Consider the following 56040-nt stretch of genomic DNA (forward strand, 5'->3'; position numbering starts at 1 on the left):
TCGGTCGCCCCCGCGCTGCGCCTCACCGACATCGGCGGCGCGGCGGAGCAGCTGAGGGTCGTCAAGGACGAGGAGGAGATCTCCTGTCTGAGAATCGCCGCCGAGATCGCCGACCAGGCCCTCGGCGAGCTGCTGGAGTCGATCCTCGTCGGCCGCACCGAACGCCATCTCGCCCTCGAACTGGAGCGGCGGCTCGTCGACCACGGCGCGGACGGCCCCGCCTTCGCCACGTCCGTCGCGACCGGCCCGCACTCCGGCCGTCGTGGTCACCGGCCGACCGACCGCCGGGTGGAGGAGGGAGATTTCCTCTCCGTCTGCCTCGGCGCGACCTACCGCGGCTACCGCTGCGAGATCGGCCGTACGTTCGTCATCGGCACCTCGCCCGCCGACTGGCAGATCGAGCTGTACGACCTCGTCTTCGCCGCCCAGCGCGCCGCGCGGGAGTCCCTGACCCCCGGCGCCGCCTACCGCGATGTGGACCGCGCGGCACGTCAGGTGCTGGACTCCGCGGGGTACTCGCAGGGCCTCGCACCCCTCACCGGCCACGGTGTCGGACTCGAAATCGACGAGGACCCGCAGCTGGCCCCCGCGGCCATGGGTAAACTGGACGCTTGCGTGCCGGTCACCGTCGAACCGGGGGTCCACCTCCCGGGCCGGGGCGGTGTCCGGATCGATGACACGCTCGTCGTACGCCCTGAGGCGGACGGCGGACCCGAGCTACTCACCATCACGACCAAGGAACTGCTCGCGCTCTAGCTTTTCGAGCTGTGCGCGGGCCCCGTGGTCGTCCACGTCAGTCCAGGAGATTCCGCAACCGTGGCTTCCACGAACGACCTCAAGAACGGCCTGGTGCTCAAGCTCGACGGGGGCCAGCTCTGGTCCGTCGTCGAGTTCCAGCACGTCAAGCCCGGCAAGGGCCCTGCCTTCGTGCGCACCAAGCTCAAGAACGTGCTCTCCGGCAAGGTCGTCGACAAGACGTTCAACGCCGGCGTCAAGGTCGAGACGGCCACTGTCGACAAGCGCGACATGCAGTTCTCGTACATGGACGGCGAGTACTTCGTCTTCATGGACATGGAGACCTACGACCAGCTCATGGTCGACCGCAAGGCCGTCGGCGATGCCGCCAACTTCCTGATCGAGGGCTTCACCGCCACGGTCGCGCAGCACGAGGGCGAGGTGCTCTTCGTCGAGCTGCCCGCCGCCGTCGAGCTGACGATCCAGGAGACCGAGCCCGGCGTCCAGGGCGACCGCTCCACCGGTGGCACCAAGCCCGCCACCCTGGAGACCGGCTACCAGATCCAGGTCCCGCTCTTCATCACCACCGGTGAGAAGATCAAGGTCGACACCCGTTCGAGCGACTACCTCGGCCGGGTGAACAGCTAACCGTGGCTGCCCGCAATACGGCCCGCAAGCGCGCCTTCCAGATCCTCTTCGAGGGCGACCAGCGCGGAGTCGGCGTCCAGACCGTTCTCGCGGACTGGATCCGGCTCTCCCGGGACGACACCCGGCAGCCGCCGGTCAGCGAGTACACGATGGAGCTGGTCGAGGGGTACGCGCAGCACGCGCGCCGCATCGACGAGCTGATCGCCCAGTACTCGGTCGGCTGGACGCTGGACCGCATGCCCGTGGTGGACCGCAACATCCTGCGCCTCGGCGCCTACGAGCTGATCTGGGCCGACGAGACCCCGGACGCCGTCGTCCTCGACGAGATGGTGCAGCTGGCCAAGGAGTTCTCGACGGACGAGTCGCCCTCGTTCGTCAACGGCCTGCTGGGCCGCTTCAAGGACCTGAAGCCCTCGCTGCGCCGGGACGAGGCGTAAGAGGTACGGCATCGCCAGGGGGCCCGCAGCGTGACTGCTGCGGGCCCCCTGGCGTATCGGTGTGTCCGCGACCCCTGAGGCCCGCAGAAAGCCGCCGGGGTGGCCGGAACCGTGAAGTTCCGGCCACCCCGGCGGCACGTTTCTGCTGAGACGGGGAGCGGCTCAGTTCTCCTCGTGGGAGACCGCGCGACGCGCGTCCGCGTCCAGCACGCCCCAGCTGATCAGCTGCTCGGTGAGGACCGAGGGCGACTGGTCGTAGATGACGGCGAGTGTGCGCAGGTCGTCCTGGCGGATCGAGAGCACCTTGCCGTTGTAGTCACCGCGCTGGGACTGGATCGTGGCGGCGTACCGCTGCAGCGGGCCGGCCTTCTCGGCGGGCACGTGGGCCAGCCGCTCCAGGTCCAGCACCAGCTTCGGCGGCGGCTCGGCGGCCCCGCCCGGCGTGGTGCCCGGCAGCAGCTCCTGCACCGGAACCCCGTAGAAGTCCGCCAGCTCGGCGAGGCGCTGCACGGTGACGGCACGGTCGCCGCGCTCGTACGACCCGACCACGACCGCCTTCCAGCGTCCCTGGGACTTCTCCTCGACACCGTGGAGGGAAAGGCCCTGCTGGGTGCGGATGGCCCGGAGCTTGGCCCCGAGCTGTTTGGCGTATTCGCTGGACATATAGCTCCCCGGACACTGTGTCTACGCGGCAGCAGTGTTTCCGTGCCGCGCGGCTGGTAACTCACTGTGAGGTTACGCAGCGTTACACTTCCGCGTCAAGCCGAATGGTCCGCACCGGGTCTTCCGTGCCGGCGGTGGCCGATTACTCCATGGGGGTGATCAGGGGTGTCGCCCCGGCCTGCTAACGTGGATGGCGCAAATCCGACGTCCTTTAAGGTCCGTCCCGTGAGGCGGAGAAGGAGGTCCGTTTCTTATGGACACCCAGCAGTACGAGTCCGATGCGCGGCCGGTCCTCGAGGCCCCCGACATCGCGCGGGTCCTGACCCGCATCGCCCACGAGATCGTCGAGCGCGCCAAGGGCGCCGACGACGTGGTGCTCCTCGGCATTCCGACCCGGGGCGTCTTCCTCGCCCAGCGGCTCGCCGTCAAGCTGGAGGAGATCACCGACCGCAAGATCCCGGTCGGCTCCCTCGACATCACGATGTACCGCGACGACCTGCGCATGCACCCGCCGCGTGCGCTGGCCCGCACCGACATCCCCGGTGACGGCATCGACGGCCGCCTCGTCGTCCTCGTCGACGACGTGCTCTTCTCCGGCCGCACCATCCGCGCCGCCCTGGACGCCCTGAACGACATCGGGCGCCCCCGCGCGGTGCAGCTCGCGGTCCTGGTCGACAGAGGCCACCGCGAACTGCCCATCCGCGCCGACTACGTCGGCAAGAACCTCCCCACGTCGCTGCGGGAGACGGTCAAGGTCCAGCTCGCCGAGGAGGACGGTCGCGACACCGTGCTGCTCGGCGCCAAGCGGACCCCGTAGCAGGCCGAGGGGCGTGCGCCGGTTCGGTGTGCCCCCGTCTGCCCGGAATCTCCCTCTTTCCTGAACTGCCTTACGGAGCCTGACAGATGCAGCGTCATCTCATCTCGGCCGCCGACCTCTCCCGCGACGACGCCGTCCTGATCCTCGACACCGCCGAGGAGATGGCCCGGGTCGCCGACCGGCCGATCAAGAAACTGCCGACCCTGCGCGGCCGTACCGTCGTCAACCTCTTCTTCGAGGACTCCACGCGCACGCGGATCTCCTTCGAAGCCGCCGAGAAGCGCCTCTCCGCCGACGTCATCAACTTCACCGCCAAGGGGTCGAGCGTCTCCAAGGGCGAGTCCCTGAAGGACACCGCGCAGACCCTGGAGGCCATGGGCGTCGACGCGGTCGTCATCCGGCACGGGGCCTCCGGGGCGCCGTACCGGCTCGCCACCTCCGGGTGGATCGACGCGGCCGTCATCAACGCGGGCGACGGCACCCACCAGCACCCGACACAGGCCCTGCTCGACGCGTTCACCATGCGCCGCCGGCTCGTCGGCCGGGACGCCGGGCTCGGGCAGGACCTGGCCGGCAAGCGGATCACCCTAGTCGGCGACATCCTGCACAGCCGCGTCGCCCGCTCGAACGTCGACCTGCTGCACACCCTCGGCGCCGAGGTCACCCTCGTCGCCCCGCCCACCCTGGTGCCGGTCGGCGTCGAGTCCTGGCCCTGCGAGGTGTCGTACGACCTCGACAGCACGCTCTCCAAGTCCGACGCGGTGATGCTGCTGCGTGTGCAGCGCGAGCGCATGAACGCGGCGTTCTTCCCGACCGAGCGCGAGTACTCGCGGCGCTACGGCCTCGACGGCGACCGCATGGCGAAGATGCCCGAGCACGCCATCGTGATGCACCCGGGGCCGATGGTCCGGGGCATGGAGATCACCGCCGAGGTCGCCGACTCGGACCGCTGCACCGTCGTCGAGCAGGTCGCAAACGGAGTCTCCATCCGGATGGCCGTGCTCTATCTGCTTCTGGGCGGCAACGAACCCGCCGTCAGCCACGCCCGCATCGAGGAGAAGTAAGTCACATGAGCAAGATCCTGATCCGTGGTGCGAAGATCCTCGGCGGCGAGCCGCAGGACGTGCTGATCGACGGCGACACGATTTCCGAGGTGGGCGTCGGCCTGAGTGCTGAAGGTGCCGAGGTCGTCGAGGCCGCCGGCAAGGTGCTGCTGCCTGGTCTCGTCGACCTGCACACCCACCTCCGCGAGCCCGGCCGTGAGGACTCCGAGACCGTCCTGACCGGTACGCGCGCCGCCGCGAGCGGCGGTTACACGGCCGTGTTCGCCATGGCCAACACCTTCCCCGTCGCCGACACCGCAGGTGTCGTCGAGCAGGTCTACCGGCTCGGCCGGGAGCACGGGTACTGCGACGTGCAGCCCATCGGCGCCGTCACGGTCGGTCTGGAGGGCAAGAAGCTCGCCGAGCTGGGCGCCATGCACGAGTCGGCTGCCGGGGTCACCGTCTTCTCCGACGACGGCAAGTGCGTCGACGACGCGGTGATCATGCGCCGCGCCCTGGAGTACGTGAAGGCCTTCGGGGGAGTCGTCGCCCAGCACGCGCAGGAGCCCCGCCTCACCGAGGGCGCCCAGATGAACGAGGGCGTCGTCTCGGCCGAGCTCGGGCTCGGCGGCTGGCCCGCGGTGGCCGAAGAATCGATCATCGCCCGGGATGTCCTGCTCGCCGAGCACGTCGGCTCCCGCGTCCACATCTGCCACCTCTCGACCGCCGGGTCCGTCGAGATCGTCCGTTGGGCCAAGTCCCGGGGCATCGACGTGACCGCCGAGGTCACCCCGCACCACCTCCTCCTCACGGATGAGCTGGTGCGCTCCTACAACCCGGTCTACAAGGTCAACCCGCCGCTGCGCACCGAGCGCGACGTGCTGGCCCTGCGCGAGGCGCTCGCCGACGGCACGATCGACATCGTCGCCACCGACCACGCCCCGCACCCGCACGAGGACAAGGACTGCGAGTGGGCCGCCGCCGCCATGGGGATGGTCGGCCTGGAGACCGCGTTGTCAGTGGTGCAGGAGACCATGGTGGACACCGGGCTTCTCACCTGGGCCGGGGTCGCCGAGCGCATGTCCGCCAAGCCCGCCGAGATCGGGCGGGCGGTGGGGCACGGCCGCCCCGTCTCGGCTGGTGAGCCCGCCAACCTCACGCTCGTCGACACGGAATACCGTGGGTCGGTGGACCCCGCGGGCTTCGCTTCGCGCAGTCGCAACACCCCGTACGAGGGGCGTGAGCTGCCGGGCCGTGTGACGCACACCTGGCTCCGGGGCAAGGCCACGCTCGTCGACGGGAAGCTCACGTGACACCACTGCAACTGACCCACCTCGCGGCCGGGGAGAAGTCCGCCCCGGTGACCGACTGGGCCGCGCGTATCGGCTGGCTCGTCGGGCTCGCCCTGTTCATCGCGCTCGTCTACTGGCTGATGCGCGAGGGCTGGAAGTGGCGCGGCACCCTCCAGGGCGACCTGCCGGACCTTCCCACCGCGCCGTCCGACCCCGGTCCGGCGAGACTGACGATGAGCGGCCGCTACCACGGCTCCACCACCGCCGGGCAGTGGCTCGACCGCATCGTGGCGCACGGCCTGGGCACCCGCAGCCGGGTCGAGCTCACGCTGACGGACGCGGGACTGGACGTCGTACGGCCCGGGGCCACCGACTTCTTCGTCCCGGCCGGCGCGCTGCGCGAGGCCCTGCTCGGCAAGGGCATCGCCGGGAAGGTCCTCAGCGAGGGCGGTCTCCTGGTCGTGACGTGGGAGCACGGCGACCGGCTGATCGACTCCGGGTTCCGGTCCGACACCGCGGCCGAGCACGCCGAGTGGGTCGACACCTTGAACAGCATGATCAACAAGACGGAAGGCGCACGATGACCACCTCCACCAGGGGAGCCGACAAGGTTCCCGCCGTACTCGTCCTGGAGGACGGCCGGATCTTCCGCGGCCGTGCCTACGGGTCCGTGGGGGTGACCTTCGGCGAGGCCGTGTTCTCCACCGGCATGACCGGCTACCAGGAGACCCTGACCGACCCGTCGTACCACCGCCAGGTCGTCGTGATGACCGCCCCGCACGTCGGCAACACCGGGGTGAACGACGAGGACCCGGAGTCGGCCCGCATCTGGGTCGCCGGTTACGTGGTGCGCGATCCCGCGCGCGTGCCGTCCAACTGGCGCTCCCGCCGCTCGCTGGACGAGGAACTGCGCAACCAGGGTGTCGTCGGCATCTCCGGCATCGACACGCGCGCGTTGACCCGTCATCTGCGCGAGCGCGGCGCGATGCGCGTCGGCATCTTCTCCGGCAACGCGCTGCCCGACGACGGGACCATGCTGGCCGAGGTGCGACAGGCCCCCGAGATGGCGGGCGCGGACCTCTCCGCCGAGGTCGCCACCAAGGAGACGTACGTCGTCCCCGCGATCGGTACGAAGAAGTACACCGTCGCCGCCGTCGACCTCGGCATCAAGGGCATGACCCCGCACCGCATGGCAGAGCGCGGCATCGAGGTGCACGTGCTCCCGGCCACCGCGACCGTCGAGGACGTCTACGCGGTCCGGCCCGACGGTGTGTTCTTCTCCAACGGCCCGGGCGACCCGGCCACCGCCGACCACCCGGTCTCGGTCATGCGGGCCGTCCTGGAGCGCGGCACCCCGCTCTTCGGCATCTGCTTCGGCAACCAGATCCTGGGCCGCGCCCTCGGCTTCGGCACCTACAAGCTGAAGTACGGCCACCGGGGCATCAACCAGCCCGTCCAGGACCGTACGACGGGCAAGGTCGAGGTCACCGCGCACAACCACGGCTTCGCCGTCGACGCGCCCCTCGACAAGGTCTCCGAGACCCCCTACGGCCGCGCCGAGGTCTCCCACGTCTGCCTGAACGACCAGGTCGTCGAGGGGCTCCAGCTCCTGGACCGGCCGGCCTTCAGCGTCCAGTACCACCCCGAAGCGGCAGCGGGCCCGCACGACGCCGCCTACCTGTTCGACCGCTTCACGTCTTTGATGGACACAGCTCTGATGGAGGGCCAGCGTGCCTAAGCGCTCCGATATCCAGTCCGTCCTGGTCATCGGCTCCGGCCCGATCGTCATCGGCCAGGCCGCCGAGTTCGACTACTCCGGCACCCAGGCCTGCCGCATCCTGCGCGCCGAGGGCCTCCGCGTCATCCTGGTCAACTCCAACCCGGCGACGATCATGACCGACCCGGAGATCGCCGACGCCACCTACGTCGAGCCGATCACCCCGGACTTCGTCGAGAAGATCATCGCCAAGGAGCGCCCGGACGCCCTGCTGCCCACCCTGGGCGGTCAGACGGCCCTCAACACGGCCATCTCGCTGCACGAGGCCGGGACCCTCGACAAGTACGGCGTCGAGCTGATCGGCGCCAACGTCGAGGCCATCAACAAGGGCGAGGACCGCGACCTCTTCAAGGGCGTCGTCGAGGCAGTCCGCCAGAAGATCGGGTACGGCGAGTCCGCCCGCTCGGTGATCTGCCACTCCATGGACGACGTCATCGCGGGCGTCGAGACGCTCGGCGGCTACCCGGTCGTCGTCCGCCCCTCCTTCACCATGGGCGGCGCGGGCTCCGGCTTCGCCCACGACGAGGAGGAGCTGCGCCGCATCGCCGGCCAGGGCCTCACCCTGTCTCCCACCACCGAGGTCCTCCTGGAGGAGTCCATCCTCGGCTGGAAGGAGTACGAGCTGGAGCTGATGCGCGACAAGCACGACAACGTCGTGGTCGTCTGCTCCATCGAGAACTTCGACCCCATGGGCGTGCACACCGGTGACTCGATCACCGTCGCCCCGGCGATGACGCTGACCGACCGCGAGTACCAGGTGCTGCGTGACGTGGGCATCGCGATCATCCGCGAGGTCGGCGTCGACACCGGCGGCTGCAACATCCAGTTCGCGATCGACCCGGTCGACGGCCGCGTCATCGTCATCGAGATGAACCCGCGCGTGTCCCGCTCCTCGGCGCTGGCCTCCAAGGCGACCGGCTTCCCGATCGCCAAGATCGCCGCCAAGCTGGCCGTCGGCTACACGCTGGACGAGATCCCGAACGACATCACGCGCGAGACCCCGGCCTCCTTCGAGCCGACCCTCGACTACGTGGTCGTGAAGGCCCCGCGTTTCGCCTTCGAGAAGTTCCCGCAGGCCGACTCCACGCTGACCACGACGATGAAGTCGGTCGGCGAGGCCATGGCCATCGGCCGCAACTTCACCGAGGCCTTCCAGAAGGCGCTGCGCTCCCTGGAGAAGAAGGGCAGCCAGTTCACCTTCGTCGGCGAGCCCGGCGACAAGACCCAGCTCCTCGAAGAGGCCGTACGGCCCACCGACGGTCGCATCAACACCGTCATGCAGGCCATCCGCGCGGGCGCCACCCAGGAGGAGGTCTTCGCGTACACGAAGATCGACCCCTGGTTCGTCGACCAGCTCTTCCTCATCCACGAGATCGCCGACGAGCTGGCCGCCGCCGACAAGCTGGACCCGGAGCTGCTCGCCGAGGCCAAGCGGCACGGCTTCTCCGACCAGCAGATCGGCGAGATCCGCGGCCTGCGTGAGGACGTCGTCCGCGAGGTCCGGCACGCGCTCGGCATCCGCCCGGTCTACAAGACGGTCGACACCTGCGCCGCCGAGTTCGCCGCGAAGACGCCGTACTTCTACTCGTCCTACGACGAGGAGAACGAGGTCGCCCCCCGCGAGAAGCCCGCGGTCATCATCCTGGGGTCGGGCCCCAACCGCATCGGCCAGGGCATCGAGTTCGACTACTCCTGCGTCCACGCCTCCTTCGCGCTCAGCGACGCGGGCTACGAGACCGTGATGGTCAACTGCAACCCCGAGACCGTCTCCACGGACTACGACACCTCCGACCGCCTGTACTTCGAGCCGCTCACGCTCGAGGACGTGCTGGAGATCGTCCACGCGGAGTCCCTGGCCGGGCCGATCGCCGGTGTGATCGTGCAGCTCGGCGGCCAGACCCCGCTGGGCCTCGCGCAGGCCCTCAAGGACAACGGCGTCCCGGTCGTCGGCACCTCGCCCGAGGCGATCCACGCCGCCGAGGACCGCGGCGCCTTCGGCCAGGTCCTCGCCGAGGCGGGCCTCCCGGCCCCCAAGCACGGCACGGCGACCACCTTCGTCGGCGCCAAGGCCATCGCCGACGAGATCGGCTACCCGGTCCTCGTCCGCCCCTCGTACGTCCTCGGCGGACGCGGCATGGAGATCGTCTACGACGAGACCCGCCTGGAGTCGTACATCGCCGAGTCGACCGAGATCAGCCCGTCCCGGCCGGTCTTGGTCGACCGCTTCCTGGACGACGCCATCGAGATCGACATCGACGCGCTCTACGACGGCCAGGAGCTGTACCTCGGCGGTGTCATGGAGCACATCGAGGAGGCGGGCATCCACTCCGGCGACTCGGCCTGCGCCCTGCCGCCGATCACCCTGGGCGGCTTCGACATCAAGCGCCTGCGCGCCTCAACCGAAGCCATCGCCAAGGGCGTTGGCGTCCGCGGACTGATCAACATCCAGTTCGCGATGGCGGGTGACATTCTCTACGTCCTGGAGGCCAACCCGCGCGCGTCCCGCACGGTCCCCTTCACCTCGAAGGCGACCGCCGTGCCGCTCGCCAAGGCCGCCGCGCGCATCTCCCTGGGCGCGACCGTCGCCGAACTCCGTGCCGAGGGGCTGCTCCCGGCCCACGGTGACGGCGGCGAACTCCCGCTGGACGCGCCGATCTCCGTCAAGGAGGCCGTCATGCCGTGGTCGCGCTTCCGTGACATCCACGGTCGCGGTGTCGACACCGTCCTCGGCCCGGAGATGCGCTCCACCGGCGAGGTCATGGGCATCGACTCCGTCTTCGGCACGGCGTACGCCAAGTCCCAGGCGGGCGCCTACGGCCCGCTGCCCACCAAGGGCCGCGCGTTCATCTCGGTCGCCAACCGCGACAAGCGCTCGATGATCTTCCCGGCGCGCGAACTGGTCGCCCACGGCTTCGAGTTGCTCGCCACCTCCGGCACCGCCGAGGTCCTCAAGCGCAACGGCCTGAACGCCACGGTCGTCCGCAAGCAGTCCGAGGGCGTCGGCCCGAACGGCGAGAAGACCATCGTCCAGCTCATCCACGACGGCGAGGTCGACCTCATCGTCAACACTCCGTACGGCACCGGAGGCCGCCTCGACGGCTACGAGATCCGTACGGCGGCCGTGGCCCGGTCGGTCCCGTGCCTGACGACGGTCCAGGCGCTCGCCGCCGCCGTCCAGGGCATCGACGCCCTCAACCACGGTGACGTGGGCGTGCGTTCACTCCAGGAACACGCACAGCACCTGACCGCGGCCCGCGACTAGCAGCCAAGAGGGGGACACCGGGAACGGTGTCCCCCTCTTCATGAGGACACCATGTACAAGATCTTCTTCAACCTCGTCTTCAAACGGATGGACCCGGAGCGGGCCCACCACCTCGCCTTCCGCTGGATCCGGCTCGCCGTCCGCATCCCCGTACTGCGCACGTTCGTCGCCGCCGCGCTCGCGCCCCGATTCGAGGAGCTGCGGACGGAGGCCTTCGGGCTGCGCATGCACGGCCCGTTCGGGCTCGCGGCGGGCTTCGACAAGAACGCGGTCGCCATCGACGGCATGTCGATGCTCGGCTTCGACCACGTCGAGATCGGCACGGTCACGGGGGAGCCGCAGCCCGGCAACCCCAAGAAGCGGCTGTTCCGCCTCGTGCCGGACCGGGCGCTGATCAACCGCATGGGCTTCAACAACGAGGGCTCCGCGGCCGTGGCGGCCCGCCTGGAGGCGCGTGAGGCGGTCTTCAGGACCGTCGTCGGCGTCAACATCGGCAAGACCAAGGTCGTTCCCGAGGAAGAGGCCGTCGGCGACTACGTGAAGTCGACCGAGCGGCTCGCCCGGCACGCGGACTATCTCGTCGTCAACGTCTCGTCGCCCAACACGCCCGGGCTGCGCAACCTCCAGGCGACCGAGGCACTCCGCCCGCTGCTGACCGCCGTGCGCGAGGCGGCCGACCGCGCGGTGACCGACCGCCGTGTCCCGCTCCTGGTGAAGATCGCCCCGGACCTCGCCGACGAGGACGTGGACGCGGTCGCCGACCTCGCGGTCGAACTCGGCCTGGACGGCATCATCGCCACGAACACCACCATCGCGCGCGAGGGCCTCGGTCTGAAATCCGAACCCGCGCTCGTCAAGGAGACCGGCGGACTCTCCGGAGCACCGCTGAAGGCCCGCTCCCTGGAGGTACTGCGCCGCCTCTACGCGCGCGTGGGTGACCGCATCACCCTCGTGGGCGTCGGCGGCATCGAGAACGCCGAGGACGCCTGGCAGCGCATCCTCGCCGGTGCCACGCTCGTACAGGGCTACAGCGCCTTCATCTACGAAGGGCCCTTCTGGGGCCGCACCATCCACAAGGGCCTCGCCGCACGCCTGCGCACGAGCCCGTACGCCACCCTCGCCGACGCGGTCGGCGCCGACGTGAGGAAGCAGCCGGTATGAGCCCCCTGGAACCCTTCGGCGCACGTCTCCGCTCGGCCATGGACGAGCGCGGCCCGCTCTGCGTCGGCATCGACCCGCACGCCTCGCTGCTCGCCGACTGGGGCCTGAACGACGACATCGCCGGGCTGGAGCGGTTCAGCCGCACGGTCGTCGAGGCGCTGGCGGACCGGGTCGCCGTCCTCAAGCCGCAGAGCGCCTTCTTCGAGCGGTTCGGCTCGCGCGGGATCGCCGTCCTGGAGAAGTCCGTCGAGGAGGCGCGGGCGGCCGGCGCACTGGTTGTCATGGACGCCAAGCGCGGCGACATCGGCTCGACCATGGCCGCGTACGCCGAGTCCTTCCTCCGGAAGGACTCCCCGCTGTTCTCCGACGCGCTGACCGTCTCGCCGTACCTCGGCTACGGCTCGCTCGCCCCGGCGGTCGAACTGGCGCGGGAGAGCGGCGCCGGCCTCTTCGTGCTCGCGCTGACCTCCAACCCCGAGGGCGGCGAGGTGCAACACGCGGTCCGCGCGGACGGCCGTAACGTCGGAGCGACCATGCTGGCCCACCTGGCCGCCGAGAACGCGGGGGAGGAGCCCCTGGGTTCCTTCGGGGCCGTCGTCGGCGCCACCCTGGGCGACCTGTCGTCGTACGACCTCGCGGTCAACGGTCCGATTCTCGCGCCCGGCATCGGGGCCCAGGGGGCGACTCCGGCCGATCTTCCCGGGGTTTTCGGGGCGGTGCTGCGCAATGTCGTTCCGAACGTGAGCCGAGGTGTTCTACGTCACGGTCCCGACGTGGGAGCGCTGCGGACGGCCTCGGACCGCTTCGCGGAGGAGATCCGCGTCGCCTTTGCGACCGTCTGAGGTGTTCGAACGGGTCGCTCGAGTCCTCCGATGAGTGGTTCGACGGTCGGCTCCGGAGTGACTTGAGTCTGAATACATCCTCAAATCCGGGGCGATATGTCGGAAATGTCCGGCCTGGCGCAGGCTGACCAGGACTTTTCCTCTGTTCTCGCTGACTCTGGCGTCCCTGGCCGCTAGTCTCCGAGCAGAGTCAACGGGCAAGCGTGTTGCTCGTAGCTCCCCAGGTGTGGGGCGACTAGGTTCCTCACCGGTCCGTATCCGACAGTTCGACATCCGAGGTGACGTAGGCGTGGCTCTTCCGCCCCTTACCCCTGAACAGCGCGCAGCCGCGCTCGAAAAGGCCGCCGCGGCTCGCCGGGAGCGGGCCGAGGTCAAGAATCGACTCAAGCACTCCGGCGCCTCCCTGCATGACGTCATCAAGCAGGGCCAGGAGAACGACGTCATCGGCAAGATGAAGGTCTCCGCGCTGCTTGAGTCCCTGCCCGGCGTGGGCAAGGTCCGCGCCAAGCAGATCATGGAGCGACTCGGCATCTCCGAGAGCCGCCGTGTCCGTGGCCTCGGCTCCAACCAGATCGCCTCCCTGGAGCGTGAGTTCGGCAGCACCGGCTCTTGAGTCCCGGGCACCCCGGGATTGCTGGAATAATCGCTGCATGAGTGAACGTCCGCGGCTGACCGTGCTCTCCGGCCCCTCAGGGGTCGGCAAGAGCACGGTCGTCGCCCATATGCGCAAGGAACACCCCGAGGTCTGGCTCTCGGTGTCGGCGACGACCCGCAAGCCCCGCCCCGGTGAGAAGCACGGGGTCCACTACTTCTTCGTCAGTGACGACGAGATGGACAAGCTGATCGCCAACGGCGAGCTGCTGGAGTGGGCGGAGTTCGCCGGCAACCGCTACGGCACGCCGCGTACGGCCGTGCTGGAGCACCTGGAGTCCGGTGTGCCGGTGCTGCTGGAGATCGACCTCCAGGGCGCCCGGCAGGTCCGCGACTCCATGTCCGAGGCCCACTCGGTGTTCCTGGCCCCCCCTTCCTGGGAGGAGCTGGTGCGCAGGCTAACCGGGCGGGGCACCGAGCCGCCCGAGGTGATCGAGCGCCGCCTGGACGCGGCGAAGGTCGAACTGGCGGCGGAGCCCGAGTTCGACGCGACCCTGGTCAACACCTCCGTCGAGGACGTGGCGCGCGAGCTGCTAGCCTTGATGGAAGTTGTGTGATCGTTTTTCCGATCTCATCCCATCTTTCGGAAGGCAGAGCGTGTCCTCTTCCATCACCGCTCCCGAGGGCATCATCAACCCTCCGATCGACGAGCTCCTCGAGGCCACCGACTCGAAGTACAGCCTCGTGATCTACGCCGCCAAGCGCGCCCGTCAGATCAACGCGTACTACTCGCAGCTCGGCGAGGGCCTGCTGGAGTACGTCGGTCCGCTCGTCGACACCCACGTCCACGAGAAGCCGCTCTCCATCGCCCTGCGCGAGATCAACGCGGGCCTGCTCACCTCCGAGGCCGTCGAGGGCCCCGCGACCTGAGTCGCAGCAGCTTTGTCCACAGGCCCGGCAGCGACTGCCGGGCCTGTGGTGTGTCATGGGTACGTACGTTTCCGAACCCGGGGAGAGACGTGGACAAGCCGAAGGTCGTTCTGGGAGTCAGTGGTGGCATCGCCGCGTACAAGGCGTGCGAGCTGCTGCGCAGACTGACGGAGTCCGGGCACGAGGTCCGCGTCGTCCCCACCGCCTCCGCCCTGCACTTCGTCGGCGCCGCCACCTGGTCCGCGCTCTCCGGGCACCCCGTCTCGACCGAGGTGTGGGACGACGTCCACGAGGTCCCGCACGTGCGCATCGGCCAGAGCGCCGACCTCGTGGTCGTGGCGCCCGCCACCGCGGACACGCTGGCGAAGGCGGCCCACGGCCTCGCCGACGACCTCCTCACCAACACCCTCCTCACCGCCCGCTGTCCCGTCGTCTTCGCGCCCGCGATGCACACGGAGATGTGGGAACACCCGGCCACCCAGGAGAACGTGGCGACTCTGCGCCGCCGCGGCGCCGTGGTGATCGAACCCGCCGTCGGCCGGCTCACCGGCGTCGACACCGGCAAGGGCCGGCTGCCCGACCCCGTCGAGATCTTCGAGGTCTGCCGCCGGGTGCTCGCGCGGGGCGTCACCGGACCCGACCTCAAGGGCCGGCACGTCGTCGTCAGCGCCGGCGGCACCCGCGAGCCCCTCGACCCCGTCCGCTTCCTCGGCAACCGCTCCTCCGGCAAGCAGGGCTACGCCCTCGCCCGCACCGCCGCCGCCCGGGGCGCCCGGGTCACCCTGCTCGCGGCGAACACGGGACTGCCCGACCCGGCGGGCGTCGACGTCGTCCAGGTCGGGACCGCCGTACAACTGCGGGAGGCGGTGCTGAAGGCCGCTGCGGACGCGGACGCGGTCGTCATGGCCGCGGCGGTCGCGGACTTCCGTCCGGCCGAGTACGCGACCGGGAAGATCAAGAAGAAGGACGACAAGGACCCCGAGCCCGTCGTCCTGGTGCGGAATCCGGACATCCTCGCGGAGATCTCCGCCGACCGGGCCCGCCCCGGACAGGTCGTCGTCGGGTTCGCCGCCGAGACGGACGACGTCCTCGCCAACGGCCGTACCAAACTGGTGCGCAAGGGCTGCGATTTGCTGGTGGTGAACGAGGTGGGGGAGCGCAAGACCTTCGGTTCCGAGGAGAACGAGGCGGTCGTGCTGGGTGCCGACGGCAGCGAGACCGCAGTGCCCCACGGCCCCAAGGAAGCCCTGGCCGAGACCGTGTGGGACCTGGTCGCACAGCGTCTTGCCTGATTTGTTTCAGCCTTCTGACAGTTCGCTGAAACCTGACATTCGCGCGTGGCGGCTCTGGCCAACGGCACTCGGCATTCGGCAAAATGCGCGTGCCGCAGGTCACAGCGCTTCCCGAGAGTCGAGACGGGGGGACCGTCTGTCGACCGCGACCGATAAACTGTTCTCGGACGACGTCGGGCGCAGCTCCCGTCCCGTCCGCCAATGATCAGCCAGCAGCCGCTGCAACCTCAGGGAGCGTTGTGTCCCGTCGTCTTTTCACCTCGGAGTCCGTGACCGAAGGTCACCCCGACAAGATCGCTGACCAGATCAGCGACACCATTCTCGATGCGCTTCTGCGGGAGGACCCGACCTCCCGGGTCGCCGTCGAGACGCTGATCACGACCGGCCTGGTGCACGTGGCCGGCGAGGTCACCACCAAGACGTACGCGCCCATCGCGCAACTCGTCCGCGACAAGATCCTGGAGATCGGCTACGACTCCTCGAAGAAGGGCTTCGACGGCGCCTCCTGTGGCGTCTCGGTGTCCATCGGCGCGCAGTCCCCGGACATCGCGCAGGGTGTCGACACGGCGTACGAGAAGCGGGTCGAGGGTGCCGCCGCAGGTGACGAAGGGGACGAGCTCGACAAGCAGGGCGCGGGCGACCAGGGCCTGATGTTCGGCTACGCGACGGACGAGACGCCGACGCTGATGCCGCTCCCGATCTTCCTGGCGCACCGCCTCGCCAAGCGCCTCTCCGAGGTCCGCAAGAACGGGACCATCCCGTACCTGCGCCCCGACGGCAAGACCCAGGTCACCATCGAGTACGACGGCGACAAGGCCGTCCGCCTCGACACGGTCGTCGTCTCCTCGCAGCACGCCTCCGACATCGACCTGGAGTCGCTGCTCGCCCCCGACATCCGCGAGTTCGTGGTCGAGGCCGAGCTGAAGGCGCTCCTGGACGAGGGCATCAAGCTCGACACGGACGGCTACCGCCTGCTCGTGAACCCCACCGGCCGCTTCGAGATCGGCGGCCCGATGGGCGACGCCGGTCTGACCGGCCGCAAGATCATCATCGACACGTACGGCGGCATGGCCCGCCACGGCGGCGGCGCGTTCTCCGGCAAGGACCCGTCCAAGGTCGACCGCTCCGCCGCGTACGCGATGCGCTGGGTCGCGAAGAACGTCGTGGCCGCGGGCCTCGCCTCGCGCTGCGAGGTCCAGGTCGCGTACGCGATCGGCAAGGCCGAGCCCGTGGGCCTCTTCGTCGAGACCTTCGGCACCGCCAAGGTCGACACCGACCGGATCGAGAAGGCGATCGACGAGGTCTTCGACCTCCGCCCGGCCGCCATCATCCGCGACCTCGACCTGCTCCGCCCGATCTACGCCCAGACCGCCGCGTACGGCCACTTCGGCCGCGAGATCCCCGACTTCACGTGGGAGCGCACGGACCGCGTGGACGCGCTGCGGAAGGCCGCGGGGCTGTAACCCCGAGATTGCCGTCGCGAGGCCCGGTTTCCCTTTGGGGGAGCCGGGCCTCGGCGTTTCCCGACGACGGGGTCAGCGGCGGATCCCGCGCGCGGCCACCAGGAGCGCCGCCGCCGTGATGGCCGCGATGACCGCCGCCGCGTGCGCGTAGGCCCGGGGGGCGTCGGTTACGGCTGCCTGGAAGCCGTGGAGGGCCCAGTAGCCCGGGGTCGCGGGGGCCACTGCGGAGACCCAGTGGGGGAGGACGGTGAGGGGGACCAGGCAGCCGCTGAGGCAGGTGATGGTGAGGGCGCCGATGTCGGAGGCGGCGGCCAACTGGCCCTGGCTGCGGGCGTGGACGCCGAGTGCGAGGCCGCAGGAGGTGACGCAGGCCGCCCAGAGGAGGGCCAGGAGCGGTAGGCGCCAGGTGCCGGCCGTGAGGGGGAAGCCGAAGGTCGCGGTCGCGAAGAGGAAGAGCGCGGCCTGTTGGATCAGGAACAGCGCCATCAGTGGCAGGGCCTTGCCGGTCAGGATTGTTGTGGGGGTCGCGGGGCTTGAGCGCAGGCGGTCCCAGGTGTTCCAGGTGCGTTCGGAGAGCAGGAGTTGGCCGGCCACGTCCAGGGCGAGCAGGGTGAACATCACCGCGATGCCGGGAGCGGCCTGTACGACGCCCCGTGTGCCGGGGGTGGCCAGGCGGTCGTAGACCGGGTGGAGCACGCTCAGGAGGACCAGGGACATGACCGTGTAGGCGAGCGGGGTTCCCGGGTCCCGGACCAGTAGGACGAGGGTGTGGCGGGTCATGGCCCAGGTGCGGCGGGCCGTGGTGGGGGCGGGTTCAGGCCGCATGGTGGGTCTCCGTGGGGAGTCGGTCGGCGGCCAGGCTTCGGTAGAGGTCGTCGAGTGAGGGTTCGCGGACCGCTGCCGAGCGGACCCGGGTGGTGTCGGGGCCCAGGTCCCGGAGGAGTCCGGCCAGGGCCCGGGCCGGGTCCGCGGTGCTGAAACGCAGTTCCCCGGGGGCGGTTGAGGTCTGGGTGAGGTGTTCGGGTACGGGGCCGGTGAACGTCACGGTGACCTCGCCGGGCAGGCCGTCCAGGAGGTCGGCGCGGTCGCCGCGGGCGATCACCCGGCCGGCCGCGGCCACCGCGAGCGTGGCGCCCAGGTCCTCCAACTCCGGCAGGTAGTGCGTGGTGTAGCAGATGGCGGCGCCTTCCTCGGCGCGGGCCCTGACGAGCCGTAGCAGCGCTTCGCGGGTGGTGGGGTCGGCGCCGACTGTGGGTTCGTCGAGGAGCAGGACGCGGGGGCGGGGCAGCAGGACGGTGGCCGCCTGGGCGCGGCGCTGCTGGCCGCCGGAGAGCGTCGCGATGGGGCGGTCGAGTACGTCGGTGAGGGCCAACTCCTCTGCTACGGCGGCCAGTTCGGTGCGCAGTTCGGTGCGGCGCAGGCCGGCCAGGCCGCCGTAGAGGCGGAGGTTCTGGCGCAGGGTGGCGGTGGGGTAGAGGGCCAGTTCCTGGGGTGCCAGGCCGATCAGGCTTCGGGTGGTACGTGGGGCCGTGGCGAGGTCTGTTCCCGCTACGAGGACCGTCCCCGCGTCGGGGCGTTCCAGGCCGGCGACGACGCGGGCGAAGGTCGTTTTGCCCGCGCCGTTGTGGCCGATCAGGCCGCAGATCTCGCCGGGCTCGATGTGCAGGTCGAAGCCGTCCAGGGCCTGGACGGGACCCCACCGTTTGCGTAGGCCGCTGACGGTCAGCATGGCCACTCCCTCGATATATACAACGTATACGTATACTGTGTATACGTAGCTTCGAGGGAGGATGTCAAGTGACGCCACGGCGGATCAGTCGTGATCAAGTGCTCGACGTGACATGGGAGTTGGCGACCCGGAAGGGGCTGCCGGCCGTCACCATGCGGGCCGTCGCGCAGGAACTCGACGTGAACCCGATGACCCTCTACCGGCACGTCGGCGACAAACAGGGACTCCTCGACGGCCTGGTCGAGCGGCTGCTGCTGGAGATCGAGGTGCCCGGTCCCGGACTCGACTGGCGCGAGCAGCTGAGGCTGCTCGGCCGCAGCATGCGGGCCACGGCCCGGCGCCACCCCGACCTGTTCCTGCTCCTCTTCCAGCGGCCGGCCGTGACCCCGGCCGCGGTCGGGCCGCGCAACGCGGTCTACGGCGCCCTGCGCGCCGCCGGTCTCCAGGAGGAGCGGATTCCGCGGGCCGAGCGGCTGTTGTCGACGTTCATGCTCGGGTTCGCCGCCTCGGAGGCGGGTGGGCGGTTCCGGGACAGCGATCCCGACGAGGACATGGCCTACGCGGAACGTCTCGTCGTGCGGCTGCTCGCCGAGGCCTGACCGAGGTCCGGCCGAGGTGTGCAGGACCGGGCGTGGTCGGCGGTCGGCGGCCGTTGTCAGTCGCGTTTGGTAAGAATGCAGGCGTGAGCAGCGCGGACGGGGAACGGGACGGCGGGGCGGAGGGTGCGCCGCCCGAGCAGCTTGCCTTGATTCGGGAGAGTGTGCGGCAGGCGAAGGTGCCGAGGGCGAAGCCCCGGACGTGGCGGGGCGCCGAGCTGGCCGGGGAGTTGCCCGTCGCGCGGGTGCTGGTCGACAAGGGGGTGCTGCATCTCGACCGGTACTTCGACTACGCCGTGCCCGCGGAGCTCGACGCCGACGCGCAGCCCGGGGTGCGGGTGCGGGTGCGGTTCGGGGCCGGGCGGCACCGGGTGCGGGACGGGCGGCGAGAGGGCGGCGGGCTGATCGACGGGTTCCTCGTCGAGCGATTGGCCGAGTCCGACTACTCCGGGCCGCTCGCCGCGCTGGCTCAGGTGGTGTCGCCCGAGCCGGTGCTGAGTGAGGAGTTGCTCGGACTCGCGCGGGCCGTCGCCGACCGGTACGCGGGGAGTCTCGCCGATGTGCTGCAACTGGCCGTGCCGCCGCGCAGCGCCCGTGCCGAGCAGAAGCCGTCGCCCGCGCCGTTGCCGCCGCCGGGAGTTCCGGATGCGGGGTCCTGGGGGCGGTACGAGCGGGGGACCGGGTTTCTGGAGGCGCTGGCGGCAGGGGGCGCGCCGCGCGCTGTGTGGAACGCGCTGCCGGGGCCCGAGTGGAGCGACGAGATCGCGCGCGCCGTCGCCGCGACGCTCGCCTCGGGGCGCGGGGCGCTCGTCGTCGTACCGGACGGGCGGGCCGCCGGGCGGGTCGACGCCGCGTTGACGGCACTGCTGGGTGAGGGGCGGCATGCGCTGCTCACCGCCGATGCCGGGCCCGAGAAGCGGTACCGGCAGTGGCTGGCCGTGCGGCGGGGGGCCGTACGGGCCGTCGTCGGGACGCGGGCCGCCATGTTCGCGCCGGTTCAGGACCTGGGGCTCGTCGTGATCTGGGACGACGGGGACGACAGCCACAGCGAGCTGCACGCGCCGCAGCCGCATGCGAGGGAGGTGCTGCTGCTGCGTGCGGCGCTGGACAAGTGCGGGTTCCTGCTGGGGAGTTGGAGCTGCACGGTGGAGGCGGCGCAGCTGGTGGAGAGTGGGTGGGCGCGGCCGTTGGTCGCCTCGCGCGACCAGGTGCGGATGGCCGCACCGCTCGTACGGACCGTGGGGGACGGGGACCTCGCGCGGGACGAGGCCGCGCGCGCCGCCCGGTTGCCGACGCTGGCCTGGCAGGCGGTGCGGGAGGGGTTGAAGCACGGGCCGGTGCTGGTGCAGGTGCCCCGGCGGGGGTATGTGCCGCGGATGGCGTGCGCGCAGTGTCGGGCCGCGGCGCGCTGTCGGCACTGCGCCGGGCCGTTGGAGGCGCAGGACGCGGGCGTGCTGCGGTGCGGGTGGTGCGGGGTCGAGGAGACCTCCTGGCACTGTCCCGAGTGCGGGGGGTTCCGGTTGCGGGCCCAGGTCGTGGGGGCGCGGCGGACCGCGGAGGAGTTGGGGCGGGCGTTTCCCGCGGTGCCGGTGCGGACGTCCGGGCGGGAGCAGGTGCTCGACACCGTGCCGGGAACTCCCGCGCTGGTCGTGAGTACGCCGGGGGCCGAGCCGGTTGCCGAGGGCGGGTACGCGGCGGCGCTGCTGCTGGACGGGTGGGCGATGCTCGGGCGGCCCGATCTGCGGGCCGGGGAGGACGCGTTGCGGCGGTGGATCGCGGCGGGTTCGCTGGTGCGGCCGCAGGGGGTCGGGGGGACCGTGGTTGTCGTGGCCGAGCCCACCTTGCGGCCTGTGCAGGCGTTGGTGCGGTGGGATCCCGTGGGGCATGCGGTGCGGGAGCTGGCCGAGCGGGCGGAGCTGGGGTTTCCGCCGGTGTCGCGGATGGCTGCGGTGGCCGGGGCGGGGGAGGCTGTGGCGGAGTTTCTCGCGGCTGTCGAACTGCCGCCGGATGCCGAGGTGTTGGGGCCGGTGCCGGTGCCGGTTGTATTGGCCGGGGGGCCTCGGCGGGTGGGGGGGCCGGCTGTGGGGGAGCGGTGGGAGCGGGCGTTGATTCGGGTGCGGCCGGGGAGTGGGGGAGCGTTGGCCGCGGCGCTGAAGGGGGCGCAGGCGGCTCGGATGGCTCGGGGTGGGGGGGATGTGGTGCGGGTGCGGGTTGATCCGCCGGACATCGGGTGAGGGGCCTCGGCCTTCGGCCTCGGATTCTTCTCCCACCCGCGCACCGCCCGTTTACGGTCGGTTGAGAGGTCGGCGTTTCCTGTGGGGGGTCCCCGCCGTTGGCGGCCAGCGGTTGGCGACTGGCGTTTGCGGTCGGTCGAGAGGCAGGCGGTCGGCCGTCCGTGGGTCTGGGCCCCGGTATACAGCTGCCTCCCGGGTGTGGTCCGGGAGGCAGACGAGGTGCGTTGAGGGAGGGGACTCAGCCGTTGCGCGGGCCCGGGAAGGCTGTTGGCCTGGCCTCGTCTCGGAGGGTGGGGCTGCCTGCTGTGGGCTGGGTCGGCATGGAGCGGGCGGCGGGGACCGTCGGGAGCGGGGGCATCGGGGGCATCTGAGGCATCTGAGGAAGGCCCGTGTTCGCCGTGACCGGGCGGGCCGTCGCTGCCTCGGTCGTGCGTTCGGCGTCGGCCGCCGCCTGGGTCGCGGCGCGGCGGGCGCCGTAGCGGCGGTGTACCGCCTGCTTGGTGACTCCGAGGGCCGAGCCCACCGCGTCCCACGAGAAACCGAGCGAGCGGTCGAAGTCCACGGCGGCCGTGACCAGGGTCTCGACACTGTCCCGCAGCTCCTGCGCGAGACGGACCGTCGGGGCGGGAGCGCGCCCGTAGACGACGAAGCCCGTGGACGGGCCGGAGCGGCGCGGGCGGTAGACGTTGCCCAGCTGGGCGGTGAGCGTGCGCAGTGCGTCCACCTGCCGGCGGACCCGCTCGATGTCCCGCACCAGCAAGTGCAGGCTGGCCCGAGCCTGGGCGTCGTGGGTTGCGTGGTCGGCCATGAACAAGCCTCTCGAACCGGCGTTGAAAAGGATCGGGCCGCGTGAATGCGGCCCATAGTGGTCAACTCTTTCTTGACCAACGCGTGCGCGCTCCGCTGGTCACGCAACGGGGGCGTAAGGGCATATGCGTACGCCCCCGGTGGGCCGGTGTGCGCTGCGGGCGTCCGTGCGTCCTCCGGGCGTCCTCCGACGTGGGCCCCTGGGCCCGCGCGCCATAGACTGGTGCGCTGCCCGCACACTCCCGCCCGAGAGGCCCGAACGCACCCATGAAGCTCGTCTTCGCCGGTACCCCCGAGGTCGCCGTTCCCGCACTGGACGCCCTGATCGCCTCCGGGCGGCACGAGGTGGCCGCCGTCGTCACGCGGCCCGACGCGCCGGCCGGGCGTGGGCGCAGGCTGGTGGCGAGTCCCGTCGCCGAGCGGGCCGAGGAGGCGGGCATCGAGGTGCTGAAGCCCGTCAAGCCGCGCGACCCGGAGTTCCTGGAGCGGCTGCGGGAGATCGCGCCCGACTGCTGTCCCGTCGTTGCTTACGGCGCCCTGCTGCCCCGCGTCGCCCTCGACATCCCGGCCCACGGGTGGGTCAACCTGCACTTCTCGCTGCTGCCCGCCTGGCGCGGCGCCGCCCCCGTGCAGCACTCCATCATGTCCGGCGACGAGATCACCGGCGCGTCCACCTTCCTGATCGAGGAGGGACTCGACTCCGGGCCCGTCTACGGCACCGTGACCGAGGAGATCCGCCCCACCGACACCAGCGGCGACCTGCTGACCCGGCTCGCGTTCGCCGGCTCGGGCCTGCTCGCGGCGACCATGGACGGGATCGAGGACGGGACGTTGAAAGCCGTACCGCAGCCTGGCGACGGCATCACCCTCGCTCCGAAGATCAACGTCGAGGACGCCCAGGTGGAGTGGACGGCCCCCGGCCTGCGGGTGGACCGGGTGGTGCGCGGGTGCACCCCGGCGCCCGGCGCCTGGACCGGGTTCCGGGGCGAGCGGCTGAAGATCGTGCAGGCCGTGCCCGTGCCGGAGCGGACCGATCTCGCGCCCGGTGAGCTCTCCGTCGGCAAGAACAACGTGTACGTGGGCACAGGGTCGTACGCCGTCGAGCTGCTGTGGGTGCAGGCGCAGGGCAAGAAGCCGATGCGGGCGGCGGACTGGGCGCGCGGGGCGCGGATCGGGGCGGGGGAGACGGTCGGGACCCTCTGAACTCCCGGGGCGTGACGTCCCGCGCGCGGTCGGGCCGGTGCGACGTAGGCTGGACGCACATCTCGGCCAGAAATCCGGAGCACCTTTTTCGTGAGTGAGCAGTCCCCGCGACCCCGTAAGCCCGGCAAGCCCTACCGCCGGCCGCAGAAGGACCCCGTCCGCATCCTCGCCTTCGAGGCGCTGAGGGCCGTCGACGAGCGGGACGCGTACGCCAACCTCGTGCTGCCGCCGCTGCTGCGGAAGGCGCGCGACAAGGGCGACTTCGACGCGCGGGACGCGGCGCTGGCCACCGAGTTGGTCTACGGGACGCTGCGCAGGCAGGGGACGTACGACGCGATCATCGCCTCGTGCGTCGACCGGCCGCTGCGCGAGGTCGACCCGCCGGTGCTGGACGTACTGAGCCTTGGGGTGCACCAGCTGCTCGGGACGCGGATCCCGATCCATGCCGCCGTGTCCGCCTCCGTCGAACTCGCCCGGGTCGTCCTCGGCGACGGGCGGGCCAAGTTCGTCAACGCCGTGCTGCGGAAGGTCGCGCAGGACGACTTCGACACGTGGGTCGAGCGGGTCGCGCCGCCCTACGACGACGATCCCGAGGACAACCTCGCCATCGTGCACTCGCATCCGCGCTGGGTCGTCTCGGCGCTGTGGGACTCGCTCGGCGGTCCGCGCGCCGGGATCGAGGACCTGCTGGAGGCCGACAACGAGCGGCCCGAGGTGACCCTCGTGGCCCGCCCCGGCCGGTCCACCACCGACGAGCTGCTGCGCGAGGAGGCCGCGCTGCCGGGGCGCTGGTCGCCGTACGCCGTGCGGCTCAGCGAGGGCGGCGAGCCCGGGGCCGTGACGGCCGTGAAGGAGGGCCGGGCGGGGGTGCAGGACGAGGGCAGTCAGCTGGTCGCCCTCGCGCTGGCCAACGCGCCGCTCGACGGGCCGGACAAGACCTGGCTCGACGGGTGCGCGGGGCCCGGCGGCAAGGCCGCGCTGCTCGCCGCTGTCGCCGCCGAGCGCGGGGCGACGCTCCTCGCCTCCGAGAAGCAGCCGCACCGCGCGGGCCTGGTGGCGAAGGCGCTCGCCGGGAACCCCGGCCCGTACCAGGTCATCGCCGCCGACGGGACCCGGCCGCCGTGGCGGCCCGACAGCTTCGACCGCGTCCTGATGGACGTCCCCTGCACCGGCCTGGGCGCGCTCCGCCGCCGCCCCGAGGCCCGCTGGCGCCGCCGCCCCGAGGACCTCGACGGCTTCGCGCCCCTCCAGCGCGGGCTCCTGCGCACCGCCCTGGAATCCGTCCGCGTCGGCGGCGTCGTCGGCTACGCGACCTGTTCCCCGCATCTCGCCGAGACGCGCGCCGTCGTCGACGACCTCCTCAAGCAGTTCCCGCACACCGAACTGATCGACGCCCGCCCGCTCCTGCCGGGCGTCCCGGCCCTCGGCGACGGTCCCGACGTACAGCTGTGGCCGCATCTGCACGGGACCGACGCGATGTATCTGGCGCTGATCCGCAGGACCGGTTGACGGGCGGGGCGCGAGGCGCCGTCATCTGCAGGACGGGGCCACGCGCGGGCCGCCGAATGCGCTGATCCGCAGGACCAGTTGGCGCGCGCCGGTCGTGGGGCGTGTTCGTCGGCTGGACGGGCTTGCGTGCGGGTCGCGGAACACGCCGATCCGGAGGGCTGCTCATCCGCCGGCCACCGGTGCGTTCATGTGCGGGGCCGACTGCCGCGCGAGTCGCGGAACGCGTTCGTCCGTATCGCCGGGTGACACACCGGTCGCGGGGTGCGTGGATCTGCCGGATCGGCTCCCGCGCGGGCCGCGAGGCGCGCTCATCCACGGCACCGGCTCACCTTCACTCACCGGTCACCGGTCACCGGTCCGTCCATCCGCTGGGCCGGCTGGCGCGCGGGCCGCTGAACGCGCTCATCCATAGGACCGGCCGGTGGGCGGGCGCAGGCCCCGTCATCTGTAGGACCGACCCTCGCGCGGACCGCTGAACGCGCCGATCCGCAGGACCAGCTCCCGCGCAGGCTGCGGAACGCGCCGATCCGCAGCCCCGACCCACCCACCGATCCCTGAACTCGCCCATCCCCAGACCCAGTTGACGCATGTCATGTCGCGTCATGTCATGCGTCAGACAACGCGCTGAAGCGCCTCCCCCGTCAAATCCGCCAGTGTCGGATACCCGTCCACCGCCATGATCAGGTCGGTCTCCGCCAGGAGGGAGCGGAGGACGTGGACGATGCCGTCCGTGCCGCCGAGGGCGAGGCCGTAGGCGTAGGGGCGGCCGATGCCGACTGCGGTGGCGCCCAGGGCGATCGCCTTGACGATGTCGGCGCCTGAGCGGATGCCGGAGTCGAAGAGGACCGGGAGGCCGTCCGCCGCCTCGACGACGGCGGGAAGCGAGTCGAGGGCGGGGAGGCCGCCGTTGGCCTGGCGGCCGCCGTGGTTGGAGCAGTAGACGGCGTCGACGCCGCCGTCCTTGGCCCGGCGGACGTCCTCGGGGTGGCAGATGCCCTTGACGATCAGGGGGAGGTCCGTGAGGGAGCGCAGCCAGGGGAGGTCGTCCCAGGTGAGGGGGTTGCCGAAGAGCTGGGTCCAGAGGAGGACCGCGGACTGGGGGTCCTCCTCCGGGGTGCGGGTCAGGCGGGACCTGAAGACCGGGTCGCTCGTGTAGTTGGCCAGGCAATGGCCGCGTAGTTGGGGGAAGTTGGCGGTGGAGAGGTCGCGGGGGCGCCAGCCGGTGATCCAGGTGTCCAGGGTGACCACGATGCCCTTGTAGCCGGCCTGTTCGGCGCGGTGGACGAGGCTCGCGGCGAGGTCCTTGTCGGTGGGGGTGTAGAGCTGGAAGAGGCCTGGAGTGTCGCCGAACTCGGCGGCCACCTCCTCCAGCGGGTCGACCGCGAGCGTGGAGGCGACCATCGGCACGCCGGTGCGGGCCGCGGCCCGGGCGGTCGCCAGGTCGCCGTGTCCGTCCTGGGCGCACAGGCCGATGACGCCGATCGGTGCCATGAAGACCGGGGAGGGCAGCTTCAGCCCGAACAGGTCGACGGACAGGTCGCGTTGGGCCGCGCCGACGAACATCCGGGGGACGAGGCCCCAGTGGTCGAAGGCGGTCACGTTGGCGCGCTGGGTGCGTTCGTCGCCGGCGCCGCCCGCGACGTAGGACCAGACGGAGGGCGGGAGTGCCGCGCTCGCCCGCTCCTCCAGTTCCGCGAAAGCCATGGGGTAGGACGGCAGGACGCCGCCGAGCCCGTTGAAGTAGATCTCGTTCTGATAGGAGCCGAACGGCTGTCCCATGCCATCTCCCTCTTCGCTCAGAGAGGGATTCTCGCAGTGGGCGCGGCGGCCCCGTACCCCGCACCCTGCCTCGTCCCCACCCCGCACCCGCCCCGGTCCGCCACCGGCCGATGCCGCTAACCCCCGCGGGACATGGCAGGCTTGGGGCATGGCCGTGCAGATCAACCCCAGCATCCTGTCCGCCGACTTCGCCCGCCTCGCCGAGGAGGCCAAGGCGGTCGAGGGCGCCGACTGGCTCCACGTCGACGTCATGGACAACCACTTCGTCCCGAACCTCACGCTCGGTGTGCCGGTCGTAGAGTCGCTGGCCCGGGCGACGGACACCCCGCTGGACTGCCATCTGATGATCGAGGACGCCGATCGCTGGGCCCCCCAGTACGTCGAGGCGGGTGCCTCCTCCGTCACCTTCCACGTCGAGGCGGCCGCGGCCCCGGTGCGGCTCGCCCGCGAGATTCGGGCCAAGGGCGCCCGCGCCTCCATGGCACTCAAGCCGGCGACGCCCATCGAGCCGTACGAGGACCTGCTGCCCGAGCTGGACATGCTGCTGATCATGACCGTGGAGCCGGGCTTCGGTGGCCAGTCGTTCCTCGACATCATGCTGCCGAAGATCCGCCGTACCCGTGAGCTGATCAGGAAGCACGGGCTGGAGCTGTGGCTCCAGGTCGACGGAGGAGTTTCGGCCTCGACGATCGAGCGCTGCGCGGAGGCCGGAGCCGATGTGTTCGTCGCCGGTTCGGCGGTCTACGGGGCATCCGACCCGGCAGCGGCGGTACGTGCATTGCGCACACAGGCCGAAGGGGTCGTGAGCAAGGCATCCTGGGCGTGCGACCACTGAGCGGCAGGTATGTGAACGGCGGCCATCAAGGCTGATCAACAGCGCCGGATCTGCAAGGATGAACGGCGAATCCAGAGTGTGAACAGCAGTGAGGAGATCGCCGTGTCGGGTATGTCGGCGGGCCGGTCAGCCATGCGGATGGGACCCGCAGAGCTGGTGCAGGCGGCGGCCATGGCCCGCCGCTTCTACCTTGAGGGCAAGTCCAAGATCCAGATCGCGGAGGAGTTCGGCGTCAGCCGCTTCAAGGTGGCCCGGGTCCTGGAGACCGCTCTCGAACGGGATCTCGTACGCATCGAGATCCGAGTACCGGCCGAACTGGACGCGGAGCGCTCGGACGCGCTGCGCGCACGGTACGGCCTCAGGCACGCCGTCGTGGTCGAGTCCCCGGCCGAGGTCAGCGACGAGTCGCCCGACCCCGAGAACCTCGGGGAGGTCGCGGCCGACCTGCTCGGCGAACTGGTCAACGAGGGCGATGTGCTCGGCCTCGCCTGGGGCCGGTCCACCATCCACATGGCCGCGGCCCTCGACCGGCTGCCGCCCTGCACGGTGGTCCAGCTGACGGGTGTGTACGACGCCGGGACCGCCGAGCGCGGCTCGGTCGAGGCGGTACGGCGCGCCGCGCAGGTGTCGGGCGGCGACGCCCACCCCATCTACGCGCCGATGCTGCTCCCGGACGCGGCCACCGCGGAGGCGCTGCGCCACCAGACGGGGATCGCCCGGGCCTTCGAGTACTTCGACAAGGTCACCGTCGCCTGTGTCTCCATCGGCTCCTGGGAGTCGGGCATCTCGACGGTGTACGACATGCTCAGCGACGAGGAGCGGGCGCACTACTCGTCCCTCGGTGTCGCCGCCGAGACCTCCGCGCACCTCTTCGACGCCGAGGGCCGCCGGGTCGGCCGGGACCTGGGCGAGCGGTGCATCACCGTCAAGGCGGACCAGCTGCGCCGTATCCCCGAGGTCGTCGCGATCGCGGGCGGGCAGCGGAAGGCGGCGGCGATCGACGCGGTGCTGCGGTCCGGGCTCGTCACCAGCCTGGTGACGGACACCGCTGCCGCGGACTACCTGATGACGGCCGGGGCGACACCGAAGTCGGCGCTCGCCCGGACGGACCCCGACGGGATCTGACGGGCCCTGACAGCGACTCTTAGAGGGACGACCGTGGCAGCATCGGGCGCATGCTGCTGCGGTTCGTCTCCCGGGTCTTTCTCGTCTGTCTGGCCGTGCTGCTTCCGGTCGGTTGTTCGTCCACGGCCACCACTGGCGGCACGGGGACCGTCAAGGTCTCCCAACTCCCCGCCGAGGCACGGCAGACCATCACCCTCATCGACCGGGGCGGCCCCTTCCCGTACGCCAAGGACGGGGTCGTCTTCGGGAACTACGAGAAGCTGCTGCCGGCGCAGAAGCGCGGTTACTACCACGAGTACACCGTCCGGACGCCGGGCTCGCGCGATCGCGGGGCCCGGCGCATTGTCACCGGGCAGGGCGGCGAGATCTACTACACCGATGATCACTACAAGTCGTTCAGGACGGTACTGAGATGACGCAGCTCGCGGTCACTCTCGACCTCGACGGGGTCACGGACAAGGCCGGCCTGATGGACGGCGCGGCTCGCGCCCTCCGGCTCCCCGACTGGTTCGGCCGAAACTGGGACGCCCTCGCCGACAGCCTCGGCGACCACACCGTGTGGCCCGAAGAGGCCGTGGAGCAGGGCCTGTTGGTCGTCGTACGGAACTGGCGGGAGTACGCGAAGGCACGGCCGGAGGAGTGGGAGACGGCGGTCGACGTCTTCGGCGACGCGGTCGACCGGACGCCGAACCTGTCCGTGGTGCTCGCGCTGGGCGGAGCCGGGCGCTAGGCCGATTGTCCGAGGCGGCTGGCAGAGTGGTCGGTATGGAGCAACAGGAGCAGCGCACGTCGGTGCGTCTCGTGGTCGTGGATCCGGATCTCGACGCGCAGTGCGACCGGGTCGAGGAACACCTGCTGGCGCCGCTGGCCGAGTCCGCGCGGGGAGCCGGTGGGCACGCGCTTTTCGCGGACGGGCTCGTGGTCTTCCGGCGGGTGCGGGAGACGCTGGCCGAGGCGGTGGCGCGCGGCCCCAAGGTGTGGACGCCGAACGGCCGTTGGGAGCACGAGGGCCTGCGCATCGTCGAACTGCCCACCGGCGACACGGACTTGCTGTACGCGCTGCTGCGCGAGCTGTCCGGGCTCCTGGTGGCGCCGCCGGACCTGCCCGACCCCTCGGGCGTCGTGGCCGCGGTCCGCGGCACCGTCCTGACCCCCGAGAAGACCGCCGTCGGCCTGGTCGGCGCGCTGGCCCGGGTGCTGTCCCTGGTGGACCTCACCCCCGACGCCGACACGGCCACCCTCTTCGCGGCGATCGAGGCGGCCGACGGCGAGGAGGACGTGAGACTCAGCTACGGGCAGGACGAGGCGTGGCAGCGGCTCGCCCACCGGCTCACGATGCTGCTCACCGAGTCGGCTCCGCTGCACCGGTTCCTGTACTGATCCCTCGTCCCGGCGGGATGCCGCAGGTCTCCGTTGGACGTTCCTCCAGAGACCCCCGTGACCTGCCTGGACGATGATCCGAGGCATGGCATTCGCCCCGACATGGGACAATGAAGTACGTGCTCTTCCCCCTGGCTGACCTGTCCGGGGGTCACCTCGATCGACTGGGATGTGCAGCACGTGCGTTTCCTCAATGACATCCAGCCCCCGTACGACCTGACGTACGACGACGTCTTCATGGTGCCGAGCCGCAGCGCGGTCGGCTCGCGGCAGGGGGTGGACCTCAGCTCCCCGGACGGCACGGGCACGACGATCCCGCTGGTCGTCGCCAACATGACGGCCATCGCGGGCCGGCGGATGGCCGAGACCGTGGCCCGGCGCGGCGGACTCGTGGTCATCCCGCAGGACATCCCGATCGAGGTCGTCACCGACGTCGTGTCCTGGGTGAAGAGCCGCCACCTCGTCCTGGACACCCCGATCCGGCTGGCCCCGCACCAGACCGTCGCCGACGCGCTGGCCCTGCTGCCCAAGCGCGCGCACAACGCCGGTGTCGTCGTGGACGAGGACCAGCGCCCGGTCGGTGTCGTCACCGACGCGGACCTGAACGGCGTGGACCGCTTCACGCAGCTCGCCGAGGTCATGTCCCGGGACCTGCTGCTGCTCGACGCGGACATCGACCCGCGCGAGGCGTTCAACCGGCTGGACGGCGCCAACCGCCGCTACGCGCCCGCCGTCGACAAGGACGGCCGGCTCGCCGGCATCCTCACCCGCAAGGGCGCCCTGCGCGCCACGCTGTACTCGCCGGCCGTGGACGCGGACGGCAAGCTGCGGATCGCCGCCGCCGTCGGCATCAACGGCGACTTCGTGCAGAAGGCCAAGCAGCTGCTGGACGCGGGCGTCGACACGCTCGTCATCGACACGGCGCACGGCCACCAGGAGTCGATGATCAGCGCGATCCGGCAGGTGCGGGCCCTCGATCCGCAGGTGCCGATCGTGGCCGGCAACATCGTCGCCGCCGAGGGCGTCAAGGACCTGATCGAGGCGGGCGCCGACATCATCAAGGTCGGCGTCGGCCCCGGCGCGATGTGCACCACCCGCATGATGACCGGCGTCGGCCGGCCGCAGTTCTCGGCCGTCAAGGAGTGCGCCGCCGAGGCGAAGAAGTACGGCAAGCACGTGTGGGCGGACGGTGGTGTCCGCCACCCGCGCGATGTCGCCATGGCGCTCGCGGCCGGTGCGTCGAACGTGATGATCGGCTCGTGGTTCGCGGGCACGTACGAGTCCCCGGGCGATCTCCAGCAGGATGCCAACGGGCGCCTCTACAAGGAGTCGTTCGGCATGGCGTCCGCGCGCGCGGTCCGCAACCGCACGTCCGACGAGTCGGCCTACGACCGCGCCCGCAAGGCGCTGTTCGAGGAGGGCATCTCCACCTCCCGCATGTTCCTCGACCCGGCCCGCCCGGGCGTCGAGGACCTGATCGACTCGATCATCGCGGGCGTCCGCTCCTCCTGCACCTACGCCGGGGCCGCCTCCCTGGAGGAGTTCGCCGAGCGTGCCGTCGTCGGCATCCAGAGCGCGGCCGGCTACGCGGAGGGCAAGCCCCTGCACGCCAGCTGGAGCTGACCAACTCCCTTCCCTACGGCCCCTGTTGTCCCGTCGCGCGGGATATTCGGGGGCCGTCGGCGTGCTCGGGCGGCTACCGTCGGACGTATGGAGATCGCCCTGTGCACGGCCGCCGACGTGGCGCCGCTCGACGAGTTCATCGGCTCGCCGGGGGCCGCCTCGAGTCATGCCCGGCGGTTCGCACGGCAGCAGGCGGGCGGGGGCAGCTATCTCGTCGCCTGGATCGACGGCCGGCCCGTCGGGCACGCGGAGGTGATCTGGGACGGCTGCGCGGCGCCCGAGGTGCGGGCGGCGCTGCCCGGCTGCCCGGAGCTCAACGGCCTCGCCGTCTGGCCCCCGCGACTGCGCTCGCGGGGCATCGGCGGCGCGCTGATCCGGCGCGCCGAGGAACTGGCCCGGGAGCGCGGCCGTACGGTCCTCGGTCTCGGGGTCGCGGCCGACAACCCGCGGGCCGCCGCCCTCTACGCGCGGCTCGGCTACCGGCCCCTGACCGACTACGTGGACCGCTGGTCGTACGAGGACCGTGACGGGGCGGTCCGTGAATGCGCGGACCCCTGCACCTTCCTCACCAAGGAGCTGCCGTCAGGCCCTCTTGACGTCAAGCAGCCTTGACGCAACGCTGAAGCCATGACCACACCCCAGAGCATCGAACCCGAGCACACCCTCCTCACCGCCGTCGCCCGGCTCGACGACCTCCGTACCCGCGAGTCCCTCGCCGGCTTCGGCAGCGACGCCGAGGCGCTCGACAGGGCCGAGACGCTGGAACTGCTCGCCCTGAGCGAGGTAGTCGCCCGCAAGGCCTCCTACGGCCGTCAGCTCACCGTCCGCGCGGCCCGCGAGGCCGGTGCCTCCTGGACGCAGATCGGGGCCGCGCTCGGCATGAGCAAGCAGGCGGCGTGGGAGGCGCACATGCGCTGGATCGACGGGCAGGTGGAGGTGCACGGACAGCCCGGGCGGATCGGGTTCGACGAGGCGGACCTGGCCGAGGCGCGGGCTCTCGCGGGGGACCCGGACGAGGGCTGAACCGGGCGTTCGGCATCGCTGTCGGGCTCATGTTCTACTTCGTATACGGCCGTCGCCGCTCCCGACCGCCACCACCCGTACCACCCGCGCCACCCCGAGAAGTGATCGATCCCCCGTGCTGAACGAACTCGACGAACGCATCGTGCACGCCCTCGCCGAGGACGCCCGCCGCTCCTTCGCGGACATCGGGCACCTGGTCGGCCTCTCCGCGCCCGCCGTGAAGCGGCGCGTGGACCGGCTGCGGGCCACCGGCGCCATCACCGGCTTCACCGTGCGCGTGGACCCGGCGGCGCTCGGCTGGCAGACCGAGGGGTTCGTCGAGATCTACTGCCGGCACAACACCTCCCCGGACACCATCCGACGGGGCCTGGAGCGCTACCAGGAGGTGGTCGCCGCGTCCACGGTCACCGGCGACGCCGACGCGGTCGTGCAGGTCTTCGCCGCCGACATGCGCCACTTCGAGCGGGTGCTGGAGCGCATCGCGGGGGAACCGTTCGTGGAGCGGACGAAGTCCGTGCTGGTGCTGTCCCCGCTGCTGCGCCGCTTCTCGTCCGGTTCGCCCACGTAGGGGCGACTGTCAGTGCCGGGTCGTACGGTCGGGGGCATGGCAGCACGAATCGATCTCACCCTCGACTGCGACGACGCCCCGCTCCTCGCCGCGTTCTGGAAGACGGCCCTCGGCTACGTCGACGAGCCACCGCCCGCTCCCTTCGCCACGCGCGCCGAGTGGATCGCGCACTACGACCCGGAGGACGACGGGGGCGAGGACGACGGTGCGTGGCTGTGCGACCCCGACGGTGTCGGTCCGCGCCTGTCCATCCTCAAGGTCCCCGAGCCCAAGACCGCCAAGAACCGGCTCCATCTCGACATCCGGGTCCCGGTGCGGGGCGGCCCGGAGGAGAGATGGGCCGCGATCAGAGCCGAGGCCGGACGGCTGGTGGACGCGGGCGGCCGGGTGCTCACCGAGGTCGACGGACACCATGTGGTGATGGCCGACCCGGAGGGCAACGAGTTCTGCGTGGCGGCCGGTTGAGCCTCCGGGCCCCGGGGACTACTCCGCCGTCTTGCGGGCCAGCGCGTTGTTCCCTATCGAGTTGTGCACGCTGAAGCTCACCGCGTCCGAGCGGTAGCGGTCGTCGGACCACTCGACGGGGCGTCCCTCGCGGGTGGTGGTGACCCGGCGGACCCGCAGCAGCGGGCTGGTCCGGCGGATGCCCAGCAGCTCCGCGTCCTGCGCGCCGGCCGCCACCGCGTCGATGACGTGCTCGCCGTAGGCGAAGACCAACCCCGTGTCGTCGTACAGGCGTTGAGTCACTGACGGGCAGTCGGGTTCGATCACCTCGACGGCCGGGGAGATCCAGTCGGCGTACACGGTCCGCTCCAGGAGAACCGGCTCGCCGTCCAGGCCGCGCACCCGCAGGACGTGCAACACCCGGGTCTTCTCCGGAAGTTGGAGGCGTACGGCGTCCTCGGCCGTGGCCGGGCGGTACTCCTGCTCGACCACGTGCCCGGTCGCCTCGCGCTCCATCGCGCGCGCCCACTCGGCGAAGCTGCGCAGCTCGGCGAAGCTCTGGCTGCGGCGGCTGGCCAGCACCATCCGGCGGGCCCCCTGGCGGGAGCCGATCAGCCCCTCGGCGGTGAGGGCGGCGACGGCCTGGCGGACCGTGCCGCGCGAGACGCCGTACTGCGCCGCGAGCTCCGTCTCCGCGGGCAGCCGGCTGCCGACTGTGTACTCCTCGCGGTCGATGGCTTTCCGCAGCTCGTCGGCGATCTCCTCGTGTCGCGCCGTCATGCTTCCCCTCTGAGTCGGCCACTGTGCACAGCGTGAGCAGCGTAGTCGAGTTCCCTCGGCGATCCGTGTCGGCCAGGAGTGTGCAGAGAAGAAGGGGTCACGGTTTCGCCAATGTTTACGAACAAGACACCATTGCCGGGCGTACTGAGGCCAACTTGTTCAGACAAGTTCTCCGCTCTGCTCAACCCTCGTGCGCACCCCTGGAGAGACCGTGACCGTGTCCCCGCCGAGAAACGCCGTCCTGGGTGGTTCCCTCGCCGTTGTCGCCGCGCTGGCCCTCAGCGCCTGCGGTGCCGCCCCCGACAACTCGTCGTCCACCGCCGACGGCAAGAACGCCGCCACCGCCACCTCCGCCGCCGACTTCGGCGGGATGGACGCCCTGGTGAAGGCCGCCAAGAAGGAGGGCACGCTGCACATCATCGCGGTGCCCCGTGACTGGGCCAACTACGGCGCCATCATCGACGGCTTCAAGAAGAAGTACGGCATCAAGATCACGGACGAGAACCCGGACGGCTCCAGCCAGGACGAGATCAACGCCGTGACCTCCCGCAAGGGCCAGGACCGCGCGCCCGACGTCCTCGACCTCGGTTCCTCCTTCGCGCTCAGCGCCGCCCAGCAGGGGCTGCTCGCGCCGTACAAGGTCGCCTCCTTCGACCAGATCCCCGAGGGCCAGAAGGACCCGAAGGGGCAGTGGTTCAACGACTACGGCGGCTACATCTCCATCGGCTGCGACGCCAAGCGCGTCAAGACCTGTCCGACCACCTTCGCGGACCTGCTCAAGCCGCAGTACAAGGGCCAGGTCGCCCTCAACGGCAACCCCACCAAGTCGGGTTCGGCCTTCGGCGGCGTCTACGCGGCGGCGCTCGCCAACAAGGGCTCCTTCGACGACATCCAGCCCGGCCTGGACTTCTTCGCCAAGCTGAAGAAGAACGGCAACTACACGCCCGTCGAGTCCACCCCGGCCACCGTCGAGAAGGGCGAGACGCCCATCTCCATCGACTGGGACTACCTCAACGCCGGTTACGCCGACGAGTTCAAGTCCAAGGGCGTCGACTGGAAGGTCTCCATCCCGACCGACGGCCAGTACGCGCAGTACTACTCGCAGGCCATCAACAAGGACGCCCCACACCCGGCGGCCGCCCGCCTGTGGCAGGAGTACCTGTACAGCGCCGAGGGCCAGAACCTGTGGCTCAAGGGGTACGCGCGTCCGGTCCTGATGACCTCCATGGAGTCGGCCGGCACGCTCGACAAGACCGCCGCCGCCAAGCTCCCGCAGGTCAGCGGCACGCCGTCCTTCCCGACCGAGGCCCAGCAGGCCAAGGCCAAGACCGTCATCGCGTCCGGCTGGGCGAAGGCCGTCTCCGGATGACGGCCACGCTCACGCGGGCCGACGTCGGCGCCGCCGCTTCTGTGAAGCGGCGGCGCCGCGTCCCCGGCTGGATCGCCGTTCTCCCGCTGCTCGTGTTCGTCGCGGTCGCCTTCGGGGTGCCCGCCATCGCGATGCTCAACGGCGCCTTCACCGTCAAGAACCAGACGACTGGCGCCACTTCGTACAGCACCGCCAACCTGACCGACTCGCTCCAGGGCGCCTACTTCACCGCACTGGTCGGCAGCGTCAAGCTGTCCGCCCTCTCGGCCGCCCTCGGCACCCTGCTCGGTCTCCCGCTCGCGCAGGTCGTCGTCACCTCCCGCTTCCGCGCGCTGCGCGAGGCCGTCCTCACCGCGTCCGGCGTCCTCGCCAACTTCGGCGGTGTCCCCCTCGCCTTCGCGTTCGTCGCCACCCTCGGCAACGCCGGTGTGCTGACCACCCATCTGGGCCTCAAGGACAAGGGCTGGGACCTCTACAGCTTCTCGGGTCTCGTCCTCGTCTACCTGTACTTCCTCATCCCGCTGATGGTCCTCACCATCACCCCCGCCCTGGAGGGCTTGCGCACCCAGTGGCGCGAGGCCGCCGCGAACAACGGCGCCACCGGCGTGCAGTACTGGCGGCACGTGGCCCTGCCGGTGCTGCTGCCCTCGCTGCTCGGCGGATTCGTCCTCCTCTTCGGTAGCGCCTTCGCCGCGTACGCCACCGCCGCCGCCATGGTGGGCAGTTCGATCCCGCTGGTCACCCTCCAGATCGCCGACGCCATCTCCGGCAACGTCCTGGTCGGCCAGGAGAACGTGGCCCTCGCCCTCAGCCTCGACATGGTCCTGGTCGCGGGCCTGGTCATGGCCGTGTACCTGCCCCTGCAACGACGGAGCGCGCGATGGCTGGACGCCTGAACATCTGGCGGTGGGTCGTCCTCGGCCTCGCCGCCCTGTACTTCCTGGTGCCGCTCGCCGCGTCGGTGATCTTCACGGTCGACGTGCCGGGGGAGGGCGTCACCTTCGACGCCTACACCCAGATCGTCTCCGCCGACGGCTTCACCTCCAGCCTGGTCCTCTCGCTGGAACTCGCCGCCGCCACCATCGCCGTCGTCCTGCTCCTGATGGTCCCGGCCATGGTCGCGCTACGGCTCGGCGCGCCCCGGCTGCGCCCGGTGGTCGAGGTGATCTGCTCGCTGCCGCTGGTGGTCCCGCCGATCGCGTTCGTCGCCGGTATCGCCACGGTCCTGAAGTGGGGCCCGGACTACCTGTCCCGCACCCCGCTGTTCGAGACCTTCGTCGCCATCCAGAACCCGAGCTTCCCCTTCGTCCTCGTCCTCGCCTACGTCGTGATGGCGCTGCCGTTCGTGTACCGGGCACTGGACTCGGGGCTGCGCGCGATCGACGTGAAGACGCTCGTCGAGGCCGCCCGCAGCTGCGGCGCGGGCTGGCCGCAGGCCCTCGTGCGGGCCGTACTGCCCAACCTGCGCGGGGCGTTGCTCAACGCGTCCTTCCTCACGCTGGCGCTGGTGCTCGGCGAGTTCACCGTGGCCCAGCTGCTGGGCTTCCAGCCCTTCGCCGTGTGGATCTACAGCGTCGGCGGGTCCAACGCCCAGCTCTCCGTCGCCGTCTCCGTGCTCAGCCTGGTCGTCACCTGGGCACTCCTCCTCACGCTCGCCGGTGTCGGCGGGCGCGACAAAACCGCCAAGTCCCGGGGATGAACCATGACCGCCACCACGCTTGAGAAGACGTCGACGGAGAACGCCGCCACCGTCGAATTCCAGTCCCTGCGCCGGGAGTTCGGTCCGACGATCGCCCTCGACGGACTCGACCTGACCGTCCGCCCCGGCGAGTTCCTGGCCCTGCTCGGCCCCTCCGGCTGCGGCAAGACCACCGCCCTGCGCATGCTCGCCGGCTTCGAACACCCCACCTCCGGCGCGGTGTTGGTCGACGGCAAGGACGTCACCGACGTGCCCGCGCACCGCCGCGACGCCGGGATGGTCTTCCAGTCGTACAGCCTCTTCCCGCATCTCAACGCACTCGACAACGTCGCCTTCGGACTGCGTATGCGCAAGGTGCGCACGGCCGAACGACGGTCCCGCGCGGGCGAGTTGCTCGATCTTGTCGGGCTCGGCGACAAGGGCGAGCGCTTCCCGCACCAGCTCTCCGGCGGCCAGCAGCAGCGCATCGCGCTGGCCCGCGCGCTCGCCCTGCGCCCGCGCGTGCTGCTCCTGGACGAGCCGCTGTCGGCGCTCGACGCCAAGGTGCGGCTGTCCCTGCGCGAGGAGATCCGCCGCCTCCAGCAGGAACTCGGCATCACCACCCTCTTCGTGACGCACGACCAGGAAGAGGCCCTGTCCATCGCGGACCGGGTCGCCGTGATGCGTGCCGGAAAGCTCGAACAGTGCGCCGCCCCGGCCGAGTTGTACGGCCGGCCCACGACCGCGTTCGTCGCCGAGTTCGTCGGCACGATGAGCCGGCTTCCGGGGCGCCTCACGGACGGCACTGTGGAGGTGCTCGGCCAGCGGCTGCCGGTCGACGGCGAGGCACCGGCAGGACCCGAAGTCGACGTGCTCGTACGGCCCGAGGCGATCCACGTGAACGCCGACGATGCCGGAGACGCGCGTGTCGTCGGTACCGCCTTCCTCGGCGCGGTCGTTCGCGTCAGCGTTCGGCTCGGCGACGGAACCGAGGTCAAGGCCGACCTGCCCACGCACGAGGCCACCGCGCTGGGCGCCGGAGTCGCCGTCACGGTGTCACTGCCGGAACGGCCGGTACTCGTGGCGGAACGCATCAACCCGTAGGGCCATAGTTGCCCCGTAGTACCCGTACCGAAAGAGAGAAACGTGACCCCCCACACCCAACTCCCGCTCCAGGCCGTCCTGTTTGACATGGACGGAACGCTCGTCGACACCGAGCGGCTGTGGTGTGAGGCGGTGGAGCAGGTCGCGGGCAGAACCCTCACCGACGCGGACCAGTCGGAGGTGCTCGGCCGCCCGGTCGAGCACACCGCCGACTGGCTCGCCACCACCACGGGCGCGTCGGCGACGGACCTCGCGGCCGAACTGCACCGGGAGTTCGCCGCCCGCGTCCGCACCGGCATCGTGCCCCGCCCCGGCGCGCTCGACCTCCTCGACGCCCTCGCCCGCGACGGCGTCCCCACGGCCCTGGTCACCGCGTCCCCCCGCGCGGTCGCCGACACCGTCCTGGACGCCCTCGGCGCGAGCCGCTTCGCGGTCTCCGTCACCGCCGACGACACCGGGCCCACCAAGCCCGCCCCCGATCCCTACCTCGCCGCCTGCCGCGCCCTCGGCGTCGACCCGGCGGCCTGTGTGGCCGTCGAGGACACCCAGACCGGCGTCAGCTCCGCCGAGGCGGCCGGCTGCGCGGTCCTCGCCGTACCGTCGCTGGCCCCGATCGACTCGGCCCCCGGCCGGACGGTACGGGCGAGCCTGGCCGGCATCACCCCGGCAGACCTGCGCGCGATGGTGACACCGGGCACGGCCCGCGAACTACGCGTGTTGACCTGGAACCTCTGGCTCGGCGGCAGCAAGGTCGACGACCACCGCACCAAGCAGCTCAAGGTCATCGCGGAGACCGGCGCGGACGTGGTCGGCCTCCAGGAGACCGGCGGCACCGCGGCCGGGGAACTGGCCGATGCGCTCGGCTGGCACCACCACCGCGCCGGCGAGAACCTCGGCGTGATCAGCCGCCACCCGATCACCGCCCGCTTCGGCGACCCGGACGTCGGCTTCTACGGAGCCGCCGGGGTCCGGATCGCCGTAGCCGAGGGCCGTCAGATCGACCTGTGGACCTGCCACCTCGACTACACGCCCTACGGCCCCTACGAATCCGCCTTCGACGGACTCCCGGCCGCCGAGCTGATCGCCCACGAGGACGTACGGCTCGCCCAGATGCGGGACACCCTCGACCGGATCGCGGACGCGGCCGAGGACGCCGTACCGGTCGTCCTGGTCGGCGACTTCAACAGCCCCTCGCACCTGGACTGGCCGGACGTCGAGTGGCCGGTCACCAAGGCGGCGGCGGACGCGGGCCTGCGCGACAGCTACCGGGAGGCCCACCCGGACCCGGCCGCCGACCCCGGCCACACCTGGTCGCCGGTCCACCCCCTGCACGAGGACGGCAGCGGGCGCCCCGAACCCCAGGACCGCATCGACTACGTCCTGCACCGGGGCCTGACCGTGCTCGACTCCCGCACCTTCGTCACCGGCACGCCCAGCCCCTGGCCCGACGTCGCCGCCAACTGCTGGCCCTCGGACCACGCGGCCGTCCTCACGGTCTTCGCCGTGCCCAACTCGTAGGCCCTGTCAGGGATTCCAGAAGAACGACACGTGCGCGCGGTCGAAGCGGCGGTCGGCCAGATCCTGCCGCGGTATCACCCAGTGCAGGGTGGAGCCCTCCCGGCCGTCGAGACCGATGTCCCACTGGGCGAGCAGCACCCACTCCTCGGGCGCGGGCAGCTCCGTGGTGTCGCCCCGGAACCGTCGCGCGTCCTTCGCCTCGTCGGCGGCGTCCATGACGGGGTCCGCCTCCGTGCACTCGTGGGAGGCGTACCCGCCGATGTGCAGCGGTCCGTCGACGACGATGTCGCCGTAGGTCTGCTCCCATGTCTCGGCCAGCTCCCAGGCACGGGGATGGCCGGGGAGCGTGACGGCCTCCCCGCCGCGCTCCTCGGACCGGACCAGGAAGTGGGACGCCATGGAGACATCGGGCGCCAGCCGCAGCTCCTCCTGCGGGAACTGCTCGTAGACGGAGTCGTCGTAGCCGTCGTTCTTCGTGGTGCGCTCCTCGACGGGTGTTCCCTCGGGGATGTACACGACCTCTCCGGCCGGTGCGCTGTAGCTCGGCAGGTCGGGAAAGCCGAAGAGCAGCAGGCGGCCGTCGGCGGGCAGCGGAAGGCCCGTCACCTCCTCCGGCAGGGCCGCGCAGTCGAGGGTGGCGAGTAACGGGAACCAGGGGTCGGGGACGTCGGCGGGCAGCAGCAGCGGCCCGCCGAACCTGCCGACGACCGGTCCGTCCCCACGGGTGACGAGGGTCGCGCAGGGACGGGCGGCGGCGATCCACCCCTCGACGTCCTGGAGCGGTATCCAGCGCCGCAGCGCCTCAGCGCGGAACGGTTCGAGCCGGTTGATCAGTTCGGGATTCATGGGCGGAAACCTACGCCCGGGGTCTGACAGCCGGTGTGCCGCACGGGAAGGACAGTCCCTCACCAGGCACGCAACGAATCGCCGCCCCACCGCACCCGCACGCAACAAAACGCTCACCGGCGCGCAACGGCTCCTTCTTGTCCGGCCCAGCCCCTCGGCCGTACCGTCTAGGTGGCCCCCGAAAGGTGCCTCTTCAACCTCTTCAACCTTTTCGTACCGGTGAGGAACCCGCATGCGCACCGCCCTGCTCCAGAGCTCCGGCCGCCCCGGCTCCGTCGTCGAGAACCTCAAGGTCCTCGACGAGGCCGCCGGCCGGGCCGCGGCCGGCGGTGCCGTGCTGCTCGCCGCGCCGGAGATGTTCCTCACCGGATACGCGATCGGCGACGACATCGGCCACCTCGCCGAACCCGCCGACGGCGACTGGGCCGACACGGTCGCCGAGATCGCCGGCCGGCACGGGCTCGCCATCGCCTACGGCTACCCGGAGCGCGACGGCGACGCCGTCCACAACTCCGCCCAGCTGATCTCCGCCGACGGCGACCGCCTCGCGAACTACCGCAAGACCCACCTCTTCGGCGACTTCGAGCGCGCCCACTTCACCCCCGGCGAACAGCCCGTCGTCCAGGCCAAGTTGAACGGCCTGACCATCGGCCTGATGATCTGTTACGACGTGGAGTTCCCGGAGCCGGTCCGCGCCCACGCCCTCGCCGGCACCGACCTGCTGCTCGTCCCGACGGCGAACATGGTCCCGTTCCAGCTGGTCGCCGAGTCCGTGGTCCCGGTGCGGGCCTGGGAGAACCAGATGTACGTGGCGTACATCAACCGCATCGGCCAGGAAGGGGAGTTCGACTTCTTCGGCCTCTCCACGCTCGCCGGTCCGGACGGAGTCGCCCGCACCAAGGCGGGCCGCGGCGAGGAACTGCTCCTCGGCGACGTGGACCCCGCGTTCCTCGCCGAGTCCCGTGCCGCGAACCCGTATCTGACGGACCGCCGCCCCGGCCTCTACGGGTCCCTGGCCTGAATCCCCCCCTGCCCTTCCCGCACTTGACCTTGTTCTTGTTCCGCTAGGAGTCCGTACCCCATGACGTCCACGGTGCCCAACGCCGTCCAGCACGCCGACGAGCGGCAGCCGCCGATCACCATGTTCGGGCCGGACTTCCCCTACGCCTACGACGACTTCCTCGCCCACCCGGCGGGCCTCGGCCAGATACCCGCGACCGAGCACGGCACCGAAGTCGCGGTCATCGGGGGCGGGTTGTCCGGCATCGTCGCCGCCTACGAACTGATGAAGATGGGCCTCAAGCCCGTCGTCTACGAGGCCGACCAGATCGGCGGCCGGCTGCGCACGGTCGGTTTCGAGGGGCCCGGCACCGAGGAACTCACCGCCGAGATGGGCGCGATGCGCTTCCCGCCCTCCTCCACCGCCCTCCAGCACTACATCGACCTGGTGGGACTCGAGACCCGCCCGTTCCCCAACCCCCTTGCGGAGGCGACCCCTTCGACCGTCGTCGACCTCAAGGGCGAGTCCCACTACGCCACGACGGTCGACGACCTCCCGCAGGTCTACCGCGACGTCATGCACGCCTGGAACGCCTGCCTCGAAGAGGGCGCCGACTTCTCCGACATGAACCGCGCCATGCGCGAACGCGACGTCCCGCGCATCCGCGAGATCTGGTCGAAGCTCGTCGAGAAGCTCGACAACCAGACCTTCTACGGCTTCCTCTGCGACTCCGAGTCCTTCAGGTCCTTCCGGCACCGCGAGATCTTCGGCCAGGTCGGCTTCGGCACCGGCGGCTGGGACACCGACTTCCCCAACTCGATCCTCGAGATCCTGCGCGTCGTCTACACCGAGGCCGACGACCACCACCGCGGCCTCGTCGGCGGCTCCCAGCAACTCCCGCTCAGGCTCTGGGGACGCGAGCCGCAGAAGATCGTCCACTGGCCCTACGGCACCTCGCTCGCGTCCCTGCACGTGAACGGCGAACCCCGCCCGGCCGTCACCCGGCTGCACCGCACGGCCGGCAACCGGATCACCGTGACGGACGCGAACGGCGACATCCGCACGTACCAGGCGGCGATCTTCACCGCCCAGTCCTGGATGCTGCTCTCCAAGATCGCCTGCGACGACTCGCTCTTCCCGATCGACCACTGGACGGCGATCGAGCGCACCCACTACATGGAGAGCTCCAAGCTCTTCGTCCCGGTCGACCGGCCGTTCTGGCTCGACAAGGACGAGGTGACGGGGAGGGACGTCATGTCGATGACCCTCACCGACCGTATGACGCGCGGCACTTACCTCCTCGACGACGGCCCGGACAAGCCGGCCGTCATCTGCCTCTCGTACACCTGGTGCGACGACAGCCTCAAGTGGCTGCCGCTGTCCGCCAACGAGCGGATGGAGGTCATGCTGAAGTCGCTCGGCGAGATCTACCCGAAGGTCGACATCAGGAAGCACGTCATCGGCAACCCGGTGACCGTCTCCTGGGAGAACGAGCCCTACTTCATGGGCGCGTTCAAGGCCAACCTGCCCGGCCACTACCGCTACCAGCGGCGCCTGTTCACCCACTTCATGCAGGACCGGCTGCCCGAGGACAAGCGGGGCGTCTTCCTCGCCGGCGACGACATCTCCTGGACGGCCGGCTGGGCCGAGGGCGCCGTCCAGACCGCGCTGAACGCCGTCTGGGGCGTCATGCACCAGCTCGGCGGCGCGACCGACCCGACCAACCCGGGGCCCGGGGACGTCTACGACACGATCGCGCCGGTCGAACTGCCTGAGGACTGAAGGGAGTTCAGACCCCGGCCGCCCGCGCCTTCGCGTACACCTCGGCGGCGACGTCCTTGAGTTCCTGGGCGTCCCGCGGGGTGGTCTGGAGGTCGATCAGGATCTCCTCCAGGCCGACCGCCGCGTGGGCCACCAGGTCCTCGACGATCTGGTCGGCGCTGCCCTGGAAGGGCTGGCGGTCGGGTCCGTCATACGGCTTGGCCGTGTACACGGTGTTGACCCGCACGACCACCTGGATCGGTTCGGTGCGCCCGCGTTCGGCCGCCAGGTCCTGCAACTCCCGCCACTGGGCGGCCAGTTGTTCGGCGCCCATACCCACCGGAAGCCAGCCGTCGGCATGGTCGACCAGCCGCCGCCGGGCCTTCTTGTTGGACGCGGCCAGCATGATGGGGATCGGTCGGGCGGGCTTCGGCCCGACCACGGCGGAGGCTATCTTCGTCAGCTGCCCGTCGTACTTGACCGGGTCGGGCCCCCAGACCGCACGGCACACCTCGATCAACTCGTCGAGTACCGTGCCGCGGTCCTCGAACGGCCGGATACCGGAGGCCGCGTACTCGTCGAGCGACCAGCCGGTGCCCAGGCCCGCGATCACCCGGCCGCCGCTCGCCGCGTCCAACGAGGCCAGGGACCTGGCCAGTTGGAAGGGCGTGTGCAGCGGTGCCACCAGCACGCTGCTGCCCAGTCGCGCCCGCTCGGTGGCCGCCGCCGCGAGGGTCAGCGTGACCAGCGGCTCGGCCACGTTCCGGTACGTGTCGGGCCAGGGCAGACCCGGGACGCCGTACAGCCCCTGGGTGGCGGGCTCCGGGAAGAGGGCCCGCTCGAAGACCCACAGGCTGTCGTAGCCGATCTGTTCGGCCGTGCGGGCAACGTCGGGAACGTCCGCGCCGATGCTGTACTGCCGCATCTGGGGAAGGCTGAGGCCGAGCCGAGTCATACCGGTGCTCCTTTGCGGTCGGGTGCGTGCCGTCAACGCAGGGCGGTCACCAGGAGATTCCGAAGCGGCTCGCGCGGCGGTCGGATCAGGCCACCTCAGCCGGGCAGCGGGGTGAGCATCATGCGGCCCGCGAGCCCCACCGCCGCGTCCAGCCGTTCGGTGAACTCCTCGGCGACGTCGGGCAGTCCGCGCAGCGCCCACAGGGCCCGCGCCGCCGTCCAGGTGGCGTCCCGGGCGCGCTCCAGGCTCCAGGAGCCGAGCAGATGGGTGAGCGGATCGGCGATCTGGAACAGGTCGGGGCCCGGCATCAGCTCTTCGCGGATGCGCTCCTCCAGCGCCACGAGGAGATCGCCCACGCGGTCGAACTCGTCCTCCAGATCGGCCGGTTCGCAGCCGAGCGTACGACAGGCGTCCACCACGGCGAGCGCGAGGTCGTGGCCGATGTGCGCGTTGATGCCCGACAACGCGAACTGCAGCGGTCGTACGCCCGGATGCCTGCGCAGCTGGAACAGCGGGCGCCAACAGGCGGGCGCGCGGCGCCCGTTGGCGACCGCGTCGACGGCCGCCAGATAGCGTTCCGCGAACCGTACGTCCAGCGTGATCGCGGCCCGTGGGTCCCTGAACCGCCCGGCATCGACGCTCCGGTCGACCGCCTCCGTGACGGCGAGGTAGACGCGGTTGAACACCGCGACCCCGTCCCGGGCGGGCAGTTCCTCGTCGAGCGCGCGCAGCCGGGAGACGACCTTGTCCACGGGTGTGGTGAAGTGTGCCAATTGCCCCATGGGGGCAGCGTCCCAGTCCTAGGCTGGCCGAGGTGCCGGCGGGTCCGACACTTCCCCAGAACGGGGGAACGGGTGCGACGCACGGGAGGGGGCGGCAGCGTGTCGGGTACGCGTGGCCGGCGGCGCGGGCGGTCCGCCCGGCGGAGCGTGCTGGTCGTGGCCGCGTCGGTCGTGGTCGCGGTCGGCACGGTGACCGGGATGATCAGAGCGCTGGACGACGGCAGCGGTGCGGACTCGGCGCGGCCCGACGCGACGGGGGCGACGCTGCTGGTGCCGCTGCCCGACACCCCCTCGGTGTCGAACTCCCCGTCCGCGAAGGCGAGTTCGTCCGCCCGCCCGAAGAGGACCGCCACGACCGGCACCACGCGGAAGCCGCGACGGACCGCTCCTGTCTCCCCGCGCCTCTACCGCCACCCCGAGTCCCAGGTCCTCGACTGGGTCCGCGACCACCCCGACGACCCCCGTACCGAGGTCATCGAGTCCCGGATCGCGGACCAGCCGGCGGCGGTGTGGTTCGCCGACTTCACACCGTCGACCATCACCTCCCGCGTCCGCGCGGTCACTTCGGGCGCCGCCGCGCAGGGCAGGGTGCCGGTCGTCGTCCCGTACGCGATCCCGGACCGCGACTGCGGCGGGGCCTCCGAGGGCGGGGCGGACGACTTCGCCGCGTACGACGGCTGGATCGACAACTTCGCGGCGGGCCTCGGCTCCCGGGAGGTCGTCGTGATACTCGAACCCGACTCCATAGCCCAGGCCGACTGCCTCTCCGACGCCCAACGCGCCGACCGTTTCGAGGCGTTGGCCCGCGCGGGCCGCGTCCTGAAGGCCGCCGACCCACAGGCCCGCGTGTACTACGACGCCGGCCACTCCGACTGGAACCCGGCCGGGCAGCAGGCGGCCCTCCTCAAGCAGGCGGGCGCTGCCTCCGCCGAGTCCTCCGACGGGATCTTCAGCAACGTCTCGAATTTCCACACCACTTCGGCCGAGATCGCCTACGACCGCCAGGTCCTCGACGCCCTGGGCGGCCCCGCGGGTCTCGGCGCCGTCATCGACACCAGCCGCAACGGCAACGGCGCCCCGGCCGACGGCCAGTGGTGCGACCCGGCCGGCCGCAAGATCGGCCGGGCACCGACCCTCGACACGGGGGAGGCGCGGATCGACGGCTATCTGTGGGTGAAACTCCCGGGGGAGTCGGACGGCTGCAAGGGCGCGGCCGGCACGTTCACGGCCTCGTACGCCTACGACTTGGCCCGCTGACCGCTGAGCACGTACGCGATGGGAAGAACTTCCGCGGAGACAGCCAGACTTGATGTCCAGGACGCGCTGTACGGAGGGTTCACGTAGTACCTTCTGCGGGCTGCCGGCCTGCGGGAGGGAATGCGCGTCCTCGACGTCGGCTGCGGCACGGGCGGAGTGTCTCTCGCCGCCGCCCGAATTGCCGGCCCGCGGGGGCGTGTTGTGGGCGTGGACATGAATCCGGCGGTACTGGAGACCGCGCGCGCCAATGCCGCCGCGGCGGCGATGGAGAACGTCGGCTTCGAGCACCATGTGCTGCCCGATGTCGAACTGGCGGAACCTGTCGACGCGTTGGTGGGCCGGCTCATCCTGATGCATCTCGCGGACCCCGTGGCGGTCGTGAAAGCGCTGACCAGGTCGGTCCGTCCCGGCGGCCTTGTGATGTTCCAGGAGATCAATGTCTCGCGGGCACGCGCCATCCCGGACGTGCCCCTGGTGACGACCTGCCGCGAGCGGATCTGCGCGGCACGGCGCGAAGCGGGCAGCGACCCCGACATGGGCGAACAACTGGCCCGGGTACTGCGATCCGCGGGACCGGCTCGACCGGTGCGCGGGGTCGCGTAGTGCACGGGGTCCGGCGGGAATCCGGGCTCCTAACTCGATGCCGGCCAGTCGGTGTATCGAATTCGGCGCAGGTCGAGAACTTCGCCGATGGTGCTCCACTCGTCTTTTCCGAGGCGTGCCAGGGGCCGTAGGCGAGTGATGTCCGGATGGCCGTTCTCCAGAACCGTTTCGTCGACCGCGATATGGACCACCCGTCCGAATACCACGGTGGAGTCGCCCAGCCGGAGGGTGCTGTGGAGTTCGCATTCCAGCGCCACGGGGGAGCGGGCGACCCGTGGCGCCTTCACCCGTGCGCTGGTCTCGCGCGCCACTCCCACCGCGTCGAACTCGCTGACACCGTGCGGGAAGTCGGTGGCGGTCCTGTTCACCTCGTCGACGAGCGGCTCCGGAGCGAGGTTGACCACGAACTGTCCGGTGGCCTCGACATTGCGGAGTGAGTCCTTACGGCCGACCGAGGTGAACTGGACGATGGGCGGCGTGACCGACGAGATCGTGAAGAAGGAGTGCGGGGCGAGATTGTCGACGCCGTCGGCGGAGACGGTCGAAACCCAGGCGATGGGGCGCGGAACGACGGTCGACGTGAGCAGCCGATAAACCGCGAAGGGTTCGAGCTCGGCCGGGTTGTATTCAGAGCGCATACCAGCGATATATCAGATGCCCGTGCGGCGCTGTGCCCCTGTCCCGGCGGTCCCGCCCGACACCGCGTCCGTGCGAAAGACCCGTACGCCGATGCGAAAGCGGGGCGGCGGGCGCCGCCGGGTCTGAGATCCGCTGCGAGGCTCACCGTCTCCGTACATGAAGGCGGTCCGGACCATTGCCACGCGTACCTGGCAGTTCTACGCTCAAATGGTCCCACTCATGAACTGCGTTCACATTTATGATCGGAGTCGCCTGGTGAGTGCACCGATGAGATCCCTGGTGAGTGCGAGACCCCGACTGGGTGTCCTGCTCGCGGCGGTGGCCACGCTGACCGCCGTGTTCGTCCCCGCCGCCTCGGCGCACCCGGCGTCGGCCGCCCCCGACACCGCCGTCCTCGACGGAGCCCGCCTCCAGCAGACCAAGCTCCGCCTGGACCACGGCGACCCCCAACTCCGGCGCGTCCTGCGGAACTTGACGACGCGCGCCGACAACTGGCTCGACCAGGGCCCCTGGACGGTCGTGGACAAGCCGAAACCCGCCCCCGGCGGCGATGTTCACGACTACCTGAGCCAGGCCCCGTACTGGTGGCCCACGACCACCCCGACCGCCGACAACCCCTGGGGCTGCCCGTACGTGCAGCGCGACGGGCAGCGCAACCCCGAGGTCGACACGGGGACCGACCGCCAGGACGTCGAGAAGGTCTTCGACTCGACGTACGACCTCACGCTCGCCTGGTACTACACCGGCGACAAGCGCTACGCGCGGAAGGCCGGCCAGGTCCTGCGCACCTGGTTCCTCGACCCGGCCACGAGGATGAACCCCAACCTGAACCACGCCCAGTTCATCCCCTGCAAGTACGACGGCCGCGCCATCGGCATCATCGACTTCTCCCAGTCGTACACCAGCGTCGTCGACGCCCTCGCGATCCTCGGCACCGGCGCCCCCGGCTGGACGAAGACCGACCGCACGGCGATGACCAAGTGGAACTCCGACTTCCTCGGCTGGCTGAGGAACAGCGCCTTCGGCAAGGAGGAGGGCGCCGCCGCCAACAACCACGGCACGTTCTACGACATGCAGCTCGCCGCCCTCGCCTACGCGACCGGCGACAAGGCGCTGGCGAAGCGCACCGTGCTGGACGCGCGCGCCAAACGCATCGACCCGCAGATCGCGGGCGACGGCAGCCAGCCGCAGGAGCTGGCGCGGACCCGGAGCTGGCACTACTCGACCTTCGACCTGGTCGCCTACACCCGGCTCGCGGCCATCGGCCGGCATGTCGGCGTGAACCTGTGGACCTATCAAGGCCCGGACGGCCAGGGCCTGTTGAAGGCCGTCGACTATCTGCTCCCCGCCGCGACCGGAGCCGCCGCATGGCCGCACCCGGAGCTGGAGTTCTACCGCTACGCGGCGAGCGACATCGTCCACGCGGCGGCCGACGCGGGCGACGCACAGGCCAGGGCTGCCGTACCGAAGCTGGAGGTGCCGCCGGGCGGCGACCTGTGGGCACTGCGCCCGGCGGCCGAACAACTGGACTCGATCGCGGGCTGACACGGGCGCGAGGACCTGTGCGTCATCGGTTCACCGGCCCGCCCGGCCTCGGCCCTCTCGAACAGGGGTTCCTGAGCGGTCGCTTAGAATGGGGCGTCCCCACAGTCTCCACCGCCCCACTCAGCACCGCTCGGGAGCCCCGCCGTGACCGTCGAAAGTCCGTCCGCCACCGTCCTCGCCCACGGCCGGCTCATCCCCGTCACCGTCCACTTCGACGACCTCGACGCCCTCGGCATGCTGCACAACGCCCGGTACCCACTGCTCGTCGAGCGGGCCTGGACCGAGCTGTGGGAGGAGCACGGTGTCCGCTTCGACGGGGACTGGGCCAGTGCCGGTGACGCGTGCAACGTAGTGAAGGAGCTGCTGATCAGCTACGAGGCACCGGTCACCAAGCCCGGTACGTACGCCGTCCACCTGTGGCTGGACCGGCTCGGCACGACCGGACTGACGTACGGTTTCCGGCTCTGCTCGGCGGACGGCTCGGTGACGTACGCGACCGGCACCCGCGTGCTGGTCCGGCTGGATGCCGGGACGCTGCGCCCCGCGCCCTGGAGTGAGGGCTTCAGAGCTGCCGGTCGGGCACTGCTGCGCTCGGAGAACTGACCTTCGGGCGGTCCCGGTCGCCGGCGCGCAGTACGCCCGCGAAGACCGCGAGCCCACCGGCCAGCGCCGTGACCAGGCAGAACGACACCATCAGGCTCGTCGCCTGCGCGACCCCGCCGATCAGGCTCGGCGCGATCAGCCCGGAGGTGTAGGTGATGGTGGCCACGCCCGCGATGGCCTGGCTCGGGTTCGGCCCGCTGTGACCCGCCGCCGCGAAGCACAGCGGTACGACCACGGCGATGCCCAGACCGAGCAGCGCGAAGCCGCCCATCGCCAGCGCCGGACTGTCCGCGACGACGATCAGCAGCCCGCCGCACACGGCCAGCACCCCGCCCGCGCGGACCGTACGCACCGAGCCGAAGCGGTTCACCACCGCGTCGCCCACCAGCCGGGCCACCGCCATCGTCAGCATGAAACCGGTCGTCGAGGCCGCCGCCAGCCCGGCCGACGTGCCCAACTGGTCGTGCAGATACACCGCCGACCAGTCCAGGCTGGCCCCCTCGGCGAACACCGCGCAGAAGCCCACCGCACCGATGAGCAGCGCCGACCGGGGCGGCAGCGTGAACCGGGGCGGGGCCTCCTCCTCCACCCCCGGCTGGATGTCGAGCACCCAGCGACAGGCGGTCACGCCGAGCACGGTGAGGATCAGGGCCGCGATGAGATGGTGCACGCGCGCGTCCGAGCCGAGATGCGCGGCCAGCGTGCCGCCCGCCGAACCGATCAGGGCGCCCGCGCTCCACATCCCGTGCAGACTCGACATGATCGACTTGTCCATGAGGCGCTCGATCTCGACCCCGAGCGCGTTCATCGCGACATCGGCCATGCCCGCGCTCGCCCCGTACGTGAACATCGCCAGGCACAGCGTGACCAGGTTCGGCGCGAGGGACGGCAGGATCAGGGACATCGTCCACATGGAGATCAGCCCGCGCAGTGCCGTACGGCTGCCGAAGCGGTGCGTGATCCAACCGGCCAGCGGCATCGAGCAGGAGGCGCCGAACGCCCCGAAGGCGAGCGCGAAACCGAGCCAGCCGGCGGCGACATGCGCGTGCTCCTGGATCCACGGCACCCGGGTCGCGAAGGAGCCGGTGACCGCGCCGTGCACGGTGAAGACGGCCGCCACGGCGTACCGGGCGCGCTTCACCTCGTGTCGGTCGTAGACCACTTCGCTCATTCTCCGGCCCCTCCTGCTGTTCGGATCCCGTCCCCGCCCCCAGCTGCGTCGCGTAAACTATCAGGAACCCTGCCTGATAGATAGAGAATTACCGGCCGCCAGCCGCACCCCCTCGATCTGGGAGGATTCCCGGCATGCCCGCATCCCCGAGCACCGCCCGGGCCATCAACGACCGGCTCGCCCTGCGCCTGTTGCAGCGCGAAGGCCCGCTGACGGCAGGGCAGTTGAAGCAGCTCACCGGACTGTCCCGGCCCACCGTCGCCGACCTCGTCGAACGCCTCACGGCCTCCGGACTGATCGAGATGGTCGGCGAGTCGGGAGCCCAACGGCGGGGCCCGAACGCCCGGTTGTACGGCATCGTCGGCGACCGCGCCCATCTGGCCGCGCTGGATGTCCGCCTGGAGAGCGTCTCCGTGCTCGTCTCCGACCTGGTCGGCCGGGTCCTGGCCGAGGCGTCCGTGCCGATCGACGCCGACGCGGGGACGGGACCGGCGGTGGAACAGGCCGTCGCCCTGGTGGAGCGCGCGGTGAAGGAGGCGGGGACCGGCTCAACCGGGCCTGGGGCGACGGGAGTTCGGGGACCCGAGTCCGTACGCGAGTGGGGCAGTCTGCACACCGTCGGCATCGGCGCCCCCGGTCTGATCGACCCGGCCACGGGTGAACTCCGCGACACCACCGGCCTGCCGGCCTGGCACCGCAGCCTGGTGGGCGCCCTTCAGGAGCGGCTGCCCGACGCCCGCGTCGTCGTCGAGAACGAGACCAACCTCGCGGCCCTGGCGGAGATGCGCGACGGCGCGGCCCGGGACCGGGACACCTTCGTCCTCCTCTGGCTGGACATGGGCATCGGCGCGGCAGTGGTTCTGGACGGCGCACTGCGCAGGGGAGCGTCCGGCGGCGCGGGCGAGCTCGGCTTCCTGCCGGTGCCGGGCACGCGGGGACTTCCGTCGGCGACGGACTGCGAAGGGGGCTTCCACTCGCTGGCCGGCGCGGCGGCGGTGCTCGAACTGGCCCGGGACTGCGGGGTGTTGGACGTCGCCGGCGAGGGAGAGATGGCGACCGCGGCGCAGGTCGTGCGGTGGGCGGTCGCCACGGTGGCCGATGTCCGCGCCGCCCGTTTCCTGGACACCCTCGCCGATCGCCTCGCCCTGGGCGTCGCGTCCGTCGTCGCGCTGCTGGACCCCGGGTGCGTGGTCCTCGGAGGCGAGGTAGGGCAGGCCGGTGGCGACGTACTCGCCGTACGTGTGGCCGAGCGGAGCGCCGGTATGTCGCCGCTGTCCGTGGAGGTGCGCCCCAGCGTCCTCGGCGATACGGCCGTCCTCCGCGGCGCGCTGCTGACGGCCCAGGACGGTGCGCAGGACGACCTGTTCGGCTGAGGAGCCCGGGTCTGTCCGGCTGAGGGGCCCGGCGGTGGGCAAGGGCCGTCGTCACCACCGCCGGACCGGTCCAGAGGTGTCCTGTCCGGGTGATCCGGAAAAGGACTAGACCAGATGATCCAGCAGGTGAGGGCCGCTTGAGAAGTCCATCGACACCCTCTGTGAGCCACCCCACACACTTCACCTGGATGGACCCTTGCCAGGCGTGGCACACTTGCCATGTACCAGAAGCAGCGCACTCCGGGGTCGGTGAAAGTCCGAACCGGCGGTTACAGTCCGCGACCCGTCCGTGTAGTTCAGCGGCCGGTTGACCAGGTGAAATTCCTGGACCGACGGTTAAAGTCCGGATGGGAGGCAGTGCGCGGCGGGCGGGCATTCGTGCGCGCCGCCGTATCGGCTCGTCCTGTGTGGACGGGCTCTGTCCGGCGTCGTTCTCGGTGCTTCCGTTCGTTTCATTCTGTCGTCTTCGACAGGCCCCGGAGTCCGTGCCCCGATGTGGCAGGAGGACCCGGGAAGTGTTCACCGGAATCGTCGAAGAGCTGGGTGAGGTCACCGCCGTCGAGAGTCTCGACGACGCCTCCCGCTTCCGTCTGCGCGGCCCGATCGTCACCGAGGGCGCGAAGCACGGCGACTCCATCGCCGTGAACGGCGTCTGTCTCACCGTCGTCGAGCACGAGGGTGACGAGTTCACCGCCGACGTCATGGCCGAGACCCTGAACCGCTCCAGCCTCGGCGCCCTCGCCGTCGGCTCCCGCGTCAACCTCGAACGCCCCATGGCCCTCGGCGCCCGCCTCGGCGGACACATCGTGCAGGGCCATGTCGACGGCACCGGCGCGGTGTTGGAGCGCAAGCCGTCCGAGAACTGGGAGCTCGTCAAGATCTCCCTCCCCGCCGACCTCACGCGCTATGTCGTCGAGAAGGGCTCCATCACGGTCGACGGCATCAGCCTCACCGTCGTCGACGCGGGCCCCGACTACTTCACGGTCAGCCTCATCCCCACCACCCTCGACCTGACCACGCTCGGCCTCAAGCAGCCCGGCGACCCGGTCAACCTCGAAGTGGACGTCATCGCCAAGTACGTCGAGCGGCTCATGGGCGACCGCGAGGTGACCCCGTGAACTGGCTCAACTCCGAGGCCTTCGTCCTGTTCGGCCAGCACATCAAGTGGTCGGACATGATCGGCAACGTCGTCGGCCTGATCGCCCTGGCCTTCGGCTGGCGGCGCTCGATCTGGAGCTGGCCCACCCAGTTCGTCTCCGGCGTGATCCTCTTCGCCGCCTTCGCCACTGCCCACCTCTCCGGCAGCGCAGGCAAGCAGATCGTCGTCATGGTCGTCGCGGTCTACGGCTGGTGGCAGTGGAACCGCGGCAAGGGCCAGTCCGGCGACGGCCACATCACCCCCCGCTTCGCCACCTGGCGCGAGCGCGCGATCCTCGTCGGCTCCGCCGCCGTGGGGACGGTCGCGGTGGCCGCCCTCTTCAAGGCGTACCCGTCCCTCTCCTGGGACCCGTGGCCCGACGCGTACATCTTCGTCGGCACGATCGTCGCGATGTACGCCCAGGCCCGCGGCATGGTCGAGTTCTGGTTCGCCTGGCTCCTGGTCGACCTCGTCGGCGTCCCCCTCAACTTCGCCAACGGCTTCGCCTTCTCCGGCTTCGTCTACGTCATCTACGGCGCACTCGTCCTGTGGGGCATGCGCGACTGGTGGCTGCGCTCCCGCAAGGCCCCGCAGCCCGTCCTGGAAGGAGCGCCGGCATGACAGCGGCACCGATCCTGTACAGCACCGACGGTTTCGAGGACTTCTCCCTCGACCCGGTCGAGCAGGCCATCGCCGACATCGCGGCCGGCCGCCCGGTCGTGGTCGTCGACGACGAGGACCGCGAGAACGAGGGCGACCTCGTCATCGCCGCCGAGAAGGCCACCCCCGAGATCGTCGCCTTCATGATGAGCGAGTGCCGAGGCCTGATCTGCGCCCCCATGGAGGGCGACGAGCTGGACCGGCTCCGGCTCCCGCAGATGGTCGAGGACAACACCGAGTCGATGAAGACCGCGTTCACCGTCTCCGTGGACGCGTCCGCCGCCCACGGTGTGACCACCGGTATCTCGGCCGCCGACCGCGCGACCACGCTCCGGCTCCTGGCGAGCGGCGCCGTCGAGGCCGACGACTTCGTCCGCCCCGGCCACATCTTCCCGCTGCGCGCCCGCTCCGGCGGCGTGCTGACGCGCAACGGCCACACCGAGGCCGCCGTCGACCTCGCCCGCCTCGCGGGACTGCGCCCGGCCGGCGCGATCGTCGAGATCGCCGGCGAGGACGGCCGGATGCTCCGCCTCCCCGAACTGATCCCGTTCGCCCGCAAGCACGGCCTGACGATCATCTCCATCGAGGACCTGATCGCCTACCGGGGGACCGCCGAACCCACCGTCCGCCGCGAGGCCGAGGTCCAACTCCCCACCCGCCACGGCCAGTTCACCGCCTACGGCTACCGCTCCACCGTCGACGGCGTCGAGCACGTCGCCCTCGTCCACGGCGAGATCGGCGACGGCGAGGACGTTCTGGTCCGCGTCCACTCCGAGTGCCTCACCGGCGACGTCTTCCACTCCCTGCGCTGCGACTGCGGCCCCCAGCTGGAGGCCTCGCTGGAGCGCATCCAGGAGGAGGGCAGGGGAGTGGTGGTCTACCTGCGCGGCCACGAGGGGCGCGGCATCGGCCTGCTCTCCAAGCTCCGGGCGTACGAGCTCCAGGAGCGCGGCCGGGACACCCTCGACGCCAACCTGGAACTCGGCCTGCCCGCCGACGCCCGGGACTACGGCGCCGGCGCCCAGATCCTGGAGGACCTCGGCGTCCGCAGCCTGCGCCTGATGACCAACAACCCCGACAAGACCGACGCGCTCGTCCGGCACGGCCTCAAGGTCACCGGCCGCGAGCCGATGCCGATACAGGCGGGCGAGCACAACCTCCGCTACCTGCGCACCAAGCGGGACCGGATGGGCCACGACCTGCCCTGGCTGGACACGGCCCCCGTGTCCACCTGCGGCAACCAGTAACCGCGCAATCGCACTTCTACGGCAATCACACTTCTAGGAGACAAGAGAACGTGAGCGGCAAGGGCGCACCGGAACTGTCCGTACGCAACGTCGGAGACCTGCGGGTCGCCGTCATCGCGGCGCAGTGGCACGAAAAGGTGATGGACGGTCTGGTGGACGGCGCCCTGCGCGCCCTGCACGACCTGGGGATCGACGAGCCGACC

57 protein-coding genes and 1 riboswitch (2 of these 58 only partly in view) are annotated in these 56040 nt (G+C 70.9%); of the genes, 46 read left to right on the top strand and 11 right to left on the bottom strand.

The genetic code is table 11. The features are described 5' to 3' along the window. The 3 genes in view from ACQHII_RS39040 to nusB are tightly spaced (at most 60 nt apart) and all read left to right on the top strand, a layout consistent with a single transcriptional unit that may run on beyond the window. Positions 1–756: the 3' portion of a M24 family metallopeptidase gene (locus tag ACQHII_RS39040; protein WP_427923669.1), read on the top strand. Its footprint begins 351 nt before the window's first position; 756 of the gene's 1107 nt are visible here — the last part of the coding sequence; its start codon lies beyond the left edge, outside the window; its stop codon occupies positions 754–756. 60 nt (positions 757–816) lie between these two features. Continuing rightward, positions 817–1383, top strand: a complete 567-nt coding sequence (gene efp / locus ACQHII_RS39045) for an elongation factor P (protein WP_043683951.1) — start codon at positions 817–819, stop codon at positions 1381–1383. Positions 1384–1385: 2 nt separating this feature from the next. Then, positions 1386–1820 carry a transcription antitermination factor NusB gene (nusB, locus tag ACQHII_RS39050; RefSeq protein ID WP_019066395.1) on the top strand — a complete coding sequence of 145 codons (435 nt, stop codon included), beginning with the start codon at positions 1386–1388 and terminating at the stop codon, positions 1818–1820. 162 nt (positions 1821–1982) lie between these two features. Here the strand turns inward: nusB and bldD are convergent, their stop codons facing one another. Next, positions 1983–2483 carry a transcriptional regulator BldD gene (bldD, locus tag ACQHII_RS39055; RefSeq protein ID WP_019059743.1) on the bottom strand — a complete coding sequence of 167 codons (501 nt, stop codon included), beginning with the start codon at positions 2481–2483 and terminating at the stop codon, positions 1983–1985. Between the two features lie 253 nt (positions 2484–2736). On the opposite strand from bldD, the gene pyrR reads away from it, so the two are divergent. The 13 genes from pyrR to metK all read left to right on the top strand — a co-directional run bounded on the left by pyrR (position 2737) and on the right by metK (position 16953). Further along, complete coding sequence (gene pyrR / locus ACQHII_RS39060; protein WP_427923670.1) at positions 2737–3300, top strand: bifunctional pyr operon transcriptional regulator/uracil phosphoribosyltransferase PyrR; 564 nt, start codon at positions 2737–2739, stop codon at positions 3298–3300. Positions 3301–3386: 86 nt separating this feature from the next. Continuing rightward, positions 3387–4364, top strand: a complete 978-nt coding sequence (locus ACQHII_RS39065) for an aspartate carbamoyltransferase catalytic subunit (protein ID WP_019066397.1) — start codon at positions 3387–3389, stop codon at positions 4362–4364. A gap of 5 nt (positions 4365–4369) precedes the next feature. Next, positions 4370–5656 carry a dihydroorotase gene (locus ACQHII_RS39070; protein ID WP_427923671.1) on the top strand — a complete coding sequence of 429 codons (1287 nt, stop codon included), beginning with the start codon at positions 4370–4372 and terminating at the stop codon, positions 5654–5656. Then, positions 5653–6219 (top strand): hypothetical protein, encoded by a 567-nt coding sequence (locus ACQHII_RS39075; protein ID WP_427923672.1) that lies wholly within the window; start codon positions 5653–5655, stop codon positions 6217–6219. Before ACQHII_RS39070 ends, ACQHII_RS39075 begins: the two co-directional genes overlap by 4 nt. Next, on the top strand, positions 6216–7373 hold the full coding sequence (gene carA / locus ACQHII_RS39080) for a glutamine-hydrolyzing carbamoyl-phosphate synthase small subunit (protein WP_427923673.1): 1158 nt from the start codon (positions 6216–6218) through the stop codon (positions 7371–7373). The genes ACQHII_RS39075 and carA overlap by 4 nt, the downstream gene beginning before the upstream one ends. Continuing rightward, positions 7366–10674, top strand: coding sequence for a carbamoyl-phosphate synthase large subunit (carB, locus tag ACQHII_RS39085; RefSeq protein ID WP_427923674.1), 3309 nt, complete (start codon positions 7366–7368; stop codon positions 10672–10674). Before carA ends, carB begins: the two co-directional genes overlap by 8 nt. 51 nt (positions 10675–10725) lie before the next feature. Then, positions 10726–11835 carry a quinone-dependent dihydroorotate dehydrogenase gene (locus tag ACQHII_RS39090; protein WP_427923675.1) on the top strand — a complete coding sequence of 370 codons (1110 nt, stop codon included), beginning with the start codon at positions 10726–10728 and terminating at the stop codon, positions 11833–11835. Continuing rightward, a complete protein-coding gene (gene pyrF / locus ACQHII_RS39095) occupies positions 11832–12677 on the top strand; it encodes an orotidine-5'-phosphate decarboxylase (RefSeq protein ID WP_427923676.1) in 846 nt (281 codons plus the stop codon). The genes ACQHII_RS39090 and pyrF overlap by 4 nt, the downstream gene beginning before the upstream one ends. Before the next feature lie 289 nt (positions 12678–12966). Further along, a complete protein-coding gene (locus tag ACQHII_RS39100; RefSeq protein ID WP_019059734.1) occupies positions 12967–13290 on the top strand; it encodes an integration host factor in 324 nt (107 codons plus the stop codon). A gap of 37 nt (positions 13291–13327) precedes the next feature. Further along, positions 13328–13885: a guanylate kinase gene (gene gmk, locus ACQHII_RS39105; RefSeq protein ID WP_262062305.1), complete on the top strand. Its 558-nt coding sequence runs from the start codon at positions 13328–13330 to the stop codon at positions 13883–13885. Positions 13886–13925: 40 nt separating this feature from the next. Continuing rightward, entirely contained in the window at positions 13926–14198 is a 273-nt protein-coding gene (rpoZ, locus tag ACQHII_RS39110; RefSeq protein ID WP_019059732.1) for a DNA-directed RNA polymerase subunit omega, read from the top strand. A gap of 89 nt (positions 14199–14287) precedes the next feature. Beyond that, positions 14288–15490 (top strand): bifunctional phosphopantothenoylcysteine decarboxylase/phosphopantothenate--cysteine ligase CoaBC, encoded by a 1203-nt coding sequence (gene coaBC / locus ACQHII_RS39115; RefSeq protein WP_427923677.1) that lies wholly within the window; start codon positions 14288–14290, stop codon positions 15488–15490. 239 nt (positions 15491–15729) lie between these two features. Beyond that, on the top strand, positions 15730–16953 hold the full coding sequence (metK, locus tag ACQHII_RS39120; RefSeq protein ID WP_388105560.1) for a methionine adenosyltransferase: 1224 nt from the start codon (positions 15730–15732) through the stop codon (positions 16951–16953). Positions 16954–17025: 72 nt separating this feature from the next. Here metK and ACQHII_RS39125 read toward each other — a convergent pair whose 3' ends face one another. Continuing rightward, a complete protein-coding gene (locus ACQHII_RS39125; RefSeq protein WP_427923678.1) occupies positions 17026–17778 on the bottom strand; it encodes an ABC transporter permease in 753 nt (250 codons plus the stop codon). After that, entirely contained in the window at positions 17768–18682 is a 915-nt protein-coding gene (locus tag ACQHII_RS39130; protein WP_427923679.1) for an ABC transporter ATP-binding protein, read from the bottom strand. Before ACQHII_RS39130 ends, ACQHII_RS39125 begins: the two co-directional genes overlap by 11 nt. A 98-nt stretch (positions 18683–18780) precedes the next feature. Here ACQHII_RS39130 and ACQHII_RS39135 point away from each other — a divergent pair, with 98 nt between their 5' ends. Both ACQHII_RS39135 and ACQHII_RS39140 read left to right on the top strand, forming a co-directional pair. Then, complete coding sequence (locus ACQHII_RS39135; protein WP_427923680.1) at positions 18781–19281, top strand: TetR/AcrR family transcriptional regulator; 501 nt, start codon at positions 18781–18783, stop codon at positions 19279–19281. Between the two features lie 83 nt (positions 19282–19364). Further along, positions 19365–21512 carry a primosomal protein N' gene (locus ACQHII_RS39140; RefSeq protein WP_427923681.1) on the top strand — a complete coding sequence of 716 codons (2148 nt, stop codon included), beginning with the start codon at positions 19365–19367 and terminating at the stop codon, positions 21510–21512. A 238-nt stretch (positions 21513–21750) separates the two neighbouring features. Here ACQHII_RS39140 and ACQHII_RS39145 read toward each other — a convergent pair whose 3' ends face one another. Further along, on the bottom strand, positions 21751–22320 hold the full coding sequence (locus ACQHII_RS39145) for a hypothetical protein (protein ID WP_427923682.1): 570 nt from the start codon (positions 22318–22320) through the stop codon (positions 21751–21753). A gap of 266 nt (positions 22321–22586) precedes the next feature. Here ACQHII_RS39145 and fmt point away from each other — a divergent pair, with 266 nt between their 5' ends. Both fmt and ACQHII_RS39155 read left to right on the top strand, forming a co-directional pair. Beyond that, positions 22587–23522: a methionyl-tRNA formyltransferase gene (gene fmt, locus ACQHII_RS39150; RefSeq protein ID WP_427923683.1), complete on the top strand. Its 936-nt coding sequence runs from the start codon at positions 22587–22589 to the stop codon at positions 23520–23522. 90 nt (positions 23523–23612) lie between these two features. Then, a complete protein-coding gene (locus ACQHII_RS39155; protein ID WP_427923684.1) occupies positions 23613–25031 on the top strand; it encodes an RsmB/NOP family class I SAM-dependent RNA methyltransferase in 1419 nt (472 codons plus the stop codon). A gap of 612 nt (positions 25032–25643) precedes the next feature. On the opposite strand, the gene ACQHII_RS39160 is transcribed toward ACQHII_RS39155, so the two are convergent. Continuing rightward, the gene (locus tag ACQHII_RS39160; protein ID WP_427923685.1) at positions 25644–26810 is read right to left on the bottom strand and encodes an alpha-hydroxy-acid oxidizing protein; all 1167 of its coding nucleotides are present in this window, start codon (positions 26808–26810) and stop codon (positions 25644–25646) included. Positions 26811–26958: 148 nt separating this feature from the next. On the opposite strand from ACQHII_RS39160, the gene rpe reads away from it, so the two are divergent. The 10 genes from rpe (at position 26959) to ACQHII_RS39210 (ending at position 33829) form a co-directional block, all read left to right on the top strand. Continuing rightward, complete coding sequence (rpe, locus tag ACQHII_RS39165; protein ID WP_359614082.1) at positions 26959–27645, top strand: ribulose-phosphate 3-epimerase; 687 nt, start codon at positions 26959–26961, stop codon at positions 27643–27645. A 78-nt stretch (positions 27646–27723) separates the two neighbouring features. Next, a complete protein-coding gene (locus ACQHII_RS39170) occupies positions 27724–28770 on the top strand; it encodes a sugar-binding transcriptional regulator (RefSeq protein ID WP_427923686.1) in 1047 nt (348 codons plus the stop codon). A 50-nt stretch (positions 28771–28820) separates the two neighbouring features. Then, a complete protein-coding gene (locus tag ACQHII_RS39175; RefSeq protein WP_427923687.1) occupies positions 28821–29186 on the top strand; it encodes a ribonuclease domain-containing protein in 366 nt (121 codons plus the stop codon). Next, the gene (locus tag ACQHII_RS39180) at positions 29183–29500 is read left to right on the top strand and encodes a barstar family protein (protein WP_427923688.1); all 318 of its coding nucleotides are present in this window, start codon (positions 29183–29185) and stop codon (positions 29498–29500) included. Before ACQHII_RS39175 ends, ACQHII_RS39180 begins: the two co-directional genes overlap by 4 nt. A 35-nt stretch (positions 29501–29535) precedes the next feature. Next, complete coding sequence (locus ACQHII_RS39185) at positions 29536–30150, top strand: hypothetical protein (RefSeq protein WP_427923689.1); 615 nt, start codon at positions 29536–29538, stop codon at positions 30148–30150. Positions 30151–30330: 180 nt separating this feature from the next. Then, entirely contained in the window at positions 30331–31773 is a 1443-nt protein-coding gene (locus ACQHII_RS39190) for a GuaB1 family IMP dehydrogenase-related protein (RefSeq protein WP_427923690.1), read from the top strand. A gap of 87 nt (positions 31774–31860) precedes the next feature. Continuing rightward, entirely contained in the window at positions 31861–32385 is a 525-nt protein-coding gene (locus ACQHII_RS39195; RefSeq protein ID WP_427923691.1) for a GNAT family N-acetyltransferase, read from the top strand. Between the two features lie 15 nt (positions 32386–32400). Further along, the gene (locus ACQHII_RS39200; protein ID WP_427923692.1) at positions 32401–32796 is read left to right on the top strand and encodes a hypothetical protein; all 396 of its coding nucleotides are present in this window, start codon (positions 32401–32403) and stop codon (positions 32794–32796) included. 115 nt (positions 32797–32911) lie between these two features. Then, positions 32912–33364 carry an Lrp/AsnC family transcriptional regulator gene (locus ACQHII_RS39205; RefSeq protein ID WP_262062324.1) on the top strand — a complete coding sequence of 151 codons (453 nt, stop codon included), beginning with the start codon at positions 32912–32914 and terminating at the stop codon, positions 33362–33364. 36 nt (positions 33365–33400) lie between these two features. Further along, on the top strand, positions 33401–33829 hold the full coding sequence (locus ACQHII_RS39210; RefSeq protein WP_427923693.1) for a VOC family protein: 429 nt from the start codon (positions 33401–33403) through the stop codon (positions 33827–33829). Between the two features lie 18 nt (positions 33830–33847). Here ACQHII_RS39210 and ACQHII_RS39215 read toward each other — a convergent pair whose 3' ends face one another. Then, positions 33848–34588: a GntR family transcriptional regulator gene (locus tag ACQHII_RS39215; protein ID WP_427923694.1), complete on the bottom strand. Its 741-nt coding sequence runs from the start codon at positions 34586–34588 to the stop codon at positions 33848–33850. Between the two features lie 211 nt (positions 34589–34799). Between ACQHII_RS39215 and ACQHII_RS39220 the strand changes: the two genes are divergently transcribed. The 5 genes from ACQHII_RS39220 to ACQHII_RS39240 are packed head-to-tail and all read left to right on the top strand — an operon-like array spanning position 34800 to position 40257. Beyond that, positions 34800–35957 carry an ABC transporter substrate-binding protein gene (locus tag ACQHII_RS39220; RefSeq protein ID WP_427923695.1) on the top strand — a complete coding sequence of 386 codons (1158 nt, stop codon included), beginning with the start codon at positions 34800–34802 and terminating at the stop codon, positions 35955–35957. Continuing rightward, on the top strand, positions 35954–36853 hold the full coding sequence (locus ACQHII_RS39225) for an ABC transporter permease (protein WP_427923696.1): 900 nt from the start codon (positions 35954–35956) through the stop codon (positions 36851–36853). Before ACQHII_RS39220 ends, ACQHII_RS39225 begins: the two co-directional genes overlap by 4 nt. After that, positions 36838–37656 (top strand): ABC transporter permease, encoded by an 819-nt coding sequence (locus ACQHII_RS39230; RefSeq protein WP_201054324.1) that lies wholly within the window; start codon positions 36838–36840, stop codon positions 37654–37656. Before ACQHII_RS39225 ends, ACQHII_RS39230 begins: the two co-directional genes overlap by 16 nt. Positions 37657–37659: 3 nt before the next feature. Continuing rightward, positions 37660–38739: an ABC transporter ATP-binding protein gene (locus ACQHII_RS39235; protein WP_427923697.1), complete on the top strand. Its 1080-nt coding sequence runs from the start codon at positions 37660–37662 to the stop codon at positions 38737–38739. A 42-nt stretch (positions 38740–38781) separates the two neighbouring features. Further along, positions 38782–40257: an HAD-IA family hydrolase gene (locus ACQHII_RS39240; protein ID WP_427923698.1), complete on the top strand. Its 1476-nt coding sequence runs from the start codon at positions 38782–38784 to the stop codon at positions 40255–40257. A 6-nt stretch (positions 40258–40263) separates the two neighbouring features. Here the strand turns inward: ACQHII_RS39240 and ACQHII_RS39245 are convergent, their stop codons facing one another. Continuing rightward, positions 40264–41103, bottom strand: a complete 840-nt coding sequence (locus ACQHII_RS39245; protein ID WP_427923699.1) for a DUF1963 domain-containing protein — start codon at positions 41101–41103, stop codon at positions 40264–40266. 232 nt (positions 41104–41335) lie between these two features. On the opposite strand from ACQHII_RS39245, the gene ACQHII_RS39250 reads away from it, so the two are divergent. Together ACQHII_RS39250 and ACQHII_RS39255 are read left to right on the top strand one after the other, a co-directional pair. Then, positions 41336–42124, top strand: a complete 789-nt coding sequence (locus tag ACQHII_RS39250) for a carbon-nitrogen hydrolase family protein (protein WP_427923700.1) — start codon at positions 41336–41338, stop codon at positions 42122–42124. A 60-nt stretch (positions 42125–42184) separates the two neighbouring features. Beyond that, complete coding sequence (locus ACQHII_RS39255) at positions 42185–43885, top strand: flavin monoamine oxidase family protein (protein WP_427923701.1); 1701 nt, start codon at positions 42185–42187, stop codon at positions 43883–43885. A 7-nt stretch (positions 43886–43892) separates the two neighbouring features. Here the strand turns inward: ACQHII_RS39255 and ACQHII_RS39260 are convergent, their stop codons facing one another. Further along, positions 43893–44819 carry an LLM class F420-dependent oxidoreductase gene (locus tag ACQHII_RS39260; RefSeq protein WP_427923702.1) on the bottom strand — a complete coding sequence of 309 codons (927 nt, stop codon included), beginning with the start codon at positions 44817–44819 and terminating at the stop codon, positions 43893–43895. Between the two features lie 95 nt (positions 44820–44914). Next, entirely contained in the window at positions 44915–45601 is a 687-nt protein-coding gene (locus tag ACQHII_RS39265) for a DUF5995 family protein (RefSeq protein WP_427923703.1), read from the bottom strand. Positions 45602–45748: 147 nt separating this feature from the next. Between ACQHII_RS39265 and ACQHII_RS39270 the strand changes: the two genes are divergently transcribed. Both ACQHII_RS39270 and ACQHII_RS39275 read left to right on the top strand, forming a co-directional pair. Next, positions 45749–46858 (top strand): glycoside hydrolase family 6 protein, encoded by a 1110-nt coding sequence (locus ACQHII_RS39270; protein WP_427925508.1) that lies wholly within the window; start codon positions 45749–45751, stop codon positions 46856–46858. A gap of 93 nt (positions 46859–46951) precedes the next feature. Then, the gene (locus ACQHII_RS39275) at positions 46952–47461 is read left to right on the top strand and encodes a class I SAM-dependent methyltransferase (RefSeq protein WP_427925509.1); all 510 of its coding nucleotides are present in this window, start codon (positions 46952–46954) and stop codon (positions 47459–47461) included. A gap of 29 nt (positions 47462–47490) precedes the next feature. Here the strand turns inward: ACQHII_RS39275 and ACQHII_RS39280 are convergent, their stop codons facing one another. Further along, on the bottom strand, positions 47491–48099 hold the full coding sequence (locus ACQHII_RS39280) for a flavin reductase family protein (protein WP_427923704.1): 609 nt from the start codon (positions 48097–48099) through the stop codon (positions 47491–47493). Positions 48100–48379: 280 nt separating this feature from the next. Between ACQHII_RS39280 and ACQHII_RS39285 the strand changes: the two genes are divergently transcribed. Both ACQHII_RS39285 and ACQHII_RS39290 read left to right on the top strand, forming a co-directional pair. Next, complete coding sequence (locus ACQHII_RS39285) at positions 48380–49645, top strand: alginate lyase family protein (RefSeq protein WP_427923705.1); 1266 nt, start codon at positions 48380–48382, stop codon at positions 49643–49645. Positions 49646–49789: 144 nt separating this feature from the next. Then, entirely contained in the window at positions 49790–50248 is a 459-nt protein-coding gene (locus ACQHII_RS39290) for an acyl-CoA thioesterase (RefSeq protein ID WP_427923706.1), read from the top strand. Here the strand turns inward: ACQHII_RS39290 and ACQHII_RS39295 are convergent. Beyond that, positions 50208–51419, bottom strand: a complete 1212-nt coding sequence (locus tag ACQHII_RS39295; protein WP_427923707.1) for an MFS transporter — start codon at positions 51417–51419, stop codon at positions 50208–50210. The two genes, ACQHII_RS39290 and ACQHII_RS39295, sit on opposite strands and share 41 nt — an antisense overlap. Before the next feature lie 134 nt (positions 51420–51553). Here ACQHII_RS39295 and ACQHII_RS39300 point away from each other — a divergent pair, with 134 nt between their 5' ends. The 5 genes from ACQHII_RS39300 to ribH all read left to right on the top strand — a co-directional run. Further along, positions 51554–52792, top strand: a complete 1239-nt coding sequence (locus ACQHII_RS39300) for an ROK family transcriptional regulator (RefSeq protein WP_427923708.1) — start codon at positions 51554–51556, stop codon at positions 52790–52792. A 231-nt stretch (positions 52793–53023) separates the two neighbouring features. Next, positions 53024–53157: riboswitch (FMN riboswitch) on the top strand. 150 nt (positions 53158–53307) lie between these two features. Beyond that, entirely contained in the window at positions 53308–53910 is a 603-nt protein-coding gene (locus tag ACQHII_RS39305) for a riboflavin synthase (RefSeq protein WP_399122318.1), read from the top strand. Beyond that, positions 53907–54551, top strand: coding sequence for a nicotinamide riboside transporter PnuC (gene pnuC, locus ACQHII_RS39310; RefSeq protein WP_427923709.1), 645 nt, complete (start codon positions 53907–53909; stop codon positions 54549–54551). Before ACQHII_RS39305 ends, pnuC begins: the two co-directional genes overlap by 4 nt. Then, the gene (locus ACQHII_RS39315; RefSeq protein WP_427923710.1) at positions 54548–55837 is read left to right on the top strand and encodes a bifunctional 3,4-dihydroxy-2-butanone-4-phosphate synthase/GTP cyclohydrolase II; all 1290 of its coding nucleotides are present in this window, start codon (positions 54548–54550) and stop codon (positions 55835–55837) included. The genes pnuC and ACQHII_RS39315 overlap by 4 nt, the downstream gene beginning before the upstream one ends. Before the next feature lie 50 nt (positions 55838–55887). Further along, positions 55888–56040: the start of a 6,7-dimethyl-8-ribityllumazine synthase gene (gene ribH, locus ACQHII_RS39320; protein WP_399122321.1), read on the top strand. The gene runs 333 nt beyond the window's last position; 153 of the gene's 486 nt are visible here — the first part of the coding sequence; it begins with the start codon at positions 55888–55890; its stop codon lies off the right edge, out of view.

It is taken from the genome of Streptomyces sp. cg40 (assembly GCF_050320165.1).
Classification (GTDB): Bacteria; Actinomycetota; Actinomycetes; order Streptomycetales; family Streptomycetaceae; genus Streptomyces; species Streptomyces hokutonensis.

Excerpts from the sequence above, each read along its gene's own strand:
- bldD (WP_019059743.1), bottom strand. The coding sequence starts at position 2,483 with ATGTCCAGCGAATACGCCAAACAGCTCGGGGCCAAGCTCCGGGCCATC.
- pyrR (WP_427923670.1), top strand. The coding sequence starts at position 2,737 with ATGGACACCCAGCAGTACGAGTCCGATGCGCGGCCGGTCCTCGAGGCC.
- ACQHII_RS39065 (WP_019066397.1), top strand. The coding sequence starts at position 3,387 with ATGCAGCGTCATCTCATCTCGGCCGCCGACCTCTCCCGCGACGACGCC.
- ACQHII_RS39070 (WP_427923671.1), top strand. The coding sequence starts at position 4,370 with ATGAGCAAGATCCTGATCCGTGGTGCGAAGATCCTCGGCGGCGAGCCG.
- carA (WP_427923673.1), top strand. The coding sequence starts at position 6,216 with ATGACCACCTCCACCAGGGGAGCCGACAAGGTTCCCGCCGTACTCGTC.
- ACQHII_RS39090 (WP_427923675.1), top strand. The coding sequence starts at position 10,726 with ATGTACAAGATCTTCTTCAACCTCGTCTTCAAACGGATGGACCCGGAG.
- pyrF (WP_427923676.1), top strand. The coding sequence starts at position 11,832 with ATGAGCCCCCTGGAACCCTTCGGCGCACGTCTCCGCTCGGCCATGGAC.
- gmk (WP_262062305.1), top strand. The coding sequence starts at position 13,328 with ATGAGTGAACGTCCGCGGCTGACCGTGCTCTCCGGCCCCTCAGGGGTC.
- ACQHII_RS39125 (WP_427923678.1), bottom strand. The coding sequence starts at position 17,778 with ATGCGGCCTGAACCCGCCCCCACCACGGCCCGCCGCACCTGGGCCATG.
- ACQHII_RS39130 (WP_427923679.1), bottom strand. The coding sequence starts at position 18,682 with ATGCTGACCGTCAGCGGCCTACGCAAACGGTGGGGTCCCGTCCAGGCC.
- ACQHII_RS39145 (WP_427923682.1), bottom strand. The coding sequence starts at position 22,320 with ATGGCCGACCACGCAACCCACGACGCCCAGGCTCGGGCCAGCCTGCAC.
- fmt (WP_427923683.1), top strand. The coding sequence starts at position 22,587 with ATGAAGCTCGTCTTCGCCGGTACCCCCGAGGTCGCCGTTCCCGCACTG.
- ACQHII_RS39160 (WP_427923685.1), bottom strand. The coding sequence starts at position 26,810 with ATGGGACAGCCGTTCGGCTCCTATCAGAACGAGATCTACTTCAACGGG.
- rpe (WP_359614082.1), top strand. The coding sequence starts at position 26,959 with ATGGCCGTGCAGATCAACCCCAGCATCCTGTCCGCCGACTTCGCCCGC.
- ACQHII_RS39175 (WP_427923687.1), top strand. The coding sequence starts at position 28,821 with ATGCTGCTGCGGTTCGTCTCCCGGGTCTTTCTCGTCTGTCTGGCCGTG.
- ACQHII_RS39180 (WP_427923688.1), top strand. The coding sequence starts at position 29,183 with ATGACGCAGCTCGCGGTCACTCTCGACCTCGACGGGGTCACGGACAAG.
- ACQHII_RS39185 (WP_427923689.1), top strand. The coding sequence starts at position 29,536 with ATGGAGCAACAGGAGCAGCGCACGTCGGTGCGTCTCGTGGTCGTGGAT.
- ACQHII_RS39195 (WP_427923691.1), top strand. The coding sequence starts at position 31,861 with ATGGAGATCGCCCTGTGCACGGCCGCCGACGTGGCGCCGCTCGACGAG.
- ACQHII_RS39200 (WP_427923692.1), top strand. The coding sequence starts at position 32,401 with ATGACCACACCCCAGAGCATCGAACCCGAGCACACCCTCCTCACCGCC.
- ACQHII_RS39210 (WP_427923693.1), top strand. The coding sequence starts at position 33,401 with ATGGCAGCACGAATCGATCTCACCCTCGACTGCGACGACGCCCCGCTC.
- ACQHII_RS39215 (WP_427923694.1), bottom strand. The coding sequence starts at position 34,588 with ATGACGGCGCGACACGAGGAGATCGCCGACGAGCTGCGGAAAGCCATC.
- ACQHII_RS39225 (WP_427923696.1), top strand. The coding sequence starts at position 35,954 with ATGACGGCCACGCTCACGCGGGCCGACGTCGGCGCCGCCGCTTCTGTG.
- ACQHII_RS39230 (WP_201054324.1), top strand. The coding sequence starts at position 36,838 with ATGGCTGGACGCCTGAACATCTGGCGGTGGGTCGTCCTCGGCCTCGCC.
- ACQHII_RS39235 (WP_427923697.1), top strand. The coding sequence starts at position 37,660 with ATGACCGCCACCACGCTTGAGAAGACGTCGACGGAGAACGCCGCCACC.
- ACQHII_RS39245 (WP_427923699.1), bottom strand. The coding sequence starts at position 41,103 with ATGAATCCCGAACTGATCAACCGGCTCGAACCGTTCCGCGCTGAGGCG.
- ACQHII_RS39250 (WP_427923700.1), top strand. The coding sequence starts at position 41,336 with ATGCGCACCGCCCTGCTCCAGAGCTCCGGCCGCCCCGGCTCCGTCGTC.
- ACQHII_RS39255 (WP_427923701.1), top strand. The coding sequence starts at position 42,185 with ATGACGTCCACGGTGCCCAACGCCGTCCAGCACGCCGACGAGCGGCAG.
- ACQHII_RS39260 (WP_427923702.1), bottom strand. The coding sequence starts at position 44,819 with ATGACTCGGCTCGGCCTCAGCCTTCCCCAGATGCGGCAGTACAGCATC.
- ACQHII_RS39265 (WP_427923703.1), bottom strand. The coding sequence starts at position 45,601 with ATGGGGCAATTGGCACACTTCACCACACCCGTGGACAAGGTCGTCTCC.
- ACQHII_RS39280 (WP_427923704.1), bottom strand. The coding sequence starts at position 48,099 with ATGCGCTCTGAATACAACCCGGCCGAGCTCGAACCCTTCGCGGTTTAT.
- ACQHII_RS39295 (WP_427923707.1), bottom strand. The coding sequence starts at position 51,419 with ATGAGCGAAGTGGTCTACGACCGACACGAGGTGAAGCGCGCCCGGTAC.
- ACQHII_RS39300 (WP_427923708.1), top strand. The coding sequence starts at position 51,554 with ATGCCCGCATCCCCGAGCACCGCCCGGGCCATCAACGACCGGCTCGCC.
- ACQHII_RS39315 (WP_427923710.1), top strand. The coding sequence starts at position 54,548 with ATGACAGCGGCACCGATCCTGTACAGCACCGACGGTTTCGAGGACTTC.